The following is a 57,671-nucleotide window of genomic DNA, read 5'->3' as shown; positions in this document are numbered from 1 at the left end:
CAGGCAACCTGATGGTTTTTGAAGGCCCGGTACGTAAATGGCAGCAGCAGAGCTATAACGATAACGGCAAACCCAGGTATAACCTTATACTCCGGAATCAATTGACCAAATATATGAATAACCTCGTAATCCGTTATTTTCCGGAAGCTGTCAAACATATTGTTTGGCAATAATGCCATTAGATGATTGAACAGCCGGCTGCTCTCACTTGCCGGAATAGCCATGGGGACGAACAGCAGCATCCCGGCGGCAATGATCACAGGGAAGGGACTTCGCATACGGCTGGACATCCACAGGGTTATCCCGCCAACCAGCAGACACGCAAGACTGCCGATCAGGACTGCCCATATATAAGTTTGCAGGACGGTATAGGGAACCGGGGCTCTAAACTGAATCATCTGCACACTGGCGGTTCCGCCCTCAAAACCGCATATGCCAAGCAGCAGGAACGTATAGAGGCCCAGGCCAAAGATAAGCAGCATTACTGAAACAATCAGGCTTGCCCTCAGTTTCGCGGCTATAAGCCTGCTGCGCCCATAACGGGAGGATAGAAGGAGCGCATCGGCTCCGCTCTGATATTCCCCGGCGAAGACAGGGGCCAGACATACTGCGATGACAAAGGCAGTGAACAGAAAAATAAACTGCAGGTTCTCAAACACATTGGCCCAGCCTGTGACGTAGTTCATCTCAAAAGGAACCGGGATACGTTCATTCATGCGGATAAAGAAGGCCTTCTCCTGTGCCGAATAATTGCCCTCGGGATGCTCTGCATTCAAATATTCGTGTACCCTCTCCATGCGTTTCTGATAAAAGGCAGCGGCGTCACCAGGTTGCAATTTATCGCGGATATCATAATCGTATTCATTCAAAGGAGAGAACGCCCGGGAAATTAAAGAATATAGCTGTTCATACTGGACCTCATTCTTAGCAAAGGCACTAACGGTCAGCTCCCCTTTCCCATCCAGATTATCAGGATCTTGCAGCAGGCGCTGATGCCGGATTATCGTTTGTTCCAGCTTGTCTGTGGTTAATGGACCCGCGAGCTGTCGTTCATACTCTCTTTCTAGCCGGATCGCGCGAACCCCATTCAAGAAATTGCCGTCCCGGCCTGTGATCTGCGCATTGTTCACCAGTATAACCGACATTAAGATTGCCACAGCCGCTATGATCGCGACTCCTGCATAAAATGATTTCTTCCGAACAATCTTCCGCAACTCAAACCGGGTTAATATATCCATTCACTGCACCTCCCGTATGCCTGCACCAGCTGCAACAGTCAAATCATCTTGAAAATGATACAGATAGAAGTCCTCCAGCGTAGGCACAACAGCTACTGCTTGATCCCCCGGCCTCTCCTGAGACACTATACGCAGCTCTGCCCACTCCCCTTCATGCCGCAGATTGCTGATGCAGTAGCGGGCATTCCATTCTTCAACCTCCCGGGCCGGAATTCGGCATGACCATACACAGCCCTCAGCCGCAGCTGTCAGCTGCTGCACCGTACCTGTCATCAGCAGGCTTCCCTGCTTCATCACCAGAATCTGATCCGCTATGTATTCTACATCCGCAACAATGTGCGTCGAAAGAATAATGATTTTCTCCTTGCCCAGATCGGCTAGGAGATTACGGAAGCGTACCCGTTCCTTGGGGTCAAGTCCTGCTGTCGGCTCATCCAACACAAGAACGCAGGGGTCATTAAGCAGTGCCTGGGCAATGCCGAGCCGCTGCTTCATTCCTCCGGAGAAGGTACGGATTTTCTTGCGCGCAACCTCTGACAGAGCAACCAGCTGCAGAAGCTCCCTTGTTTTTCCTTTTGCCGCCGGCAGACTCAAGCCTTTCAATGTCCCTATGTACCAGAGAAATTCCTGTGCGCTGAAATCCGGGTAATACCCAAAGTCCTGCGGCAAATAGCCGAGCATATCACGGTATCGTTCGCCCATCCGGCTAATGTCCCGGCCATTCATTTGAATACTCCCTGAGGTTGGTATCAGAATGCCTGATATCATCCGCATCAGCGTTGTTTTGCCCGCCCCGTTTGCTCCCAGCAGACCATATACACCGCTGTTAAGCTTGATTGAAACTCCGTTTACGGCATGCCTCGCGGCAAAATGTTTATGTACCTGGTTCAAAGTCAGCTCCAGCATCCTATACTCCTCCTTGTGCGGCCGTTTCCAGACTCCGGCAGGTCTTGCGTGTACCGTACCCTTCATAGACCAATCCTGCTGCCGAGAGCAGCAGTAACACCAGACCTCTTCCTGCAGCCGATGAATTGAGCAGAAGGGGCGGGGGGTTAAACGAAACAATGAGCTGTAACAACACCAGCAGGCAGCAATATAAGAGGCAATAGTAACCGCAGTTTGGTGTGCGCACCCGGTTTAGCAGCCACAGACAGCCAAAGCAAGCCAGATTAAAGGGAATCAGCAAGTATAGGACCACCTCCAGAACTCCGGCATCTGTCCATGTACCCAGCAAAGCCCCAAGCAGCGTTAATCCAAGCAGATCGGCCATTCCCAGCAGGCTCATCCGGACAGCTGTCAGCTTATCAAGCAGATGATAGGTACTGAGTTCAACCTCCAGCATAGAGCGGCTTAATGACCGGGTCATGGTCTGTATCCCTGTGATTACAAGTAAAGGTGCAGCCAGAGAGGCCAGCATCATAAGCTGTATATTAACCCTCTGCCCTTGCACAGAGTTGTGCAGTAAGAATGCCATTCCCATTACGATAAGCAGTTGCGCCGCCCATACCTTCCGGCTGATGAAGCGGAGCTGCAGCTTATAGAAATCTGCTAAACTTGTTCTCCGTCCGGCCAGCGCCTGTCTTAGCTCTGTCTCAGCTCCCCCGATGGTTTCCTCCAGCCGCTTCCGCTCAACGGGGAACGAGGGGGAGTTCTGCAGGATTCCGATGATGGACTGCTGATGCTTGTTCAACATGATCACTCCTCTCCAAATGACTCCTTAAACTGTTCAGCCCGCGCTTAACACGGTACTGTACCATACATACATTCACTCCCGTAATACGGGCGATATCGCGGAAGGTCAAATCCAGGCAAAAACGCATAAATACCGGCTCCCGCTGCTCCTCCGGAAGCAAGTGAAGCAGTTCATCGACCAGCTGCCCCTTCTCCACCTGTTCCTCTATAGAAAGACCCTGCCAGACAGCTTCCCCGGTGACAGCTTCATCAAACTCCATGGAAGGAAACTGCACTCTCTTCCGCAGATGGTCATTACATAAGTTCCGGGCAATCGTATATAAGTAAGCACGGCATTTCCCGCTATTCGAATACCTTGCGATATGCCTGCAGAACCGGTAAAAGGTCTCCTGGGTCAGATCCTTGGACTCTTCCTCACTGCGGAGCCGGTAATAACAATACTTTTGTATTCCGGCGTAATACCGCTCAATCAGCGGCGTCAGATACCTGGTCTCCCCCTCCTGGATGCGACGAACCCATTCACCTTCATCCACTTGCGTCCTCTCCTTTCTACTCTATATAACTGTATTTGGCAGATAAAAAGTGAAGTATATTTGTGACTTTTTGATGAAGATTGATATTTTTTACATTTCCGGCAAAAAAGAAGCGTTCCGGCAGCCAGTTCATGACTTTGCGGAACGCCTTGTTCATTCAATCTATTCGATTCCTTTTATTGACAATAAGTAACGTGACTGGACACAAACTGATCTGGCTGAACTTGTCGGGAGCCTGCTACTCCCTACTGCCGTCCACCTTCAATGAAACAGCGCTTTTCGGCGCCATGGAGAAGGTCAGCACCTCTTCTCCCTGTAGCTTCACAGTTACATTCTCTTGCGTATCCCCATCGTTGAACAAAACCGCCGCAACCGATCCGTCACTGTTGCGGAAGGCAACGGAGCGTACTTGCTCATTGCTAGCGGCAGAAGCAAGGCGCAACGCCTTGGGCCGGATGACTTTGCTGAAATGCGCCAGCGCGTAATAATCCAGGGTATATGTAAGCTCCCTGGTCTGCTGGTTGACCGTCACTACTCCGCGGCAGGTACTCTTGCCGAAGCCGGGAACGGTGGGGCCATTCTGTTCATCCAGCGCCATATTCCACAGCACGAACGACTTGCTGTGATTCCGCAAAATCTCAATTCCCGTGCGCATCACATTGGAGAACGCCTGCTCAAACGGCGGAATCCATTCCCCGCCCGAGCCTTCGGTGAAATGTACCTCTTTGCCGGGATAAGCCGCCAGCACTTCTGACTGCGCAGCCGGTGCACCGCCATACCAGTGCCAGGCTACGCCATCCACTTCCGCTTCGGCTTCTTCCAGAACAGTCAGCGGGTAATCCGGCCGGTCCCAGTTGTGATCGTAGCAGAGGATTTTGGCTTCAATTCCATTCTTCCTGAAGCTTGGCTTCAGATAGTCGCGGATGAACTCCAGCTGCTCCTCCGGCAGCATAAGCATGCCCGGATAATGCTGCGGTTCATAGAGCGGCTCATTCTGCGCAGTGACGGCATAGGTAGGCAGACCATGAGCCGCGAAGTCCTGAATATAGCGGACGAAATAGTCCGCATACACCTGATAGTGCTCCGGCTTCAGCTGACCGGTAATCATCGACCCGCTGGTCTTCATCCAGCCCGGTGCGCTCCAGGGTGAAGCCATCAGTTTAATCTCAGGATTAAGCTTCAGCGCCTGCTGCAATAAAGGAATAATATCCGCTTCGTCATGGGCAATGGAGAACCCGGACAATCCGGGATCTGTCTCGTTCTCAGGCAGATCGTTATAGCTGTAGACCGTTCTGGCATAATCCGATGCCCCCATCGGATTCCGCAGGAAGGACAAGCCGATGCCATCCTGCGGATCAAACAGCTTGCTCATAACCTCTGTTCTCTGCTCCTCGTCAAGCACCTGATGAATCAGATAGGCGGCCGAGTCCGTGAAGGAGGCCCCGAACCCATCCATCTCCTGATACGTATGACTGGCATCTATCTCAACTGTGGCAGTAACCGTATCAGCAGAAATTTGCGGCAGCTGTGCAACTGACTGCTCCACAAACAGCTCGTCTTCTCCGTTAGACTGATACATGATAATTTCCCGCATGTGTTATCCCTCCATCTTTTTATGCAAAAGGGCCCAAAGCGGGCCCTTTCTTGTGCCTTGCTTATTTAATGCCCAGCTTTTCCTTGTTGGCTTGCATCTTCCCGCTGCGGATTTCTACGATCTTATCCCAGCTGTTTTTGTCCAGGAAGGCTTTATAGTCAGCCAAGGTACTGTCGAAGGCTGCATCATCCTTGGCACGGATCATGCTTACCATTGTTGTGTTCCAGGTGGTGTTAATCGCCGTCAGGCCGCGTGCTTCCGCCGTACCCTGATCCGGATTGATATTCTCCAGAATGAAATGCGGTTTCAGCTTGCCTTGGCCCCATTCCTGCATTTGCTTGATCGATTCAGGGAAGGCATCCTTGCTCAGCGCTTTGTGGCGGTCATGCCCGAAGAACATGAATTCGCCCATCCGGTAATCCTTCTTGAACTTATCCGCATTATTCAGCTGCAGATCCTTCACTTCAGGCAGCAGTTCAACCGTTCCATCGCTATTTGCCTTGTAGGTCTCGCCTTCAATACCATAGTTCATCAGCTTCTGGCCTTCTTCGCTCAGCAGGTACGTGAAGATTTGAATCGCTTTAGCCGGGTCCTTGCAGTCTTTGGTGATGTAGCTGATCATCCAGCCGGTAATCCCGGACTGATTGAGGGTCGGCTGATGTCCCACTGTGCTCTGTGGACCATCGATGGCAATGTACTCTTTTCCCGGATTAGCACTCATGAAGATCTGCAGATTCCCGCCCTGCTGTGGAGTACCGTCGAGCAGCATCGTGGCATATTTACCGGATTTCACTTTCTCCTCGAAGCCTGTACCGTCATCGGCAAAGCTGTCGTCACTGATCGCCCCGTCTCTGTATACGGCATTCAGCGTTTTAAGCCAGGTCAGATAATCTTCATCCAGATTGCGGTTGTAGAACTTGCCGTCTTCCGTTTCCAGCGGAACGCCGATGAAATCCTGCAGCACATCCCCGAGCGAGCCGGTGCCTTCCCCAATGGAGTTGAAACCGAAGGGAATCATGTCAGGGAACTGTGTTTTGATCTGATTCATGACATTCTTGAATTCTTCCGGGGTCCCGAAGGAGGGGCTGCCCAGTGCTTCATAGACATCCTTGCGGATAACAAAAGCCGTTTTGGCCGGGATGTTACCGCTGTCATAATCAGCCTGTGTATTGGAATAGTTAGGATAGCCGTAGGTTTTGCCGTCTTTCAGTTGGAACCAGTTCAGCGTGTCGGCCGCAGCAACCTTGTTGAAGTAAGGATCATATTTCTCGGCCAGATCATTCAGCGGGAGCGCCCAGGTAGCGGCCTTCTGCACGACCGGAGAGTTCGAGTCGAAAATCGTCAGCAGATCCGGCATATCGCCACCCGCGAAGAACGTATTCAGCTTGGTGTCGTCTCCCGTAATGAACTTGATGTCGATGTTCAGATCCTCTTTGATCTTCTTGGTCACCACATCCTTGCCGAAGTCCGTATTCCACCAGTCCGCGTTGACATACCAGGTCAATTCCGTAGTCTCTGACTTTTTATCCAGCTGCCAGGCCGGAGTTTCCGGGTCCACCGTGTAGCGGTCTTCTATTGAGACATCGCTGCCCTTCTTCGAACCGCCGTTCGAGCTGCAGCCTGCCACAACCAGCATTGCCGCCATCAGCAGCAGCGCGAGCTTAACACCCTTATTCCCCAGAACTTTATTCATTTTAATCATTGATAAACCTCCTATAATATGATGTAGAAACCGATTTTTTTTGAAAAATACGCCCCCTCTTCTTCTCTACTCTTTGACCGCCCCCATCATCATGCCGGAGATAAAGTACCTTTGAAGAACTGGATACATCGCAACAATAGGCAGGGTAGTAATGACAATTGTTGCTAGCTGAACCCCTTTGGTGGTGGTTTCAATCACGGCTGAGCCCCCGATGTTCTGCATCGACTGGGTCTGTGACTGCACGATAATCTCATACAGCTTCATCTGCAGCGGATAAAGGGCCTGATTGGTGATATATAGCTTCGTTGTCATGAAGTCGTTCCATTGCCCCACCCCGTTGAACAGAGCGATTGTCGCCATAGCGGGCATGGAGAGCGGAATGAAGATTTTCAGGAAAATATGCCAGTCGCCTGCGCCGTCAATCTTGGCCGATTCTTCAAGCGAATCCGGGACATTCCGGAAAAAGTTCATCAGAATGACAACGTCGTAATAGCTGAATAATGCAGGTATGATGTACACCCAGAAGCTGTTCAGGAGTCCGAGCGATTTAATGAGCAGGTAAGTCGGAATCATCCCGCCGGAGAAAAACATCGTAATGACGCCCATCGCCACATACAGCTTGCGGCCGCGGATGTATCTTTTGCTGAGACCGTAGCCGATCATGGCGCAGAAGAACACATGGGTGAAGACCCCGACGAAGGTTTTGGAGATGGAGACCAGGAAGGACTGCCCGATGCTGCTGTCATTGAATACCGCGCGGTAATTCTCGAGCGAGAACTCTTTGGACCAGAAAATAAATCCGCCCTCGGCAAGCGCCTTGCCTGAGCTCAAGGATGAAATAATGACGTTCCATAAGGGAACGAGAATAATAACCATGAAGATTACCAGCAGAACCATATTGACCGCGTCAAAGATCCGGCTGTCGATATCTTCTTTAACCACCTTTCGGTTCACAGCACATGCCTCCCTTTATAACACGGATTGATTATCATTTAACTTACTGGTGATTTTGTTGGCCGTAACCAGCAGGATCACCGATACGATGGAGACACCCAAACCAACGGCGGTCGCATACGAGAAGTCACCTTGCGTCATCCCCATACGGTATACATACGAATTGATGACCTCCGCTCTGGCCCGGTTCTGGGAGTTCATGAGGACCAGCGTCTGATCCAGATTAGAACCGAGTAAACCGCTTACAGTCAGAATCAGATTCAGGCTGATAATCGACTTCATGTTCGGAAGCGTGATATTCCAGATTTGCCGGAGCCGGCTGGCTCCATCTATTTTGGCCGCCTCGTAGTAGGTCGGATCGATTTTTGACATAATGGCCAGATACAGGATCGTGCCCCATCCGGCTTCTTTCCAGATATCGGACAACGTGGCAATCCACCAGTACTTGCCGGAATCCAGCAGAATGTTGGACGGCTTCGAGATCAGTCCCAGATTCAGCAGCAGCTCATTGAACAAGCCGGAAGTAGAGAACCAGGTGATCAGCATCCCGCCGAGAACGATCCATGACAGGAAATGCGGCAGGTAGGAGATGGTCTGGACGAATTTTTTGAAGCGCCCCATATTCAGCTCGTAAATCATGATGGCGAGAATAATCGGAATGATAAACCCGATCCCAAGCTTCAGGAAGCTGATGCCCAGCGTGTTCACGACCGCATCCCAGAAGTATTCGTCAGACAGAATAATCTTGAAGTTATCCAGCCCCACCCAGGGTGCGGAAGATAGTGTGTCTATGACCGTGTAGTTCTTGAAGGCAATTGTCAGACCGTAAATCGGTATGTAGCAAAAAATAATCATAAAAATAATGCCCGGCAGAATCATCGATTGAATCTCCCACTGCCTTTTGTAATCGATTACAAACTCTTTGATCCGCTGCCCCATAGGCTTCTTGGCGTTCGGCGGCATTGAAGTTGACGGTACTACAGCTGTTTTATTCACGTTCTTCTCCCCTCCAAATCAAGAAATCAGATGTTTAAATCAATAAAAACGTTTTTATTTCCGCGCAAAAAAAAGCCCCCCTGCTGTGCATATTTTTATATAACAATGAAGTAGAAACAGAAGGAAACCTAATCGAGCGAAAACATATGGATATTTATATCTGGAAACGACCACTCCTGCCCTTTACGGGCGGTCATTCCGGTCTATCTTTACATGGCTTGAGCCTCTTACTACCAGTTCACCCTGCAATTTCTGTACGGCGCCTTGCTCTTTCTCTTGAATCATACGCACCAGGTGGTCAATTGCCAGCATGCCCTGCCTTGCGATCTGATTCCGCACTGTCGTGAGCGGCGGCGAGTAGTATGGAGCGATATCAATATCATCGAAGCCCATTACGCTGACATCCTCCGGCACCTCATACCCGTAGCTCTTAAGCGCCTGGATACAGCCGATCGCACTGATATCATTACCGGCCAGGAAGGCGTCAGGCAATTTCTCGGGATGCACGCGCATAAAGGCCTTGACGGCATTATAAGTGCTGTCTTCCTCAAAATAACCCTGAAGAATGTAATCCTCATCCACCGGAAGCTGATATTGGCGGAGTGCAGTCAGGTAACCTTCCTTACGCTGCACACTGTCGAACATCGTATCTACGCCGGAGATATAGGCAATTTTCTTATGCCCCAAGCCGATTAAATATTTGGTAGCCTCATACCCGGATTCAAAAGAATCAAAAATGATGCTCCCCATCCCCTCGTCCTCCAGCACCCGGTCCAGAAACACTGCCTTGATCTTGTCTTTCTTCATCGCGGCAATGTCCTTCTCATCGATGCCCAGCTCTTCGTAGATAATGACGCCATCCACGCGCCGTCCGAGAATATTGCTCATAACCACCTGTTTGTCCTTGGTGACAAATACATTCAGGCCATAACCCAGGCGGTCGCACTGACGGGCCATGGATTCTACCAGCTTGTAAAAGTATGGACCTGACACACTTGTGGTGAAGAACCCCAGCATCTTGGTCGTACCGGACTTCAGCAGCTTACCGTTCAGGTTCGGAACATAATTCAGGCGCTGCGCTACCTTCAGCACATGGGATTTGGTCTCCGGGTTGAGTACATCCACGTCATTCAAGGCGTTGGAGACCGTGGAGATGGAGACGCCCGCTTCTCTGGCCACGTCTTTAATCGTTATCTTTCCCATATCATTGTTCCTCTGCAATAAAAACGTTTTTATTGTTTATAAAATAGCATGAAACCGTTTTAAATACAACACTTTTTCTCATGATCTTTCTCCAGCCACCTTTTCCGCTAGTTATTGCCCGCTGAACGCAAACATAATCTCTGCCTCGCACACCCGCTCACCGTCTACAGTGGCGGTCCCGGTTCCTTTTACAATCATCCCTTTGACGCGTGTGACCTCAAATTCAAGGCGCAGCTGATCTCCCGGCTTCACTTGACGCTTAAACCGGCAGTTGTCGATTCCCGTGAGCAGTCCGATGGTGCTTCCGCCCTCTTCCTGCTTGGACATGGCTAGACCGCCTACCTGGGCCAATGCCTCTACGATCAATACACCCGGCATCACCGGATATCCGGGGAAATGCCCCTGGAAGAATGGTTCGTTTATACTCACATTCTTAATTCCGACCGCCCGCTTGCCTTCTTCAAGCTCGGTGATCCGGTCTACCAGCAGAAACGGATAACGGTGGGGAATCCGCGCTTGAATTTCATTGACGTCCAGCATACAGTAACTCCTCTGTGATTAAATTTATCTCATTTTACTATAAAGCAGCTGGATTTAGCTATGCAGGAGTTGGGCGGGCGGGTGCGGTGGGTGCGGGTGGGGGCGGTGGGTGCTGGTAACTGGCGGGGTGCGGGCGGGGGCGCTGGGTGCCGGTGACTGACGGTGGTGCGGGTGGGGGCGGTGGGTGCTGGTAACTGGCGGGGTGCGGGCGGGGGCGCTGGGTGCCGGTGACTGACGGTGGTGCGGGTGGGGGCGGTGGGTGCCGGTGACTGACGGTGGTGCGGGTGGGGGCGGTGGGTGCCGGTGACTGGCGGGGTGCGGGCGGGGGCGCTGGGTGCCGGTGACTGGCGGGGTGCGGGCGGGGGCGGTGGGTGCCGGTGACTGGTGGTGGTGCGGGCGGGGGCGGTGGGTGCCGGTAACTGGCGGGGTGCGGGCGGGGGCGCTGGGTGCCGGTGACTGACGGTGGTGCGGGCGGGGGCGGTGGGTGCCGGTGACTGGCGGGTGCGGGCAAGCACGAGTTGGGAGGTGAGTGCGGACGGAGTGTTATAGGTGCAGGCGATGATGAGGCGTATTGAGAGACGCTGTCCCCCTTCGTTCCACTCACAAGCCCACTTGCAGCAGAATTAAAGGGATTTTTCCCTATATTTTCACTCGTCCCGCCTACTTTTGGCGTATTTAATGGGATTTATCCCTCTATTCCCCTCATTCTGCCTACTTTCGGCGTAATTAGTGGGATTTATCCCTATATTTTTCATCTGCGCCCCACTTCTACCGGAATCAGGGGCACTTTTGCCCCTAATTTACCTCTACAGGCCTACCTCCACCGGAACCAGGGGTACTTTTACCCCTCATTTACCTCTCCACGCCCACTTCCACCGGAACCAGGGGCACTTTTACCCCTCATTTACCTCTCCACGCCCACTTCCACCGGAACCAGGGGCACTTTTGCCCCTCATTTACCTCTACAAGCCCACCTCCACCGGAACCAGGGGCACTTTTGCCCCTCATTTCCCCTCCAGGCCACTTCCACCGGAATCAGGGGCACTTTTGCCCCTCATTTCCCCCTCCAGGCCATTTCTACCGGAATCAGGGGCACTTTTGCCCCTCATTCCCTACTCCTGGCCCACCTCCACCGGAACCAGGGACACTTTTGCCCCTCATTTACCTCTCCAAGCCCACTTCTGCCGGAATCAGGGGCACTTTTGCCCCTCATTTACCTCTCCAAGCCCACTTCTGCCGGAACCAGGGGCACTTTTGCCCCTCATTTACCTCTCCAGACCCACTTCTACCGGAATCAGGGGCACTTTTCCACCATATTTCCCTCTCATAGCCTACTTCGGGTGTCCCATGAATACATCGAATAATTTCCTAAACGCCAAAAAACCTTGTATATAAGCTAAACTTAAGAATGTTGACCAGCCGATGTACGAACCTCCTGCAGAGCAAGAAGTTCGTCCATGCAGCAATTCAGATTCTAAGTTTACCCTATATAGATTCAAGGTTTTTAAAGAAATCTAAGTAATTTACTTAGGGCTTCAGGTCTTCAAGGCATCATTGCTTCAGGCGTCACACCGACGCCACCGGCGCAGCCCCCTCCGGATCATCTGCACTAGCCATGTTTCTCAGCTTCTTGTTGAAGCCTAGGAACAGGATAACACCCAGGAGGCTTGTCGTCACCTCGGTAACGGTCATGGACCAGATCACGCCATGCAGGCCGAAGAAATGATGCAGCACAATAATCACCGGGATATAGAGCACGCCTTGCGTAACTGCCATAATCCCCGCCTGTGCGCCTTGGCCTGTAGCCTGGAAAATGCTCATGAACAGACCGGTGAAACCATTGAACAGCGCCGAGATGAGCATGGCTGCCAGGATGTAAATCCCCATGCTGATCACCGAGTTATCATTGGAGAACAAATGCAGGATAGGTCCCCGGAACACATAGACCAGACTGACAAATACCACCGCGATGCTGGCGATATAGCCAAAAGCATACTTAATACTTGAGGTAAGTCTGGCTCTGTTCCTGCTGGCATAGTTAAAGGCGAAGAGCGGGATCAGGCCCAGGAACAGTCCCATCGACAGGAACTCGGGAATCTGCACAATTCTCAGCGCTACCCCGAACCCGGCTACCACATTATCACCATACTGGATGGAATAGTTATTAAGCAGCAGTGTTGTCACAATCAAAAAAGCGCATTGCAGCAGTTCAGTGATGCCGACTTTATAGATCTCCAGCTTATCCTGCAGGGATATTCTGAAATGCTTCAGGAACCCCCTGAGATTCTGACTCCGTTTCTCCAGATAATAGAGATAATAAAGTGCCGAACCAAGGTTAGCGAGGCACATGGCCAGCGCCGCTCCGGCTACATGCCAGCCCAGAATCAAGATAAACAGCGGGTCAAAAATCAGGCTGAGCGCCGTGCTGATGAAGATCCCGTACATGGACTCCTTCGACGCCCCCTCCGCACGGACCAATTGTTCGAGTGCAAAGTTAAGCACAATCGCGAAACCGCCGGCGAACATCGTCAGGGCATAGGTCTTCGTGTAAGCGAAGGTTGCCGCATCCGCACCGAGCAGGCGGGTGAGCGGATTAATCGCCAGCAGCGCCAGCAGGGCGATAACGATCCCGGCGATGATGCTTGCATAGAAGGTATATCCGGCGATCCGCTTTCCCTTCTCCGTATTCTTCTCCCCGGCCAGCCGGGTGACGAAGGTTCCGCCCCCCACTCCGAACACATTGCCGAAGGCCATCAGGACGGTGAAAATCGGCAAGCCCAGCGTGATCGCCGTCAGCATCCCCGTATTATGCAGCAGGCCGATGAAATACGCGTTGATCACATTGTAGACCGTTCCGACTGACATGCCGATCATCATGGGAACCGACAAATGGAATATCGCCTTTTTCATTGGAGCGGATTCCAGGTAATATTGGTTGGATACTTCCTTGTTCATATTCATTCCTCCAAACGTGTACTTTCATAATCCAATTCATTCCATTACAAGCTTTGATTAACTTTGGACAGCAGCGACAATAGGGTTGATGCCTCCTCTTTGCTGAGCTGCCGGGTAATACCGGCTTCAACATCCGAGAACATCAGGTTGAACTCCTCGACCAGGACAACTCCCTTCTCCAATACGGTCAGCTTCTTCTGACGCTCATCCTTCTCATGGGTGACGCGGGCAATGTAGCCTTTTTTCTCCAGGCCCTGGAGCATGCTGGTGATGCTGGCCCCGCGCCGCTTGAACTGCTCCGCCAGATCCTTCTGGATTACGCCTTTGTCCTGATTCTCATAGATATATCCGATCATCCGGCCTTGCGCGGAATTCAGTCCCAGCTCGTTCAGCCGGGCATCGGCAGAGCTCTTAAGCTTCAAGCCAATCTCACGGATCAAATCTGAATACGGTGTATGCAAAATAGGTTCGGTCATCTTCATGTCCCCTTGTCAATTAGATAGAATTCTAAGTAATATAGCAAGCATAGTAGATAGAATTCTAACTGTCAATGTTATAACTATCTGGACATCTTCTAGCTATCACGATATCTTCTAGCTAACTGGATACCGAAGCAGACCTAAGCCTCTCCTCCTTTCGGCATAGCCTTGATCCCTGCTGCAGACCTAATGTACTTAGGGAATGTAAACTGAGTTTAAACGGAATCTAAACAAACAGCATATATACTTGCCCTTGACAATCACCGCCGAAAGGATAATAATGTCCCTAGAATGATCATTCTAATGGATGGTATATTTTTTTATCACGCACTAGAATGATCGTTCGATCTAAAATTAGGAGGAATTATTCATGTCTACTAACACAGCAGCTCAAACGATTTTCATCACAGGAACCAGTTCGGGACTCGGAAAGCTAACGGCGATTCATTTCGCCAAAATGGGCTGGAATGTGGCGGCCACTATGCGTACACCTGAGAACGGGCAGGAGCTGCGCCAGTACGACAATATCAGGCTGTTCAAACTGGATGTTACAAATCCGGACCAGGTGAGTTCGGCTGTGGATGCGGCTATAGACGCTTTTGGCAAGATAGATGTTGTTGTTAACAACGCAGGAATGGGCACCTATGGACCGCTGGAGCTGGCGGCTGAGAAGGATATCGATTGGCAATTCGCTGTCAATACCCGGGGACCGATCAATGTGATCCGCCGCTTCCTGCCTCACTTCCGGGCCAATGGCGGAGGGATGTTCATCAACATCAGCTCCTTCATGGGTGTGACCACTGCGGTGCCGCTCGGCTCTCTCTACAACATGTCCAAGTTCGCGCTGGAAGGATTAACCGAAGGGTTGTACTACGAGCTGAAGCCGCTGAATATTGAGCTGAGGCTGATCGAGCAAGGCGGTTCTTCCGGCAATAACTTCACGAATAATATCATCTGGAACAGAGATGAGAAGATTACAGTGTACGATGAGATGATGGATAAACTGAGTGCGCTTATGGGAAACCGCGACAACAGCCAGCTGGATGACCCGCAAGTAATTGTTGATGCGATAGCAGACCTGGCCACCGGGGTAAGCAGCAAATTCCGGACGGTGATCGGCGATACAGGGAACAGCTTGATGGCGCTGCGTAATTCCGTGCCGATTGAAGAGTATCTGGAGACCATGGCGCAGAATAACCGCTAAAACGCAGCCGTAATGCCGCCCCCTGCGTGCCTTGACAAGCCGGAACCTCTTGCCTTACATTAGAATGAATGTTCGATTGGAGGCGGGTTTATGTTCGACAATTATAATAAGGTTCAGCAGGCCGTCCTGGAAACGACGCTGGGTCTGATTATTGAGAAGGAGCTTCAGGCGACTTCCATGTCGCTGATTGCCAGGAAATCCGGGATTTCTACCGGAAGCATCTATCATTATTTTGAGAGTAAAGAAGCAATCATCAATGAGCTGTATAGGGGTATCGTTACTTTTAACGGGCATAAGGTGCTTGACGGCGTATATACCGACGAACCTCTGCGCACCCGTCTGGAGCGGGCCTGGAGGAATCTGATCACCCTGTCACTGGAGTATCCGCAGGGCTTTCAATTTATCGAACAGTATTCGTTCTCGCCCTATATCTATGATGAAGTCAAGCAAGCGGCCTATGAAGGCGGCTGGTGTCATCCGCTGGAGAAGCTCTACGCCGAAGCCGTTGAGCAGAAGCTGTTTACCGCTATGGACCCCAAGTTCATGGTGCAGATGCATTACGGCTCCATCGTCTATGTCGTGAAAAGCGCACTGAACCATTATCTGGACCTTAAGGACGAGGAGATCGACGGTCTAATTGACTCCTGCTGGCAAAGCGTAAGCCTATAAAAAAATGATCACAAAAGAAAGGCCTTGCACGTTGGCAGGCCTTCTTTGTGTGCTCTATGGCTTCAGGCTAAAACGCCGGTACCTCATTACTCTGCGGTACATGGATTTATCCTTAAGCTGATTAAAGATATACGGGTCAGGATTCATGTTCACTTCAATAATCCATGGCTTGAGCGTCCGGTCAAGGCCGATGTCTACACCGAATTGCCGGTGGCGCGGATAGGTCTTCTGCATTTGAACCGCGATGCGTGTGCCCAGACGGTTCAGTTCTCCCTTCAACTGCGCGAGCTGGTGGGCCGACAGATGGGTAGAGAGCAACTGCTCCACTGCGGTCGGTTTGCCGCCGCTGTGGTAATTGGTTACTATTTTGCGCGGATGCCCCAGCCTGCCAATGATCCCGGTAGCCTCCCAGACGCCCTTAGGGCTGAGCTGCACCATCACCCGGATGTCGAAACGGCGCCCGCCCTGCTTCAGCAGATGGATACCTTTTTGAACCAGATAGCTCCTTCTGCCGATCTTCTTCGCCAGACTTTTATGAAAAGCTTCAAACGTATCGAAATGGCGCCGCGTTTCCTCATACTGGTACGTATACCCCTGCCGTTCCCCCCGCTCAGCGCGGATCACTCCATTGCCATAGGTTCCCCGTTCCGGCTTGACATAAATCATTCCATAGCTGTGAATCATCTGCTCCAGATTGCGTCTGGTAAACCTCCGGGTATCCGGGATGAAGGGGGTAATGGTTTGGTTCTTAAGCAACAATTGGGTCTTGTACCATTTGCTCTGACCTGACTGAACCTGCTTGGCTGTCACGCATGCACTCTCCTGTCCGGGAAGGAGCTCTCCATCCTCCCTTGATTTGCATAGTCGCTGCATTCTATGCGGAAGAAGGCGTATTTGAATAAAGCATCTGCCCCCTATGGGAAGATAAACTTTCAGCAGGATCATTGCCCTGTCAACCGTTAATCCGCAGGCATACCCTAGTGCAGACGCTCAAGTGTCAATATAGGTACGGAGATGAACCCATGTCAGATACTTCGGAAAATGTAACGAAAAACGGCCCTCCAATCGATGTTCTGATCCCGGCTATTGAAAAGGATCTTGCCACCCTCCCCCATGTGATCGACAGTCTCCGCCGCTACGTCCGCCACCCTATCAGCCATATTTATATTGTTTCGCCGAACAGCAGCAAGATCAGAGGGCTGTGCTCCCGCAAAAATTGTGTCTTTGTCAATGAAACCACCGTTCTGCCGTTCACCAAGAAAGCTATCCGCTACTCCTCTTCCCGCTGGAACCGTTCCGGCTGGCTGTACCAGCAGCTGCTTAAGATGAACGGGGATCATATTTGCCGCGAGAAATTTTTCCTGGTGGTTGATGCGGATACGGTGCTGATTCGCCCCCATCGTTTCCGTTCCGGCGGGAAAAGCATCTTTTATTGCCGTAGCTGGAGCCAGCCGGAATATTTCCGCACCTACCGGAAGCTGCTCGGCGCCGCCGCTCCTTCCCCTAAGTCTTTTGTTACACACTATATGCTGTTCGAGTCCGCGAAGCTGGCCAGTCTCAAAAGAACTATTGAAGCCCGGCACGGGATGCCCTGGCATGCCGCCATTCTCCGCTCCATCGACAAAACGAAGCAGTTCGGCTTCTCCGAATTCGAAACCTATGCCAACTATGTGTACAGCAGGAACAGCGCCGCTGTGCTGCTCAGGAACGCCAACAATAAAGCTCTGAAGACTCCGGCGGGCTCTCTGGGCAAAGCGCAGCTTCAGAAGTATGCCCGTACGTACCGTTCGCTGTCCTTCCATCAGCGCAAGGGATATTCCACTCCGCCCAAACCTTAAGGAGGCAGACCGCCTTGCATACTATTCTTCTAAGCGGGGGCTCCGGTATGCGGCTATGGCCCCTCTCCGGCAGCATCCGTTCCAAGATGTTCCTGCCGCTGCTTCCTGCACCTGACGGGGGCACAGAGTCCATGATCGGACGCGTATGCCGGCAGCTCAGTCAAGCGGGACTTGACGAATCCGTGCTGTTCGTCGCACATCAGGACCAGCTGGCCATCACCCGCCGCTATACCGGAAACAAGTTTCCGGTGATCGGGGAGCCTCACAAGCGCGGCACATTTACGGCAGCCGCCTATGGCGCCCTGCATTTGTACTCCGCTGGAAAGGCTGGACCGGAGGATATCATCTGCGTGGCTCCGGCTGATATGTATGCGGACGAAGACTTCTTCCGGCTGTTTCCTCAATTTCCGGATATTCTGGCATCCTCACAGGCAGAGCTCCTCCTGCTTGGAACCCAGCCTGCCTATCCTTCCGATCAATACGGCTATATTGTCCCGGCACAAGGGGGCACGGAGGCGTATGCTCAGGTGCTCTCTTTTGCAGAGAAGCCGGGTATCGCCAAAGCCCGGGAGCTGATGCAGGAGCATGCTTTATGGAACTGTGGGGTATTCGCGTTTCGGCTAAGCTTCCTGCTGTCGCATCTGCAGAGGATGGGGCTGCCCGCTGATCATGCGGCATTTGTTGCGCAATATGCCGGACTTCCAGTCCGCAGCTTCGACAAGGAAGTGGCGGAGCACAGCACCAAAGCAGTCGTTGTACGGCATAAGGGGGAGTGGTCTGATCTGGGAAGCTGGGATACGCTGGCTGCCCGGCTGGACTCTCCGTTGACTGGCGAAGGAGGCCTATGGGGGGAATGCCGGGATACCCATATCGTCAATGAGCTGAAGGTTCCGCTGCATGTAATCGGTGTACCCGGCATAGTCGCCATAGCGAGCCCCGAAGGCATCCTGGTTGCAGCCAGGAAGGAAGCAAACATGATCAAGGACATCCTGCAAGAGCATTCTGTTCAGGAGCCGAGGTACGGTGAGACCGGCTGGGGCAGCTATACCCTTCTGGACCAGGCAGCAAATGGCACCCGCCTTGTACTTACGATGATATTAAGACTGCTGCCGGAGCATGACATCCCGGAAATGGACTGTAAGCATTCTGCCAAGACATGGATGATTGTATCGGGTCACGGTGAGGTCACGGTGAACGGAGCCGCAGCCGCAGCATCGGCAGGCGGAATATTCACTATAGCCCGTGGAGACCGGCATGCGGTCAGGGCTGTCAGCACAATGAAGCTTATTGAGGTACGGATCAGTGAAGCAGGCGATGACGGGCGGATATATGGCAGCTGATAGAAAAAGGGATATCTCAAACGCCAGATGGTGGCTGTTTAGGATATCCCTGTTTGCTATACGGACGGCAGAAACTGGAACCACTTGAAGTCAAACCGGCTGCCCGGCAGGAACAGGAAGGTGACCGTCTGGCTGCCGCTTACCGGCGGCTCCAGAGTGAATTCACGCTCCGTATAGCTGCCGCTTCCGGCAAATTCAATCAGCTGCTTGGACTCGCCGCCGGGACCGCTGAACAGGATCTGCAGCGTATTGTTCGCAAGCGTTGAGCGTCCGCAGATGACAACCCTTGAGCATCGCCCCCCGCCAAAGTCCATCCCGGCAAATATAAGCGAGACATTGTTGCCGATCCCTTCAATGGCATCCTCCGTTATGGTGAAGGCATCCCCGTAAACGGCACTGTTGGCCTGTGCAGCCAGACGCTCATACGCCTTGTGCCTGCGGACAAACGAGAAGCCCTTCAGATGAATCTTCTTCCGCAGGATGAAGGACAGTGAAGTGATGCCTGTCAGCCTTTTGGGCAGCGTATAGCTTGCTTCCTGGTACACATTCCAGCGGGACGGCTTCTGGTAAATGACTGAGGTGAGTAGCTCGGCACCATTCTCTCCGGGAATGCCTTCCCATATCTCCATCGGGAATTCCTGATCATCCAGCGAGAAGATTGGCAGAACGATCTCATCGGCTCCATCATCCCCAAAGTCAATCCGTTCGAAGCAGATCCGGCTCTCCCCTTCCCGGGCTGTAGCTACACCGCGTTCATTGCCGTTGGTCAGATTCCGGCTATGGCTGCTGTTGAATCCCGAGGAGACAAATTCATACGGATTCAGATAAGCCTGGCCAAGCCCTGTAAGCTTGAATTCCATCTGTGAATAGAGCCGGATGCCGTCTGCGCCATTGGCTGTCCCGCAGCGGATGTATACATCGCCATCACCCAAAGCCGTGATTACGGCTTCATGCCCGCTGGTCTCAATGGTGGCAATATTGGCATCAATTCCGGCGGCGTTGGTGATCCGCCAAAGGACATCCTGCCAGGCGGCACCCTGCGGATGCAGCTTCACCCGGACCGGAAGTGACGGCTGCGCCGGCGTCAGAATATTACCCTCAGGGCAGATCATCTCCAGCTTGCGGACCGGGATCTCCTCTTCCTTGCCGCTCTCCGGATTTCCGGATGCTGCATCTGCCTCCAGCGGGTTATGCGCATACAGATACAGCTCATCTTCGGCGATCATTCCCGGTGCGGGAAGCACCGACCGCAGCGTAAGCTCAGCCGAAGCCAGATCCGCCGAAGCCGCACGCAGCGTAATCGTTCCGGGCTCCAATGTACCGGCAATCACTGCCAGCAGCTTACCGCTGAACAGGCGGCGGCTTACGCCTTTGTAGGAATCATAGTCCGTGCTGTCCCCGTTATCCAGACCGATCAGCCGTCCGGGGCCCTCAACACTGAGGTGAACCCGGTTATTGGCATTCGCTACCGGACGCCCCGACTGATCCAGCGTGCTGATCGTTACGAAGATAAGGTCCGTACCGTCTGCGGCAATCTCCTGCTTGTCTGGAGTTAACACCAGCAAAGCTGCATCCCCGAAGGAGGAAATCTGCTCCGTGGCGATTACATTCCCCTGCTCATCATAAGCAGCTGCACGCAGGACACCGTCCGCGTAAGGCAGCTGCCATTCTCCAAGCAGCTTATGTCCGTGGACATGATCGATGTCCACGCTGCCCTGCGACACTTCATTCATGAACAGCTCAATGCGCGGAGCATTCGAGCAGACCCGTACATCAATCAGCTGGCCCTGCGAGAAATCCCAGTATGGAAAGATATGAATCATCGGATGCGTGCGGTAATCCGTCCATTCTGCCTGATAGATATAATAGGAATCCTTAGGGAATCCGGCGGTATCCAGCTGCCCGAAGTATGAGTTCTTGGTGTGATAAGGAGTCGGTTCCCCGATATAGTCAAAGCCCGTCCAGAGAAACTGCCCCAGCGAGAAGGAAGCATCCCTGTCTGCGGTGATGCAGGCCTCCGTGCTTTTGGCACCCCAGCTGGTCGAGCTGTTCCCCAGAGAAGAGCACTGCTGATCATCATCGGCCAGAACGGATTGAGCCAGCGGGAAATGATAGACTCCCCGGCTTTGTACTGTCGAGCAGGTCTCACTGCCGTAGATTATCCAGTCCGGATGTTCCCGGTGATGCTGCTCATAATATTTCTCCGCATAGTTGTAGCCTGCCACCTTGACGATATCGGCGCATTTCTGCGCATTCTCCCAGGGCATATAGTTCGAGCCAATGGTAACAAAAGCATTGCCGCGCGGATCATGGACCAGCACTTCCTCCTGCAGCTCCCGGGTGAGCTCCTGGCCGCGGCTGTCTGCATGGGTATCATAAATCTCGTTGCCGATGCTCCACATCAGCAGGCTTGGCCGGTTGCGGTCCCGCCGCACCCAGCTGGCAATATCGCGCTTCCACCACTCCGGATAGAACCGGGCATAGTCATAAGGCGTCTTGCTGCGCTCCCACATATCGAAGGCTTCCGACACGATCAGCAGCCCCATTTCATCGGCCAGCTCCATAAGCTCTACAGCTGGCATATTATGCGCGGTGCGGATGGCATTGACGCCCATTTCCTGCAGCAGGACGAACTGGCGGCGCAGCGCCGCCTTGTTCACAGCAGCACCCAGAGCACCGAGGTCGTGATGCTGGCAGACTCCGTATATTTTGACATGACGGCCGTTGAGGAAGAAGCCCTTGTCACTGTCCAGCTCCATCGTCCGGAACCCGAAGCGCTCCTTCTCCACTTCAATGACCTCATCGTCTGCCAGCAGTTCAGATTGCAGAGAATAGAGATGGGGATTGGCAATATCCCATAGCAACGGGCGATCAACCGTCAGACGGCTGTGGTTATGTACGGCTGAACCGCCCTGCAGCACAGGCACCTCAGAGGTTCCTGCGGCAATTACCGTTCCTTGCGCATCCAGAATGCTGTGCCGCAGCTTCAGCTCCCTGCCTGCCGCTGCTGCTTCAGCAGTATACAGCTCCACATCCACGTCTACAGTCCAGGCTTCACCCTCCGCCGCTGCTCTGGCCGCAATATAAATTCCGTCAGCAGCAATATGCGTCTTCGGCATTGTCTTCAGCCAGACCGGCCGGTAAATTCCGGCGCCGGAGTACCAGCGGGAATTGGGCGATTCGTGGATCACACGCATATAGATTTCATTCTCACCCGCTGTCAGGTAGGAAGTAATGTCGAATTCAAAGGTGGAATATCCGTATTTCCACTCACCCGCCACCTGCCCGTTCACGTACAGCGTCGAGTTCATATACACTCCCTCGAAACGCAGGGACACCAGCTCATCGGCAGGTACTTCTTCGAACGTAAGGCTGGTGCGGTACCAGCCCTCCCCGTTCTCGTAGAGATTGCGGGTATCATAGATCAGCCAGTCATGCGGCAGCGTAACCGGCATCCAGTCTGCACCTGCGGCCACCTCGGCAAGCTTCGAATGAAGCGGCTGCTTGCTGAACTGCCAGCCATTGCTGAGTTTCCTTTTTTGACTCATGGATAATTCCTCCTAAAGGTTTGGTAGTATAAGCCTGGAAATATGAGCATCGTCTAACGGTTCAGGTAACGTTCATAGGCTGCTTGTTGAATTTCCAGCGCACGCCCGATGCCCAGGTCTCTCATCTGCTGCACATAGTTATCGTAATTGTCTACGGAATCGGTGCCCAGAATGATCTTGAGCTCAATATCTTTCACAAAAGCATTGATGTCGTTCATAATGCTGCTCATTTCATCCGCTTCTTCGGCGGTTGGCGTTACCGGAGGCAGCAGGTGGCTCTCATGATTGGTCTGTTTCCAGATGCCGATGGATTCGGTCGTTGCCGGATATTTCGCCGGCAGATTATTGTCCTGCTGAATCATCGGGAAGTTGGTGCCGTGCGAATACTTGGACATGACCTGGTCGCTGCCGAGGCCATCCGGATTCTTAACCACAAGATCGGTATAGACGGGCTTGCCGTTTTCCAGCGTATAGGTAATGCCTTCAATCCCATAGGTATTCAGCATGCTGCCTTGTTCGGTAAAAGAATAGTCCAGCCAGCGCATAGCAGCTTCTGCATTCTTGGTTGTGGCTGAGATGGCTGCCGAGCTTGTCCCCGCATAGGCATTATCCAGCTGGCCGAACTCAGGAAGTGCGCCTTTGGCAGCTGACGGATACGGAGCGGCTACAAAATCGGCTTCCGGGTCCGATTCCTGTACGGCTGAGTTATATTTCTCAATATAGTACTGCCAGCCGATCGTTGCTCCACTTACATTCGAGGTCATTTTCTTATCAACGGTAGCGCCGTCAATCGAAGCGAAATCCTTGTCAATCAGCCCTTCTTTGTACCACCGGCTCATTGTATTGAGGTAGTCCTTGTAGCCAGGCTCCAGATAGCCATAGACTACTTTGCCGTCGTTAACGTAGAAGTTACCCATCACACCGAACGCTCCGGCAAACCCTCCAGTCCGCTCTCCCAGGAATATCGTACGGAAGGTTACGGGTGAGGCTGCATTTTTCTTGTCTTTAAAAGCAGTCAGTACAGTATGCCACTCCTCAATCGTTTCCGGGATGCCGAGATTCAGCTCATCGAGCCAATCCTTGCGGATAATCGGCCCCCCGTAGACCCGGCCGATCTCCGAGCGGATGAACGGGAAGGCGTAATACGTACCGTCATCAGTTTTGATCATTTTGTCGATATCCGGGTTCTCCTGAAGGGTCTTCTTCAGGTTAGGCGCATATTGATCGATCAGATCATTGAGCTTCAGAATGTACCCCTGCTCCACGGCTTTATCAGGTCCGCCCGGGTATTGCAGCCAGGTATTGAGGAAGATATCCGGCAGCTCGCCCGAGGCCAGCAGCAGACTGAACTTCTGGTCGGTCATCGGTGTTCCGCCCAGCTGTCTGATTGCGATTCCTGTCCGCTTCTCATATTCGTCATCGACCGGCAGCCGTTCCGGCGTACCTCCCAGCTGTTCATTCATATAAGTCAGCTCTATGCCGCCCGTCATCGGATAAGTGAAAGCTGCCGCGGCTTCATTGGAAGCCGCGGCATTTCCGGCAGGAGTGACAGAAGCGCTTTCATAATTATCCTTCTTGGAGCTGCTGCAGCCTGCAGCAAGCAATGTGAGACCTAACACAACGATAAGCGGTTTATGCAGCTTTTTCGATCTGGATGAATTCATCACTGGTACGACCTCCGTTATAGGTGTAGTTGATGGCTTGATGCCTCTACAATGTAAGCTGAATCTTGTATACAAACAATATTCAAAATGCGGAATCAATGGTTAAAAACGCAAAAGGAGAATAGAATAAGCCTGATTCTATCCTCCTGTCGTGAAATTGGCTATCCAGATGGCGCTTCATCTTCTGCACTGCCTAACCTCATATAGAATTCCACTATATGATAGTTGCGCCCGGGGGGCAATCCGCAATATGAACCAGACCGGCAGTCTGCATACAATGCCGCTGTCCAGCGCAATCCGGCGGGATGTTCCAGCTGAACGTTCAAAACCCCCTTGCCGGCAGGAGTCCTGAAGGGACAGCCATTGTCCCTTGGTCTTCACACCTTCAAAGAGGTTCCGTTAATTATACAATCTGATAAACGGGCTGTTCCTGAATGTAATGCACCGGCACATCCGGAAACTGCAAGGCCAGCCGCTGCGCCAGCAGCTTCATCCCCGGCGCTTCACTCTCCGCATGGCCCAGCATAATTAATGCCCGGCTTCGGCCCTGCCGGACGGCATCCCGGATATATTCCGGGGTCTCCCACTCCGGGCCTTCACCGGCGATAATTAGATCAAGTGACTCCTGCTCAAATAGGGGAATGGTGGCTGCACCACCGCCTCTGTAGCCAACCAGCACGCCCACTCTGCTGCATACAGCGGATAAATTGCCTGCTGCGCGGACATAGGGGATATGCAGCTGCTGCTTCAAATATCCGGCAAACTCTGAAACTGCCGCAGCAGGGACCGAGAGAATAGACACATGGGGCAGATGCCGTTCGACATACGGTTCCCATTCCAGCTCCCGCAGCAGCCCTTCTATGATCCCGTCCGGTGTATAGCGGTGCACATAATCATGGAAGCGGTAGATACCTACACCGGTGCTGGCGACCAGTTCAGATTTCTGCCGGTAGACAGGATCATTCTCCAGCCCCTCCCGGTTATCCTGATGGCTGTAATAAATACCTTCATGCGTAATGATCAGATTCGCGCCAAGCAAGGCCGCCTGCTCAATTACATATTGCGAAGCCGAGAAGGCGGTCACAATCCCCTGCACCTCCGACTCCGGAGCTCCCGGCTCCAGCCTGTCTACCGTTCCATCCGGCTTGCGGATGCCTGCTGTTAAATGTCCGATAACCTGTCCGAAAGTGAGCGTCATGAACCTGCACCTCCTAATAGTTCCCTATTAACTCTCAATAAATCTTGCGTGCTCCGGAATCTTCTATGCCGCTCTTGCGGTAAAAGTAAGTATTGATCTGGTCGCGCCACTCCTTGGCATGCGCAGCCTGTCCCCGCAGACGTTCCTCTACCTGTACATACAGCCCCTCTGCGATCCTGCCCTTCAATCCGCTCCAGGCAGCCAGCAGCCCGGCAGCACGTTCCGCACCTGCAAAATGGGTGTCGTAGATATGCTGAATCACAGTTTTGCCGGAATGCAGCACATGGGTATACGGCACATGATGGAAGAACAGCAGCAGCTCATCCGGACATTCTTCCAGTGAATCATAGCGCTGCGCATTGCTGCCCATATACTGGGCGCTATAGCCGGTGCCTGTGGCCACAGTCCGGTCTACACCGATTCCCTGATGATCGGCATAATGGTAGGTGCCCCATTGAGAATATTCATAGCCGTCCACATTAGGGCCGTAGTGATGCTCGGGATTAATCATCCAGCCCACGCCAAGCGGTGCCGTATAGGATTCGTAAATCTCCCAGGAATCCAGTAAAATCCGGCTGATTACGCCGGCAACCGCAGCGTCTGTACCAAACGTCAGGGCGATCCACTCCGCAGCAATTTCTTCCGCGCTAAGCTCCGGGTTCCAGGCCAGCCGCCCGAATCCGTAAAGATTCGCCTGGGCCAGCAGATGCCCGGTCCAATTCCGGTCATTGCCCACATTGGATACTGCAGCCACACCGCTGTAACGGTTGCCCCATAGCGAGCCGTCGACGATATGCTTCACCGGAGCCGTTCCGCCTTGGGCCAGCGTGTCAAATTCCATAATCTCTTTCCACTGCGGAACCAGGTAACAGACATGACGCTGCTGTCCGGTATACTCCTGGGCAATTTGAAATTCAATCACCTGATTGGTCTGTTCAAGCGCCCCGAACAGCGGAGATACCGGCTCTCTGACCTGGAAATCCATCGGGCCGTTCTTGATCTGCAGAATTACGTTATCATGGAACTTACCGTCAAGCGGCTTGAAATGATCATAGGCTGCTCTCGCCCGGTCTGTCTTGCGGTCACGCCAGTCCTGCTTGCAGTTGTACACGAAGCAGCGCCAGATGACGATGCCGCCGAACGGCTTCAGCGCCTCCGCCAGCATATTCGCGCCATCGGCATGATCCCGCCCGTAGGTGAACGGGCCTGGCCGGTTCTCTGAATCGGCCTTGACCACGAATCCGCCGAAATCGGGAATCACCGTATAGATTTCAGCCGCTTTCGTCTTCCACCACTCCCGGACTCCGGCATCCAGCGGATCTGCGGTTCCCACTTCCCCTTCATGCATCGGACCGGCGAAGTTCACGCTCAGGAACAGGCGGATGCCATAGATGCGGAATACATCAGCGATCCGGGCAACATCAGGCAGGTAGGTGGAGATAAACAATGTTTCAAGCGCATGGACGTTCACATTGTTGATTGCAATGGCATTGATGCCTGCGGTGGACATCAGCCGCGCGTAATCGGTAATTCTGTTAAGATCATCCGTGAAGCGGTTATTCTCATAGAGGAAGGATCTCCCCGAATATCCCCGCTCTACACTGCCGTCGAAATTATCCCAATGGTTAATCATGCGCAGCGCGTTCACCGGATTCACGGTTTCATCCAGATGCTCAATGTCCTTCAGACTTCCGATCAGGCGCAGGAGGTGGAAGACACCATACAGCACACCTGCCGGTGAGGAAGCTCCTACAGCAATACACTTATGGGTCAGGCTGGTGCGGATTGCGAACCCTTCCGGTCCCACCGCCTGTCCGGCTGCTTCGTCAAATATGGCTTCGACCCGCGGATTGCCGCCGTTAAAGGTGCCGAATGCCACACTGAATCCGTCCGCAGCCGGTGAAGCCCCTGCCTCAATGTCCAGCATCGAGGCAATCCCTCTCTGCCATTCACGCAGCGCGGCTTGCACCGTCTCCTGCTCTTCCGTCACGGATACGGCTCCGCACCATTTCACATATTGCGTATATAGATTGCCTTGCGGCAGCTTCGGGTAGCTTAACCAGGCGTCGTATCCGCTGCCGGCTACTGCGGCAGTCTGATTGTCCGGTTGTTGTCTCATGCCAACATCTCCTCCAGTGTATTATTCATGTTAGCGGGCGTATGACCGGGCAGGTGGTCGCTGAGCCACGGTTATTAACACAGCCGGTGAAGCCCGGGCTTCTGCGCCAATCTTGTATACTAGTTCCTGTTCAGGTTCATCCTACCACGCAGCCGCCGGACGGGAACATTGTCAAATCAAGCAATTATTTACCCAAATCAAGCAGGTTTCAGCTATACTAAAAACGGGATAATGGATCGCGTAAAACGAATACACTCATTAATTCTAACGCAAGCGTCAGGGGGGAGAATCTAATGGTTTCCGCTTTTTTACCGCCTGTTCTGGGACAATGCCTTAGTGAAACGATCATCCCGGATGTGAAAACCACACTTAACCTGTTTGGCATGCATCTGCGCAAGGTCAGCGGGGAATGGGATTATCCGCTGCATGCCCATCCGCAATATGAATTCAACTATGTGCTGGAAGGGGAGCAGCTGTTTACCGTTAATAACCGCAGCTATATCCAGCGTGCCGGAGACTTAGTGCTGCTCCGGCCGGGAGATTCTCATGCCAGCCGCAGCGGAAACGGCCAGGCTTTTACGTATTTCTGCATTCATTTTGATATCGATGACAAGCTCCTGATCTCCTTGCTCAGCCGCCTGAATCACGTACTCTTCCCTTCCGCAAGCAATATTGCCCATAAGCTAGGACCCATCCTCTCCAAATTGGTGGATATTTCAGGCTCTATCTCGGGAGACATCACCATGTCACAGCGCATGAGGCTGCAGTCCGCCGTCTTCGATCTGTTCGCCCAGCTGTGGGAAGCCTTCTCTATTGAAGCTGATCTGTCTTCCCCTGCCACCTATGAGAAGATTGAGCTGGCCCACCAGATCCGCAGCCGCCTTCAGGGGCTGGTCTACCAGCAATTCAAGCTGGAGCTGCCCTATGACAGCCATTACGGAATTGATGATATTGCCTCGGAGCTCGGGATCAGCGCCTCACACTGCTACCGGGTGTTCCGCCAGGTGTTCGGCATCTCGCCCCGGGAGTTTCTGTCCGAACAGATGCTCCATGAAGCCAAGGTCCTGCTGGATGATCCCAGCCTGTCCGTCAGCCGGATATCAGGCATTCTCGGCTACCGTGATATTGCCCATTTCAGCCGGCAGTTCAAGCGCTGGCACGGCACCTCACCGCGCGAATACCGCGAGTCCGGACAATAGGCCTCCATGCCAAATATCCCTGCCTTCATGTCACATGAGTGCAGGGATACTTGGCATCTGCCAGGCGGTCCAGAATACGGATTTATTTCTTGATATAAGTGGCGAAGTGCTCCTGAAAGTTCATCGAATCAATATCTGCCCGCAGATGATGATGCAGCAGCTCATCGATTCCCGCAGTGTCCCCCTGCACAATATAATCCAGCAGCTGCTGATGCTCCTGCTGAATTGTAGCCAGCTTCTCGTCCTTCAGCATATGCAGCTTCCGGTAGCGGATGTAATGCACATTGAACTGCTGCAGCACCCCCCACAGGAATTCGCGTCCGGCCAGGCCGAACATGGTGCGGTGAAATTGATCATCCAGCTGCAGGAAAAGCTCGGCCCCCTCCGCCTGCTCAATGCATTGCTGCTGCTGCGCAAGGTTGCCCCTCAGCTCATGCAGCCCCTTCAGCGGAATATTACCGGCCAGCGACTTCATAATTTCCTTCTCCAGCACATTGCGGAGATAGATTATCTGCTCCACCGACTCCAGATCTATGTACGAGACCAGATTGCCTTTTTTGGGATAGATGTCAACGTACTGCTCCAGGGACAATTGCTTCAGCACATCCCGGATCGGCGTCCGCGACAGCTGGAAGCGTTCGGAAAGCGCGGTCTCACTGATCATCGACCCGGGCTTCAGCGCAAGCGAGAGGATTTCCTGTTTCAGATACGACATTATTTCTTTCTTGGAAGTCATGGAATGGACCAACTTTCTGTACGATATTCTTCTCCACTCATTATATAGAAAACAGATAGGAATTTCATTGACAAAGCATAAAGCTTATTCTATGATCAATACGAATCCTAACTTGTATACAAGATGATCATATCACAAAACGTTTTATCCGTAAGGTCAATTGTCACAAGCATTCAGAATGATTGTATTTGTATTTATGTTTAATACCAAGGAGGAAATGACAATGAATATGACTTGGAGATGGTATGGCGAGGGCAACGACAATATTACCCTTGACCATGTACGTCAAATTCCGGGAGTAATGGGCATCGTCTGGTCGCTACATCACAAGGTAGCGGGTGAAGTATGGGAAATGGAAGAAATCCAGAAGGTTGCCGATCAGATTACAGCCAAAGGCTTCAGCACAGCGGTTGTAGAAAGCGTTAACGTTCATGATGATATCAAGATCGGGCTGCCGTCCCGCGACAAATACATTGACATCTATATCGATACCATCCGCAAGCTGGCCAAGGTCGGCGTTAAGGTCATCTGCTACAACTTCATGCCGGTGTTCGACTGGACCCGTACTGAGCTGTACAAGGAGCTGCCGGACGGATCGAATGCACTCTTTTATGAAAAGGCTGCCATTACGGATAACCCGCGCGAAATGGTGGACCGGATTCTGAGGGGTGCCGGTGAATTCACAATGCCGGGCTGGGAGCCGGAGCGGCTGGAGAAGCTGGATGATCTGTTCGCGGCTTACGCCGATGTTACCGAGGATATCCTGTTCGACAACCTGAAGTATTTCCTGGAGCGCATTATTCCGGTCTGTGAAGAAGTGGATATCAAAATGGCCATTCACCCTGACGATCCGGCCTGGCCGATCTTCGGACTGCCGCGCATCATCCGCAGCCGCGATTCCATCCGCCGTTTCCTGGACATGGTCGACAGCCCGTATAACGGCCTTACCTTCTGCACAGGTTCGCTTGGAACCAACCCGCAGAATGATCTTCCGGCGATGATCCGCGAATTCCACGACCGGATTTATTTCGCCCATATCCGCAACGTGAAGGTATTTGAGAACGGAGACTTCATTGAAGTATCCCACCGGGGGCAAGATGGCAGCGTGGATGTGGCTGAGGTTGTCAAAGCTTACCACGAGAACGGATACACCGGCTATGTACGTCCGGACCACGGCAGACATCTCTGGGGCGAGGAGAAAAACTGCCGTCCGGGTTATGGCCTGTACGACAGAGCGATGGGCATTATGTATCTGCTGGGCGTATGGGACAGCCTGGAGAATGCCAAGGGGGCGAAATAAATGCTGAGCCTCACCAGAAGCAGCATTGCGGACCGTGAAGCCTGGGAAGCCGCAGGTGTAGAGCTGCCGCAGTTCGATTTCGCAGCGGTAGCACAGAATACACTGGAGAAGCCGGAGTGGGTTCACTTTGGCGCCGGAAATATCTTCAGAGGCTTCGTGGCCAATGCCCACCAGAAGCTGCTCGACAGCGGCAAGGCAGATACCGGCATCATCGCTGCCGAGACCTTCGACTTCGAGATGATCGACAAGGTCTACAAGCCTTATGATAATCTGACTCTGCTTGTACTGATGAATGCGCGCGGCGACTTCCAGAAGAGAATTATCAGCAGCATCGTGGAAGGCCTCACAGCGGATAAGACCCGCGAAGCGGATTACAGCCGCCTGACCGCAGTGTTCGAGAATCCCAGCCTGCAGATGGCCAGCTTCACGATTACGGAAAAAGGCTATTCCCTCACCGGTCCGAACGGCCAGTATCTGGGTATCGTCGAGAAGGATATCGCCGGCGGTCCGGATCAGCCTGTCCATGCGATGAGCATCGTCTGCTCCTTCGCTTACCGGCGTTATCTGAAGGGACAGTACCCGATGACCTTCGTCAGCATGGACAACTGCTCGCATAACGGCGACAAGCTGAAGAACGGCATGGTTACGATCGCCAAGGAATGGGCGGCCAAAGGCCATGTAGAAGAAGGCTTCGTAGCTTATCTTGAGGATGAGCAGAAGATTACCTTCCCGCTGTCGATGATTGACAAAATCACGCCGCGCCCGTCCGAATCGGTGCAGGCAGCGCTGCTGGAGCAGGGAATCGGCGGCATGGATGTGATCGTCACCTCCAAGAATACGTACACTGCACCGTTCGTCAACGCCGAGATCAGCGAGTATCTGGTGATTGAGGACAAATTCACCAACGGCCGCCCGGCGCTGGAAGAAGCCGGTGTAATCTTCACGGACCGTGATACGGTCAACAATGTGGAAACTATGAAGGTAACCACTTGCCTCAACCCGCTGCATACAGCACTGGCTGTAACCGGCTGTCTGCTCGGCTACACGCTGATCGCCGATGAGATGAAGGACGCCACATTGCGGAAGCTCGTGGAGATCATCGGCTACCAGGAGGGCCTGCCGGTTGTGGTAGACCCCGGCATTCTCAGTCCGAAGCAATTCCTCGACGAAGTGCTGCAGGAACGGTTCGCCAATCCGTTCATTCCGGATACCCCGCAGCGGATTGCTACCGACACCTCCCAGAAGGTCGGCATCCGCTTCGGCGAGACGATCAAGTCGTACATCCGCCGTGAGGAGCTCGATCCGGCGCAGCTGACCGCCATTCCGCTGGCGATTGCGGCCTGGTGCCGGTATCTGCTTGGCGTGAACGATGAAGGCGGCGTATTCGCACTAAGTCCTGACCCGCTGCTGGAAGCCTTGCAGACCCGGCTGGAAGGAATTACGCTTGGCGCGAATGCAGAGCAGGCAGCGAAGGTGCGGGCAGTTCTGGAGGATCAAGCCATCTTCGGCGTTGATCTGTACGCCATCGGACTCGGCGAAGTCATCCAGGGGATGTTCACTGAGATGCTGGCGGGACCCGGTGCCGTAAGGGCTACGCTGGAGAAGTATGTCGGCTGATGGGCAGGCGATACGAGATAAGTACTTACCGAAAGACCGGGACGGTTGGTCCCGGTCTTCTTTTATATCCAAACCCTCCATTCTTCCCTCCACACTTCAGCCTTGTTTACTCAGAAACAGTTCAATCTGCTCCATATAACCATCAACCGTAATCTTCCGCGGGGCAAAGAGACTGATCATCAATGCACGCAGTGAAGAATCAGCCGTTTGGACCCGAAGCATAGAGTGCTCGGTGTCCGGGAACAGCCTAACCGTGAGCAGTGAGGCAGGGCTGATGTTCTCACGGTACACCGACTCCGTTTGCTCCACATCTACATTCAAGTCCTCTTCGCCAAGCAGCAGGAGCACCGGGGATTTGAAGTTCTGTAGTTCATTCGTAGCGTCGGACAGAAAGTTCCGGCGGACAAATGACCAGCGTTCTGCGGACATTTTCTCCTTCGGATGAGTCAATTGAGTATATTCTTCATAGTCTGCCCCCCGAAGCAAAAGTTCATCTACTTGCTGCTCATAGGTGATCTGACGCTTAATTTCCTCGGCGGTACAACCGTCCTTCTTCATCTGCTGCCGGGTATTATACGCCCCCTGCTGCAGCCAATTGATGGCCGGTGAGACCAGAATGCTGAATGCGAGCGTTTCTTGTGCCGCAAGTTTCGGAATCACCCAACCCGCTTGGCTAGCTCCCCATACACCAATCCGCCCGCTATCCACGAACGTCTGTGTTCTGGCCCAGGCCAGGGCCTGCCCGGCTTCCTCCACCCGATCCTCGATACTCTGCTCAAGCCAGTTGCCTGCGGAGCCATTGATTCCTCTTTTATTAAGCGACAGAGAGGCATAACCCAGCGAGGCGAGCCGTTCCCAGAGCGGTTTATATCCGTCATTATGTGAAGCATCGACCGGTCCGTCGCCATGGATAAACAGCACCAGACCCAGTCTACCGGGCGCATTCCGGGGCAGCGTAAGCGTACCGGTCAATTTGCCCTGCGGCGTGGGAATTTCGACGGCCCGCTCTATCATGTCAAAAGTATTTTGCCGCACAACATAGAGACCTGCACCAAGCAGCCCAAGTAACACGATGATTAATGAGATTGCGGTTTTCTTCCTCATAAGAACCTCCCTATTGCCTGCAAATCATATATTCCCACTTCTCTTCACCCGACAAAAGCTTACTTAACAGCCTATACTCTTCCGTTTGTGTACAGAATCCAAGGCGTTCATACAAACGCTTGGCAGCCCTGTTGTGTTCGGAGACATGCAGGCTCAAACCTAATAACAACGGATGCTCCTCCATAAATTGATGTGCCCAGCGAACCAGCAGCCGGCCTACACCTGTCCCCTGATGTTCAGGATGAACCGCAAGATCTGCGATATAACATTCTCCCGGCAATGGGTCATAGTTCAAGCCATAGAGCGTGGCCAGCAGCAGCAGTGTATTTCTTGTGCCAATCCCTGAAATTTGCTTCCATACAGAAAGCTTGGCGGATTCAGCCGCCTTTCCGGTGATACTTACAGAGTTCTTGTGCCACTTCAGGCTAAGGGTACCGACCACGGTCTCCCCTTGCAGCGCCACCACCCGCTTCGTGTACGGACCTTCCGCCGTATAGCCCAGCAGCTGCTCGAAAAACAAAGCAAGCCCATCCGGCTCAATCTTGGTTCGCGCAGTAAACTTGCCCTGGAATCCATGGACAATGATCCGGCTGACCTCGCGGTTATACCCAGGCTGCATGTCTGCAATCGTAACCGTTGTAGCAATCGAAGTGTTCGTCACCTTGCATCAGCACCTCCTGTAGCGTCCCCAGATTCAATGCAGAGCAAAATTTCGTAATGTAGCTTGTCTCTGCTGAATAAGGAGAGGTAGGATTTCTCGATGAGAACAAGGGGACCCGGAAGTTCACCATATTCTTGCTCAGCATAGCGGCTGAATTGTCCGATCTCTTCCTTAAGCACGGATTCATCTGTTACCTGTAGCCGGCAAGAGAGATATTCTCCCGCCGGCAAGACCCGCTGGGCTCTTCCGCCGGGCTCTACAGCCGTATACAATGACACAGTATCCGTACGGTCGTAAATATAATGAATATCCGTTTCGGACAAGGCGTTCACTCGTACAGACTGCTCCGCCAGTGTTCTCGCATCAAGAGTTGCTTCCGAATCCATTTCAAACCACTTCTGCAGCGGCATTGCTTCCCGCCTCATCACCTGGCAGTTCTGTTTCTCCATTTGGAAATCGCGCTGCTCCTGCAGAACCTTCAGAATGAACTGCTCCAGCAGCTGGAGCCGGGCAATCTCTCCGCCGATCTCTACCAGCGAGTGATGCAGCCTCTCTTCCATCGCCTGCTGTCCGTCCTCCGCCATACTTTCCTTGATGGCCTGCACGGGCATCCCCAGCTTGCGCAGCAGCATAATTTGCGACAGCTGATAGATCTGGTCTATGCCATACTTGCGATACTGGTTCGTATCCGTATAGGAAGGAAGCAGCAGACCCTTTTCCTCGAAATAACGGATCTGATGAACCGACACCTGCATAAGCTCGGCCAACTCGCCAATTGTAATTTCCGCCCCCACCAGTCATCCTCCTCACTTCCCTGCTTATGGCTTCAATGATATACCTTAGGCCAGACCTAAGGTCAATGGCTTAATCTGAAACGTAAAAAGACGGCACAAAAAGAGTGATGCACTTGATGTACACCCCTCTTCTTGTGACGCCTGACATTCTCTTGTTCAACCCGCATAAAAGGCGCTTTACACCTCAAACTCCCGGTATTCAAAATAATCAAAATCCGCCGCACGCAGCGTTCCGCTCAAATCCTGCACACACATTCCGATAAATGTGCCGGTAAACCGGATATAGGCCGGGAAATCATCGGACAGATGATAGATTTCCATGGGCCCGCCGATCTTCTCCCAGTCAGACTCTCCGGCCCGGTAATAGAATTGGGCGAATTCCCGGTCGATCACTACCTTTAATGCTACGCTTGCTCCCGGCGGTAGCGCAATATCTGCCGTAAGGGTATCCTCGTAGACCCCGTCCCGGGAGCGGATGATGCCCACGCATTTCCCGAGGGTCTCATCATGAGTGATCCGCAAGTAGAGATAATCCTTCGTATCATAATAGACAATTAATCCGGCCATCTGCTGGAAGTGCTGCGGCTCGAATTCAATGGCGGTTTCGGCGCTGCAGCTGAAGGCCTGCTGGCGCAGGGCAACCAGACTCTGGCGGTGCATGGAGCTCATGGATTCTCTGCCCCGGAGGCGCAAATATCCGGGGCGCTCCTGTAGTGAGAGCCACGCTTCCTCAGCAGGCACACGCAGGGTGCTCCAGCGGACATCCAGCTGCGGGTCATCGAAATCATCACGGGGAGCCGGAGCGGAGAATGGATGCTCCGGAATGTCCGGACCCGGCACAGTAAGCGCCGGGGCGTTCCCGCCTCCGGCCAGGGCGAGCCAGCCGTCCTCCATGAATTCGCAGCGCTGAATCGCTGTCTCCCGGCCGAGATTGCAGTAATGGTCTTTCACGGGACGGCCGCACAGATGCACCATATACCATTCGTCTGTATGCGTGTGTACAAGACTGGCATGTCCCGCCTTCTGCAGCTCCAGTTCACGGTTTCCGGCAGAGGTCAGCAGCGGATGATTCGGAGCTGTCTCATACGGACCTTCAATCTGCTTCGACCGGGCCACCGTCACCGCATGATTATACTGTGTACCGCCCTCAGCTGTGATGAGATAATACCAGCCGTCCTTCCGGTACAGATGCGGCCCTTCCGTAAGCTTCAGCTCAGTTCCCTTGTAGATGGGAATGACCGGACCGGTCAGCCGCTGCTCAGTTGCGGAATATTCCTGCAGTACAATCCCGGCGAAGCTGTTATTGCCGGTGCGGTGATCCCACAGCATGTTGACCAGCCATTTGCGCCCGTCATCGTCATGGAACAGCGAAGGGTCGAAGCCGCTGCTGTTCAGGTATACAGGCTCAGACCAGGGACCTTCGATATTCCCGGCAGTCACCAGATAGTTAGGCGTATCCTTGAAGGCACCCTGTCTGCTTTTGACATCGGTATAGATCAGATAAAAGAGTCCATCATCGTAAGTCAGGCAAGGTGCCCACACACCTCCGGAATCCGGATCACCTTCCATATTCAGCTGCGACTTGCGGGTTAGTGCATACGTAAGCGGCCGCCAGTTCACGAGATCGCGGGAATGATGAATCCGTACGCCGGGAAACCACTCGAAGGTGGAGGTGGCAATATAATAGTCTTCTCCCGCCCGGCAGATGGACGGGTCCGGATGAAACCCGCGTAGAATCGGATTGTGAATCAGTGTTGTGCTCATCTTGTCTCCCCCAGTGCTTGCCGTCCTGCTTCCAGTAAGGCAATAATTCTATCCGTATCGTAGACACAGCCCTGCCAGGTCCCTCCGCTTGCCGCCTGCAGTGCGGCCCATAGCCGGGTATCATCCGGCAGGCCCGGATCAACGGCAAGGCCCGGATGCGGAGTCCTCGCGTTCAGAAGCTCCGTTCCCGCTTCCTTCGACAGCGGCTGTCCGCCTTCCCCGACCAGATTCACGCTCCCATCCAGCTTCACGGTATCGATCAGCACCTCTACCCAGTCATTGTCTCGCAGCTTCCCGAGGGGACCGCCAGCCAGCGCTTCGGGTCCCATATGTCCGATGCAGGCACCGGTGGACACGCCGGAGAACCGGGCATCCGTGATCAGCGTGACATATTTGCCGTAAGGCAGATGCTTGAGCGCGGATGTCAGCTGGTAGGTTTCTTCCATCCCTGTTCCGCTGGGCCCCCGGCCGATGATAGCCAGAATATCCCCGGCCTGCACCTTACCGTTCTTGATGCTACGGATCGCATCCTTCTCGGCAGTGAACACCTTCACTCTTCCCGTATGCCTGTAGACTCCTTCGCTGTCCAAGACGGAAGGGTCAATCGCTGCCGATTTGATGACTGCACCTTCGGGGCAGAGATTCCCTGTGGGGAACGTCATTGTGGAAGCCATCCCCTGCCGCTTGGCCTCTTCCGGGCTCATGATCACAGAATCCGGGTCAATGCCATCCGCTTCCTGCAGTCTCCGCCGCATGTCCGCCCGTCTCTGCGAGGTCTCCCACCAGTCCAGATTCTCGCCCAGCGTCCGCCCTGTCACGGTCAATACGGATTCGTCAATTAGCCCCAGCCGCCGTAAATGCAGCATGACTTCCGGAACACCTCCTGCCAGGAACACGCGGATCGTCGGATGCGGCACCGGTCCGTTCGGAAGCACACTGACCAGCCGGGGAACCTGGCGGTTCACCTCGTTCCAGTCATCAACTGAAGGTATCTTCAGCCCGGCGGCATGGGCAACGGCCGGCAGATGCAGCAGCAGATTCGTGGAGCCTCCGAACGCGGCATGCAGCACCATCGCGTTCTTAATGGCCCGATCTGTAAGAATATCACTCATCACTATTCCGCTATGCTCCATATGCTGAAGCGCGCGGGCCGACTGGCGGCCGATATTCTTCCAGACCGGCTGCCCCGATGGTGACAGAGCCGAATGAGGCAGCGACATGCCCAGTGCTTCAGCAATCACCTGGGCCGTTGCGGCCGTGCCGAGGAATTGACAGCCGCCTCCCGGGGTAGCGCAGGCCCGGCAGCCCAGATCGGCTGCATCCTCGAGCGAAAGTTCACCATTGCTGAACCGCGCTCCGATGCTCTGCACCTTGCCGGCATCCTCGCCGTTAACCGGCGGCAGTGTAACGCCGCCAGGCACGATAATCCCCGGAAGCTGATGCCGCATTCCGGCCAGCGCCAGCATCATGGCGGGCAGACCTTTATCGCAGGTGGCTACGCCCAGAACTCCTTTGCGGGTGGGTAGGGAACGAATCAGCCGCCGCAGAACCACGGCCGCATCATTCCGGTAAGGAAGAGAATCGAACATGCCCGTGGTTCCCTGGGAGCGCCCGTCACAGGGATCACTGACATACCCGGCAAACGGAATCCCCTGATTGGCGGTGAGCTCCTCAGCGATTTCTTCCATCATCACACCGATTTCCCAGTGTCCGGTATGGTATCCGAGCGCAAGCGGACTGCCGTCCTCCCGCCGGATTCCGCCCATCGTGCCGAGAATCAGATATTGCGGCCTGTTCAGCTGCAGCGGATTCCAGCCCATCCCCGCATTCTGGGTCATTCCGAAGATTTCCCCGCTTGGGGCATTTCGCAGCACCTCACCTGTAATCGGAAGCTTGCCTGCGGGACCTTCCGCAGCGGTATGTACAGGAACAGTATCATCTATGGCTTCCTTCATAATCTCATGCAAAGTCAGCTCCACACTTAACCCTTCTCTCCTTCAGAATGAACTTGTCCAGACGATTAACACAAGGATAGTTTCCTCGCCAGCTCTATCACTTCCCGGACCGCAGCCTCCTGTTTATCGGCAAAAGCATGCTGCAGCATCGTGGTGCTTACAGCGGCAACGGCATTTCCCGCAGCATCCAGAATCGGCGCAGCCACGCAGCTGATGCCCTGAATAATTTCTTCCCGGTCCACTGCGTAACCGGCCTCGCGAATCTCAGCCAATGCAGCCGTGAATTCCGCCCAATCCGTCAACGTGTGAGACGTAACCGCAGTTAAGGTTTTGCCGGAATAACGTCTTATGAGCTCGCCGTCCGGCAGCAGTGCAAGCATCATCTTGCCCATGGCGGTCGCATGCGCCGGGAACCGCATCCCGGGACTGGACTCCAGCCTCACAAGGGAGGGGCCTTCCTGCTTGGCCAGATAGATAATCTCATCCCGGTCAAGAACCGATAACTGAAAGGTTTCCCCGATTACCCTGACGCTCTGTGCAGAGCCTGCCAGGAAGCGCTCCACCAGATTCGTATTCTGCTTAAGCGATTCGTTGTAAACCGTATTATAGTAGGAAACTCCAGCCCCCAGCGCGTAAGCCTCCCTGTCATCCTTCACCACCCATTGCAGGGTTTCCATTGTACGCAGCAGCGAGAACATGGAGCTTTTGTTAATGCCCGTTTCATCGCACAGGTCGGTCATTTTATGTTCTCCGGGCTTCCTGGAGATTGCCGTAAGAATCAAATCGGCCCGTTCTAAAGCTGGAACCCAATATTTCCGGTCCAAACCTTCATTCCCCTCTCATAAATCAATTGATTAAGCTCTCTTAGTTCACTATAATAATCTTATGTTTATAATAACAAACCTGGAGGCGGAATAAAATGAAAATTTCTAACATGACCATGAGACCGCATCATACAGGCATCATTCCCCCGGTTCCGACGATTCTGGATCAATCCGGAAAATTCGACCCAAGCGGAATGAAGCTGCTAATCGACAGCCTGATCCGGCAAGGGGTTCAGGGACTCTTTTTCCTCGGGACAGCCGGAGAATTCAGCTTGTTCAGCACCGGGCAGCGCGAGGAAATCACTGAGGTATGCATTAAATACACGAATGGCCGTCTTCCCGTATGGATTGGCACCGGCAGCAATACGACAGCAGAGACCCTCCGCCTTAGCAAGCATGCTGCGGAGCAAGGGGCGACAGGCATCGTTGTCATTAATCCTTATTATTACAAGCTTAGCGAAGAGGCTTTGTTCTCGCATTATGCCTCTATTCTGGAAGCCGTTGATGTGCCGCTAATGCTGTACAACTTCCCGGCGCTGACTGGCCAGGATCTGAGTCCGGCCTTCGTCAGCCGCCTTGCCGCCAAATATACAAATGTAACTGGAATTAAGGAAACCGTAGACCAGCTCAGCCATATCCGGCAGATGATTATGCAGGTGAAGGCGGTTAAACCGGACTTCTCGGTATTTTGCGGTTTCGATGAATATCTGCTGCCTACGCTTGCTGCCGGTGGAGACGGGGCGATTGCCGCCAGTGCCAACTTCGCACCGCAGCTGATGCTCGGGTTACTCAGCAGCTTCCTGAAGAATGATATGGCAGAGGTGCTTGAGTTTCACCGGAGAATTATAGAGATCCCTCCGCTGTATAGTATCGATGATCCCTTCATTCCTTCAATAAAAGAAGCCATTCGTCTGGCTGGTGTACCGGTGTCCACCTTCAGCCTTGCACCCGCAAATCCCTGGAACGCAGACAAGGAGGTTACTTTGAAAGAGATTTTCAGCCGGGCGGGAATCTCCCAAGTCTCTATCTAGTCCATAGTCCGCATAATCCGTAAAACATGGCTGCGCTACTCTGCCTGGGCCGTTTGGCCGCCCCCTTAGATCCGGCACACCGGTTCAGTCTTTATTCTCAGTGCAGAATGCTCTATACTTTTGTTCAGATGCACAATGGAAGAGACTGAGGTTGCCTAGGCAGCCATCCGGGCACGGCGAAGGGGGGAATTCCGGTTGTTTCAGCTATCCGAGAAGCAGGCGCAGGAAATTGTAGACAAAATGATGATGGATATTCCTTATAATATCAACATCATGAATCATCAGGGGATTATTGTCGGCAGCGGAAAGAAAGAACGGGTCGGCACCGTTCACCAGGGGGCAGTCAAGGCCTTGTCCACCGGGCAAATGGTCGAGGTGCTGGAGGATGGTCTGTATGAGAAAAAAGGGACCAACGAACCGATTGTCATCGGTAACACCCGCGTTGGTGTGATCGGGATTTCCGGGAGCCCTGAGGAGGTCCGGCCTTTTTGCAACATCGTAAGAACCACGGTATCCCTGCTCATCGAACAGCGGAACACGCTGGAGAATCTCGCGAATGAGGCAAACCGCAAGAAGGCTATGCTGGAAATGCTGCTCGCCCATCAGGGAGCGTATTCCCAGAAATTAAGAAAAGAAGCTGCTGCATACAATATTGATCTGCTGCTGAAGACTACGGTACTCTATCTCAAGCATTTCAATCCGGAAAAAGATGCTGCCAAGCTCCTGCTGCGTTACCCGTCCTTCCAGCTGGATGAAGATACCTGGCTGCTGCTGATCCAGAACCGTCCCGACTGCAGCCCGCTGATTACAGAGCTGCTGCATAACCAGCCGCTCCTGCTACTGGCCTCCGGCAGACTGGAGTCCAGCATTGCCGAAGGGTACCGCCAGGCCAAATCGGCCTTGGGTATACTGCTTGCGCTGAAGCCTGCTTCACAAGCCATTACCTTCGAAGAAGCTGAATTTCTGGTGAAGCTCAGCCATGCGAAGCTGTCGGACAAACCCGGCAGGGCGATCAAGCTGGAGGATACCGCCGATCTGCTGGAGACGCTCAGAAGCTTCGTCAACCATAACTGCAGCGTCTCGCAAACGGCGGATCATCTCAACATTCACCGCAATACTCTCCAATACCGCCTGAAGCGGATCGAGAGTATTACCGGCAAAGACCCGAGGAATCTGCTGCAGCTCTTCGAGCTTACGTATGAATTGCTAGCGCTCTATAAGTAGAGCAGCTTCTCGTGTTGTTATGTCCTGGCGGGGGTGCGTGCGGGTGCGGGAGGGTGTGCGCGGGAGGGTGTGCGAGTGCGGGCAGGCGGTCGGGTCCGTCGGCGGGGTGCGGGTGCGAGGGGGCGGATGCGGGTGTAGGCGGGCGGGTGCTCGGGTGCGGGAGGGTGCGGATTGCGCGGGCGTCCCGTGCGTTGAATTACTGCCCCGCGTTTCCAAATGTTGTACGTAATACAACTCGGAAGCGTAAATTCAGGCGGTTTCGTAACGATTGTTGTATGAAATATAGGCGTGTTGATTTCCCAAAAAAAGGGACGAAAAAGGCCGCCATTTCGGGTAATGGTAAGTACGACCAAACCAAACCGAAATGAGGCGACCTCATGAATAAATATACCCCATTTTTAGCCGTTTTCAAACAAGTATTAACACCGGAAGAAGTCCAAATGGTGACTGGACAAACCAAGGACTACGTGGATAGAGGAACCAAAATGACCGTCGGGTTGCTACTCGATTACTTTGTCCAAGCCTGCTACCACAAATGGGACGGCTTCCGGCAAAGTGCCCGCTTAGGCCCAAACTTTGACTTGCCTGAGATTCATTACTCCACCCTTTCCGGCAAGGCCGGTGAAGTCCCTTACGAAATCTTCAAACGTATCTTTCAACTGCTCGTCAAGAAATGTAACCGACAAACCCGGCGGCATCTGAATCTTCCTAAAGATCTTCTGCTGATTGACTCGACTACGGTCACGGCGGCGAATTCCCGAATGCCTTGGGCCTCATACAAAAAATTTAGAGGGGGCATTAAGCTGCATGTCGCTCTTTCGCAAGGTCAGCGTTTACCCGTGAACGTGGAGGAATCGATTGCGAAGCGCAATGACGCTCCGTTTGGAGAAGTTTTGGCAGATACGGACTACATTTTGGTACAGGATCGGGCGTATGGAAAAATTAGCAGATTGGATCAATATGTGCTCCAGGGCCAGTCGTTTGTGATTCGACTCAAAGACAATCTCCATTTGGTGAAGCCGAGAAACCTCCAGCGACCCGCAGAGGGAGAAACGAAAATTGTTCGTGATATGACTTGTTATATCGGTCAAGGGAAGTGCCAATCCGCTCAGCGCCACCGGGTCGTAGAATTTGAAAATGACCGGGGGAAGTTGTACGGGTCGTGACCGATTTGAGAAAAGAGTCCGCTCATGTAATCGCCGAAATCTACAAGGCACGCTGGGAAATTGAAGTCTTTTTCCGCTGGATTAAACAGCATCTGAACGTGCCATGTCTATTTGGAACCACCGAAAATGCAGTATACAGCCAATTGTTTGTGGCCCTTGCTGTCTATGTGCTTCTGAGACGCGTTTATGATGAAATCCACTCCAACGTGCCTGCCTTTGCTCAACTGACCCTTTGGGAATTTATGCAGCATTGGCGTATATTTAGTCTTCCGCTGGAGTGGCAGGTTCAATTGAGTCTGCTCAGGAACAAGGTTGTTTTGGGAATTATATCCATTCTATAATATGGGGAATCAACAGGCCTGTATGAAATACAACATTTCTCCTTCCTCGAGCGGCCTACACGGGGAAATGTTGCATTTCATATAGGCGTGTTGATTTCCCAAAAAAGGGACGAAAAAGGCCGCCATTTCGGGTAATGGTAAGTACGACCAAACCAAACCGAAATGAGGCGACCTCATGAATAAATATACCCCATTTTTAGCCGTTTTCAAACAAGTATTAACACCGGAAGAAGTCCAAATGGTGACTGGACAAACCAAGGACTACGTAGATAGTGGAACCAAAATGACCGTCGGGTTGCTACTCGATTACTTTGTCCAAGCCTGCTACCACAAATGGGACGGCTTCCGGCAAAGTGCCCGCTTAGGCCCAAACTTTGACTTGCCTGAGATTCATTACTCCACCCTTTCCGGCAAGGCCGGTGAAGTCCCTTACGAAATCTTCAAACGTATCTTTCAACTGCTCGTCAAGAAATGTAACCGACAAACCCGGCGGCATCTGAATCTTCCTAAAGATCTTCTGCTGATTGACTCGACGACGGTCACGGCGGCGAATTCCCGAATGCCTTGGGCCTCGTACAAAAAATTTAGAGGGGGCATTAAGCTGCATGTCGCTCTTTCGCAAGGTCAGCGTTTACCCGTGAACGTGGAGGAATCGATTGCGAAGCGCAATGACGCTCCGTTTGGAGAAGTTTTGGCAGATACGGACTACATTTTGGTACAGGATCGGGCGTATGGAAAAATTAGCAGATTGGATCAATATGTGCTCCAGGGCCAGTCGTTTGTGATTCGACTCAAAGACAATCTCCATTTGGTGAAGCCGAGAAACCTCCAGCGACCCGCAGAGGGAGAAACGAAAATTGTTCGTGATATGACTTGTTATATCGGTCAAGGGAAGTGCCAATCCGCTCAGCGCCACCGGGTCGTAGAATTTGAAAATGACCGGGGGGAAGTCGTACGGGTCGTGACCGATTTGAGAAAAGAGTCCGCTCATGTAATCGCCGAAATCTACAAGGCACGCTGGGAAATTGAAGTCTTTTTCCGCTGGATTAAACAGCATCTGAACGTGCCATGTCTATTTGGAACCACCGAAAATGCAGTATACAGCCAATTGTTTGTGGCCCTTGCTGTCTATGTGCTTCTGAGACGCGTTTATGATGAAATCCACTCCAACGTGCCTGCCTTTGCTCAACTGACCCTTTGGGAATTTATGCAGCATTGGCGTATATTTAGTCTTCCGCTGGAGTGGCAGGTTCAACTGAGTCTACTCAGGAACAAGAGCATTTTGGGAATTATATTCATTCCATAATATGGGGAATCAACACGCCTGCATTTCATACAACAATCTGTGATTAGATTCGATATCACGGGAAGAATGTTGTATTTCGTGCAGGATTTCACCTCTGCCTAAGATTACTCTCCCCTATACAAAACCAATAGCCCCTGGGAATTATCCCAGGGGCTATTCAATCAGACTCAATCCAATTCAACTCAGCTATTCGCCCAGATCCACTATTCACCTTGCTACACTACCCGCCCAGCTCCACTATTCGCCAAGCTTCAGCAACCTCGCAATATTCTCGCAGGTCCGCTCGACATTAGCCGGGCCTTCAGCCAATAGCTGCTCCAGGCTGGAAGCACCCGGGACTATGCCGAAGATGGCATCGATGCCTTCTGCATACAGCGTTTCAATTCCTTTGCCGATGTAACCGGCCAGGGCAATCACCTTCTTGCCGTTGGCTTTGGCGGTACGGGCTACGCCATACGGTGTTTTGCCGAATTTGGTCTGGAAATCGATTCCGCCTTCACCGGTAAATACGAAGTCCGCATCCGCCAGCTTCCGCGCAAGACCCGTGTACTCGATCAAGATCTCGATCCCCTTCTGGAGTGTGGCCTGCGTAAAGATCATAAGGCCTGCCCCCAGACCGCCGGCCGCACCGGCACCGGGAAGATCCCGCACATCCTTGCCAAGCTGCAGCTTCACCACCGCCGCATAATGAGCGAGATTGGCATCAAGCTGCTGCACCATTTCAGGGGTAGCGCCTTTTTGCGGGCCGAATACCGCCGATGCCCCATGATCGCCGCAGAGCGGATTCGTCACATCACAGGCCACAATCAGCTGAACCTGCTGCAGTCTTGCATCAAGCGAGCTGATGTCGACGCTGCTCAGCCGGCCCAGACTACCGCCGCCGCGCGGCAGCAACTCCCCCGCCTCATCGATGAATCTCGCACCCAGCGCCTCGGCCATGCCTGCGCCGCCATCATTGGTCGCACTCCCGCCGATGCCGATAATAATTTTCCGGATTCCCTGTTCCAGACATTCCAGAATCAGTTCGCCTGTACCGTAAGTCGTTGTGATCAGCGGATTCCGGTCTGCCTTGTCCACCAGCTGAATGCCGCTGGCAGAAGCCATCTCAATCGCCGCAGTCGCTCCGTCGCCAAGAATTCCGTATTTCGCTGTAACCGGCTGTCCAAGCGGGCCCACAACTTTTTTATAATGAATCTCCCCGCCGGAAGCATCGACAAGAGACTGTACCGTCCCCTCTCCGCCGTCTGCCATGGGAACATGGATATAAGCCGCTTCCGGATAAATCTTCCGCAGTCCGCTCTCCATCGCAAGACAGACTTCCTTCGCAGTCATACTCTCCTTAAAAGAATCCGGTGCCAGTACAAAGGTTTTCTCTCTCATTTCCACACCCCGTATATGATATTGATATTAGAATAAAAATCCGTAAACCAGCGTAGCCACAATCGTCATCGTTCCGCCGACAAGCGCTTCGTAAGGAATCAGCCCCATACGCTGCTTGATCGTCATCTTCATACTGTCAGCAGTAACGTGGAAGTAGGTGCCCTGCGGCAGCGAGTCGATGACCGTCGCTCCGGTATGGACCATAACAGCTGCCGCCAGCGGAGCCGTGCCCATATCCAGAATGGCCTGTCCGAAGGAGCCGGTCGCCACAATAACCCCAGTCGAAGTGGACGCGGTTGCCGCTGCCATCAGAATACCGGAGATCGGCGCCAGGAACGTGCCGGAGATACCGGACAGCTCAATGAGATGAACCACCTGATTCGATAAATCCGAAGCAGAGATCAAGCCGGCAATTCCGCCTGCCCCGATCAGGATCAGGACGGTGGCAGTCATTTTACTGAGACCGGAGGAAGTATACTGCAGAACCTTGTTCCCCTGCCCCATCGCCAGCATACCGATAATTCCGGCCAGCGGCAGAATATAAAGCGCATCCACTTTGAGTCTGGCCAGTGCTTCGATCCCGGAGATCGAACCGATTGGATTAATCATCAGCAGGACAATCGCAACCAGAGGAGCGACAATCGCTCGGCTGAGCGGCGGATAAGTAGCTGTATTCGCAGTGTCGGTACCGTTAGCAGCTTCTTCAGTGGTAACCATTATACCTTTTTTCTTCAGCAATGAGGCAAGGATAACGGTTACAATCAATCCACAGACGGCCGGGATCAGACCCGCCAGCATCACATGGCTTAAATCCAGGTCGAAGCCCCGTGCGGCTGCGATGGTATTCGGATTGGGGGAGATAATATTCCCGGCCTTCCCTCCGCCCGACAGTGCCAGCAGCAACGCTACCTTGGAAATCCCCATCTTGTTACCCACCGATAGAGCAATTGGAGCCACAATTAATACCGCTACCGGAATGAAAACCCCCATGGCCGTAATGACCATCGTTGCCAATGCGAGGGCGAGTATCGCTTTGCTTCCGCCGAACTTTCTCACAATAGCCTGGGCTATTGCTTCAGCTGCACCCGATTCCATCATGACACCAGCCAGAACACCGGCGGCCAGCACCCGCAGAACCGTACCCATTACGCTTTGTGTACCGCTTACAAGAACGCTTACCGTCTGTTCCAGATTGGCTCCGCCTATAAGCGCCCCTACAATGGCTCCCAGGAACAGTGCGTATACCGGATTCAATTTTCTAAGGATCAGAATAATGGCAATTGCCAGTCCTGCCAGTGCTCCGTACCAATCAATGATTAATCCTTCCATTTCAAATATCCCCCTAAGTACTTGTTGAACACGCTCTCATTATAAGGTCTTAGGGCAGCAAAAGAATATTGATGATCGGACGAAATGCATTGTGCAAGTGACCAATAGAAACCCGCTATATTTGTACTCCATTGTTAAAAGAGGACCTCCGGCAAATGCCGGAAATCCCTTTATTAACTCTCGAATATTAGGAAGCCGTCTGCCGTCTTGGCGTATCCGGCTGTGGTGCAGCATGGCTGTGAACGATACTCCGTCTCACGAAGAACCCGGCAATCACACCAATCAGCGTGATGACTGCCGCCAGAATGAACGCATTATGCACGCCTGCCGCCAGACTTAGTGATCCCATATCCGCTGCTGCGGTATCCAAATGAGTACTGATGTAAGTACTTTGGCCGGCAGTCATCACACTTACAATCAGAGCTGTTCCGACTGCACTGGCTAACTGCTGCAGGGTATTCATGATGGCTGTACCATGCGGATGCAGTTCCCGAGGCAGCTGATTCAGCCCGTTCGTCTGCGCAGGCATCAGGGTAAGAGCCAGACCTACTGTCATGCAGCAGTGCATAAGAATGATCATGTAGACTGGAGTATTTACGTCAACGCTGGTGAACATCCACATGGCAGCGGACAGAATGATCATACCCGGAATAACCAGTACCCGGGGGCCGACTTTATCAAAGCTCCGTCCGATAATAGGGGACAGTATGGCATTGACCAGCCCTGCGGGAAGCATGAGCAGTCCGGCATACAGCGCTGACAATCTCAGTGACCCCTGCATAAAGATCGGCAGCAAATACGATGTAGCGAAGATCGTCAGGAACCCGATAACAATAAACAACGTACCTGCTGTGAACATCGGATATTTGAACGCCCGCAGATTCATGATCGGCTGCTTCATTGTTAGCTGGCGCAAAATAAACAATAAGAGCGCTACAAGTCCGATAACGAGGCAGGCGATAACTTTCTGGCTGCCCCAGCCTCCGTCTCCTTCGCCCACAACACTAAGCCCGTATACGATACCGCCAAAAGCGATGGTGGACAGGACAAGCGACAAAATATCAATCTTCGGTTTGGTGATCGTTGCCACGTTCTCAATATTAAGCAGCCCGATAATAAAGTCGATCACCAGGAAAGGAACCAGCACCCAGAACATCCAGTGCCAATCCAGCTTGTCGATGATCAGCCCGGACACGGTAGGTCCAAGCGCCGGAGCTACCATCATCACGAGACCTACCATACCCATAGCCGCCCCGCGTTTGGCGGGTGGAATAATAGTCAGGATCGTATTGAAGATGACCGGCATCAAGATTGCGGTACCCGCTGCCTGAACCAAACGCCCGATAAGCAGCATCCCAAAGCCCGGGGCAAGTCCTGCGGCCAAGGTTCCGAGCATAAATAAGCTGATGGCAGTCACGAATAATTTTCTAGTTGTGAACCACTGCAGCAGTAAGGCTGAGACCGGCATAATGATGCTGATGACCAGAATGTAACCTGTGGTGATCCATTGTGCGGTTGAAGCGGAAAGATTCCACTCCGCCATAAGCACCGGCAGGGCCACGTTCATCATGGTCTCACTTAACAGACCGATGAATCCCCCCAGTAATAGCGCTACGAGCACAGGGATTACCTTGTATTTCACCTTGATTTGTAATGCCTCATTCATGTACTAACGTTCTCCTCTCGAATTGCCTATCCATATTATCTATATGTCCGCTTATTATATGTTCACTTATTAAATGGAGTCAAGGTTTTTCTTTAACCTTTCTTTTGGCAAATTCATTCCAGATCTATGTCGACAGCATCTTTAATCGGGCAATGAAATCATGCATATCCGGCCCCAGCTTGGAGAAAAACATCTGGTCCGCGCTCATAACTATCCGGCTGGCACGTTCCATAACAGCTACACCGGATTCGGTCAGTGAGATCAGCTTGGCTCTGGTATCCTGCGGATGCGGCACACGGCTGATATACCCTTTTTTCTCCAGTGTTCTCAGCACTTCTGAAGCCATCATCGGATCGATATCAGAATTGTGGGCAATCTGAATCTGCGTCACACCGGACGCGCTTTCCCGCTCATTCAGTGCATGGCAGGACCGCAGCAGCGCAAACTGGACATGTGTCAGATCCACCTCCCGCAGCTCAGCTTTCATTAACTTTTGCCAATTGTTCGTGACTCTCCACATGATATACCCTATGTCTTCCGTATATTGCTCCATTCCCGCGTCTCCCGTCGTTGTTGCTGCGTTATATTTGTTCATTATAAGCAGGAGAGGTAGCGCCGTCAAAAAATATAGATGCTCCCCATTCCGATTAATTTGCTGCTAAATAACAACATCCTGATATCAAACATCAATTACAGCTTCATCCAATAAACGAAGTCCCAGGCCATTTTCCTGATCCCATGTACACTTAAATAGAATTCCAATATCTCGTCCTTCCCTTACATCTCCATATGGAACAACAATTCCTTCCAAAATAATCATCTCAAGAAGTTCCTCCATTGTTTCAACTAAGGGATAATCCTCATTAAAAGCAATATCATAACCTAGTTCAACCCGCTTTTGTTGATAATATTCTAAAATTGGCTGCAAGAAATTTCGCTGCAATTGCTCCCATTTATTTATTAAGAATTGATATGCCAAATACTGTTCTTCATCAAATTCACCTTCCTCATCCCCTTTAACCATGAGTGATATTTCGGTTTCATTTCCAAGAAAATCAATAGTTGTATTCGTAGTCCAAACATAATCATATTCGAGCTCGCCAAACACCGAATCATTTATTTTCATTTGAGAAATCCCCCTTCTAATTATTTGCAAATTCGCCTGGTTCAAAAGCTCATGTTCAAATTTGCTATTAATTTCAGATGACACAAGTTTTTTCCTGGGTTAACCCAAATTAATAATTAACTAGCCAACTCAGATGAATTATTAAGTTGCTTAGCCAGTTTTATATCTGCTTGTTTAATATTCGCAGCTCTTGCTTTAGGTCCATTACTACTAATTCCACCACCCATTTCATCAGATTTCATCTTATATTCCGGTAACTAAAAATAGGTCAACTATGGTAGAATCCGACCATAATCGACCTGTCCTGTGTAACAGAATAGCGATACTTTCTTCATTATAAAAGAATACTTCAAGTAATTGACATAGGTCATAACTTGACTCTCCCTCCTAATTGAATGAACATAATTTCTGTTTCATTTGCAATTAGGCAGTTCGGTGACCAACGTTAGTCACTTCCAAAAAAGAAACAAAATCATTGGGTTCAGACTTTATTATTTAGTTAGTCCCATTTTAATTTGTTCAAACCATTCCATAGAAATGTCATCTGCAGTTTTAACAGGATCATTAGTATGTATCAAATCATATTTATATTCAGCATTAAGACTATTCTTATCTACTTTGTAAACTAGTTTAATTTCAGTTGGCATTTCTCTGTTGTACTCATTGCATAATTTATATATTTTTTCGATGTCTCCATTTATTATTCTCATTACTCCTCTTTGCCGGTCTACAGATGTATTATATTGAAATTCATTTTCATCTTTTTCCAAAGCATCATTTAATTTGTTTTTTCTAACAACTTTCCCATTAATCAAGAAGAAAAAATCACTGGAAATGACCTTTTCCTCAAATGAGCAATAGATAAATATTGTATCAGCATTATTACTAACATACTCCAAACATATAGAGACCATATCCGCTTGCAATTCACTAAAAAAATCTTCAAATACCTTATTCATTGATTGATCATCCTTTCAATTCAATAAATCCTTAGAAAAAAATTCTCCATCTATCTCGTAATCTATAATAAATTTAGATGGTCGTAAGTCATCTCCCTCATATTTCACTTCAACATTTACTTTTACTTGCTTTCCTTCCTTTATTGCTGCCGCCCACTGATTTTCAATTTTTTTATACTTACTCAAATTCACATTACTTGACTGAGATACAAGGTTATCAATCTCTGGTGACCCTCCAAATCTGTCTCCTGCCAAATGACCTGCATGGTCTCCAGTTACTTTGCCTGGTGTATTTGCATCATGCGGTAATCTTTCATCTCTTGCCGTTAATTTTAGCTCATCCGTACTAAACTTTTCAATTCTACCCAACTGATCTGTTTCATAATTATATTGGTGCTCACCAGCCTTATACTTCGCATTAGGTATTAGTTTCCCTGTATCATCAAAAGGATTATCAGCAAAAGTCTTTTCAGGTACTTCACCCTGCCCCTCAATCCTACTCCCGCCACCACCCATTTCATCCATCGCATCAATATATTGCTGCTGCATGGATGTCTTCGGCAACGCTGGGGTATCGGGTATTTCCCCTGCCTTGAAGGCCAGCCCTTCCGGCGTCTGCAATACCGGACCCAGATCCGGGAGCTTCTGCTTGATCCCATTCAAAGCATCCTTCGCCGCTTGACTGACAACGTCTTCCACCCCGCCAATCACTTTTCCGGCTTTGCCGATTTTGGTGACCTGCAGTCCCGGAACCAGGATGGACGCTACCGAGCCCAGCATCGCTGCCTTCTCTTCCGGCGTTCCTTCGTCAAATTGATGATACGCCATCTTGGCCGCTTCCACCAGTACTTCCGGATGCTCCATGATATACACCGCTTGATTCTTCATTTCTGTTGTTGTTTTGACCGGGTGGACCACAAGCTTGAAGGCAAAAGTAGCCGTATCCGCCACACCCATGACGACCTCTGTGATCAAGCCTTCCCCAAAAGCCCTTACTACCGCGTCCGCTTGTACGACTTTTTTCCGCCATTCCGTCATACCGTACGTGTCTTCCAGCCACATTTCATAGGCCAGCACCTGATTGGTTACTTTGGGATCAGAAATCCGCTCCATATAATAGGTAAAGGTCGTCTCATTTCTTTTGTTGCTAGCGGTAATCGGAGAGCCGTCCGGCAGTTCCAGCGGCGGACCGTTCAGCCGTCTTGCAGCTTCGATCTGCTCCTGGACCTGCCTCACAGCCTCAGCGATCCTGATCTCCTCCCGCTTCACTTCCAGCTGGCTTCGCGCATAGTTCCCAGCGGCACTCTTCTCCATCGCCATCCGCAGCAGCAGGAGATATTCTTCGTTATGTATTAGCGGTACACTCTCCGCCGTGATCGACGGATCATAATCACAGGCCTTAACTCCTGCCTGCTTGAAATAGCCGCTCAGATCCTTCTCTGCTTCATATTGAACCTTGGCTACACCCAAGGACGCCAGCTTCCGGCGTGCTTCCTCTGCCTCCGAGTGGACGGCTTCCATCTGCGTCTTGTTCCCGAACGCTTCGTAGACCTTGAAGGCCATCTGCGCCTTCGCGATCCCATCCCGCGCCGCGAAGATATCCTTCAGCTTGCTGAGGGCCGCAATACTCTCTACGGTCAAAAGACCGGAGGTTTGGATGATATTCCGCAGCTCCTGCACTGCCGGATCGTTATTCAGCTCATCCTTTCCCAGCAGGACGGTAACTGAAGTGATCAGATACGCTACACTCTTCTGCACAATGGCAGGAATGGAAATCCGCCCGGCAGGACCTTGTGTCCCAATGCTTCCGAATACACCCGCGAGAAGACTAAACTGCTGCGTAAGCTTGTCGGCCTGCCGTTTATTCTCCTCCTGGAGTCCTGCAACCCCCTTCAGGGCGGTCCGGATAATATCCTCCAATTTCTCCGCTTCTACGGTTAATTCGTTGATCATGACCTGGGCCTTCACGAGGTGGTCTCCCAGGGGAATCCCGCCCCAGCCGCTGGACTGGCCCTTCAGCTGCAAATACAGCCGGTTAGTGTCCTGGCTTACCTGGCCTATTTTGGTCTGCAGGCGCTGGACTTCATCTTCGTTAAATATAAGCTTCGTTGACGCCATGTCCACCCTCCCGCTTAACCCCACATTTTGTTTGCTCTTTATTTGCTCTGTCCCTGATAATCATTCCGTACAGAATAGTCTGATTCGAACATTATGATATCCCCTGAGGAAAATGAAAACATCTGCCCCAATTCATCGGTATCCCCCGCCATTTGACCTTCAATGGCCCACATATTAGCAATCGGTGCCTTATATCCGAGAATGCGTGTATTGGCATCGCCATTTTTTATCGTATAAATTTCGAATTTCACGAGGATATATCCCCCTCTCAAAAACTCCGGCTCATGCCCGTCCAAAGCTCCTCCATAGTGATTGGCGAGTGAAACAATACTAGTGTCCTTAGGGAGAATGTAAGGAGCAATCGGCAAATGATATTCTCCATACCAATGCTGTACACTCCGTACCGCCGTAACCGGATTCACAGAGGCCGGGATTACCGTGGGACCTACTAAAGTTCTGGATTTAAAAGGGAGTATCTCCAGGTTGTACCCGTTCCCTATTGTCGTTTTACGCTTCAGGTATAGCCTGTAGAACTTGGTCCATGAAGTCTCTGCCCGCTCTGCATCCGACAGAATATAGTTGTATTCATAACTGGCCGCTGTAGACAGCTCGCCGGTTGGAATATTTCGCATGCTGTCTGCCAGACGATAGGTACGCTTATAACTCAGAGTATCCTTGGGTGAACCAACGCCTATCATTTTATTCGCAGTTCCAGAGATATCATAGTACAGATCCACAGGAGCGGGTGAACCCCCAGTCTTTGGAACAAACCAAAACGTAGGTTCAATCCGTATCCCCTCACCCGGCTCCCACAAATTCCCTATAGTCCGGAAATCAAATAAGAAGGAATACCCGTTATGCGGAACCGTCTTTTGCTCGGCCGGATGGGAGCCCTTGCGGATCGGCAGGAACCATTGCTTGTGTCCATATAAGGCTGTTGGGTTTCCGTTCTCATCGTTCCCCCCTGTATAGTACATGGCCGGGCTGTGATCAGTGCTTCCCGTTGCGGTACGGAAGACCTTCTCAAACCTGAAGTCCCCGATATCCCATATGCGAAAATCAAACAGGCGTCCTACCACCCCTACATCAAAGCTATTTGAGGCGCAATAATTATTGAGATCTCCGTTCCTGTTCAGTTCACAGAGACCGGTTGGATCTGCAGGTGTGCCATTAATGGCCCACGATTGCGTATGAACGGTATAATTGCCTTCATTCACCCAAGTCGGCATTGTAAAAGTCATTTCTGGCGTTCCGACAGGGATATTAATCCAGGTGCCTTCGGAATAGTACTCGCTGCCTTCAAACACACCAAACGGAAACTGTATCCTTTTATTCAGGGTATATTTCATGTAATCTCTGCTGCCATAACCCGGAATATTAAGATGTTGCCCGCTCTCCGTAAAATGAACGGTAAACGGCCGGTCCAGGATCAGCACCGTCCTTGTCATGTCCGGGGACATCCGCTGATCATATGGCCGGTTGTCATCCGGAATAACAGAGTAATTGACTACAGGAGTATGAACTGTTACGGAATTAATGCCGTTTATTGCAAAACTTTTATTGGAGCCGCCGTTCACATTCCCAGGGATCAGGTCGTAATAGATGGACCCGGAGCTTAATGTATTCGCCCGGTTCTGCAGTGTTGACCCTATCCAATAATTCGTGCCATATAGAACATTCCGATCGATCTGAGTTGGCGCGGGTAAGGCGGATGGGGCAGGCGCTGACTCCGGTACCTCTGTTTGATCCATTATGGTCATCTCATTAAAAACGACAGAATCATTATTCACTGTATTCTTGCCCACACTCGATTCTGCTTCACTTTGGAAAGCGGCAGTCTGGTTAGGAACTTGAGGCTCCGTTGTAGTTCCGGAAACCGTTTCCGGATCCAATTTAATGGGTTCGCAGGCAAATGGCCTTACGTGATCATCTACGTCCGTACTATATTCAGATGAAAGCGAAGGCTCTGTATATCCGGCAGGATTCAATTGTACGGAACCGCCCGGCAGCGCGTAATTGGATAACGTCGATTTGGAAAGCTTGTAGATCTCCAAATTGTCGATTTGCCAATAAGAATAGGGCCTCGTTACGGTTATATCCTTGGTTACGGTTTCCGGGCGTTCCTTCGGCTGGGCTGGGGTTCCAGCTGCAGGAGGCACACCCGCAGTGGCGGGTATAGTCCAAGTCAAGTTATACGTTTTCTGCACCTGAATTGTATAAGTGACGGTTCCGGTCATATTCACAAACTGATATTGATGAAGATAATTGTTGGCAAGTACATTCGCATACAGGCTCTCTGTGGTTGGTATTCCCTGCGTAACATCAAACTGCTCGGCGTCCCTATGATCTGCACGAATAACACCTGACGCTGCAGGGTCAAGTACAGCATTTGATAGGACTGTTCCTTTTGACGGAGGATTAATTACCACGCTGCATTGTGGTGCCGGGTCTGTTGGAGGAGTTCCCTCATCTTCTTCATAAACGGCTATGACGTTGGTTCCCCCGAGATAAGTTGTGAAGTTACGCTCGGCTATAACACCCGTTACAATATGGTTCATATCGCTTAAATGATGTTTAGACTGTAAGTATGATTTAATTAATCTGTATGTTTTACCATCTGCACCAGTAAGTGTTGCTTGGAGAGGAACCGTGATGGTTTGACCAGGTTTCCAGTTGTGTGATGGATCATCCGGATTCACCACAGCAGATTGAGAAATTAATTGTCCCGTGCTTTTTTTGAGCATTAAGGTAACAGGAAACTTAGGAGCGTACGTGACGTTACGATCATAATATTGTCTAAAATCATCAAGGTTTGCCCAAGATTCCGCACCTTTTATATGCTGAAGGTCAACAAAATCTCCACTTTCTGAGATAAGTACATTGTTGCTATAGTGCAGAACATGGAAAATAGCGGATAGATAAATGGTTCCTCCATATGAAATATCTTCAAGTCCGGCTTCCACTAGCGCTTGAGATACCATTTCTTCTGGAACTTCAAAAAAAGTTTGAACTTGTCCATTTCCGACGGGTACATCAGGACCTACTTGCTGAATCCGTATCTCACCATGAGTTCCTGATTGCGGGTCACATTGAGTACTAGTACACATTTCTGTCCGATGAACTGTAAACCCTACCGTGCGGAATTTGATCCCTGTCGTCGCCGCTGTGGAGGTTGTATCGAAGGCAAATGAGCCATCACTATTAATAATCATATTACTGGCAAAGATTTGACTCGGGAATATACTTATCAGTAGTGAAAAGAATATTAGGAGAATTAAGATTTTCGAGCAAAATCTCTTGGGTATATTCATATATTTATCGCCTTAGTTTTTTTTGTGAATAATAGTGCTTAACTTAAATAGAGAAATATCAGAGCTTACTCTTTGAATGCCATCTTGCACATTTGTGCTAAGTTCAGTATTAGTATATCCGTAGTACCACTGGCCCTTTTGAAATTTACCGAGAGACTTGAGATTATCGAACTTTTGATGAGTATTAAAACGATCATCATCAAAAATATCTTTATATTCGTTATATTCCTTGATTCTAAAAGAGAATTGCGAACGCATAAAATAGCCACCAATTCTTGAATGAAATACCATTGAAGGCTCAACCACAAGTGAACCCTCTGTCACAATTTTATTCTTTTTCACCCAAGCTACATAAGCCGTAACCTCTTCAAGCCGACTCCACTGATTCTTATGACTATATAAGTCCGTAGCCCACTTCCCGTTAATTGTCCGGTAATCTACATTTAGGAGGAGCTTGTAATACGCCTCAGCATTTTCCTTCCATTTCTCCATTTCCTTCTTATTCTGAATAAGAGTATCCGTTTTATATAATTCTGCTGGCGTGCTGATCTTAAATGCCGGCTCTGTTATTCCCTTGAAGGGAAGCTCCAACTCGTACATTTCATTCGGGTACTCTTCCAGTATGTATGGGAAATCCTTTGCATTTTTGGGGAGATTCGTTGTACGGACCACTCTTCCCCACGGGTCTTTCGGAGCGTTCATAGCTTCTTGCGCATTGGCCACAGCCAATGTATCCACGGGAAGTGTTTCTCCTTGTAAGATATGTGAGATTCGTTCAATAACCGTCACGGTTTGGGCCCTAGTCGTTGTTCCTGTTATATTCAGTGCCCCGTTTCCCGTTCCCGATAACACCCCGTTCGAGGTCGCCATATACATATATTCCGTATTATCCTTTGCCGTTTTCCCGATGACATGCACTGCAATTCTGGCTAACTCCTGTCTGCTTAGAGGCGCATTCCAATCATCTGAGCTGAAATCCCCGGTTACATAGTAGCCTGATTCCGTCGCTGCCTTAACATAAGGGGTATACCACGGGGAGGTTACACTCGTATCTGAGGCTTGCCCCAGGGAACGAACCAGCATAGCTATAAATTCGGAGCGGCTCACCGTTTTCTCCGGCTGAAATGTTCCTTCAGGATAGCCTGACACATAGCCCTTCTGCACCGCAGCCAGAATACTAGCCTCTGCCCAATGTCCTGTCGTATCCGTAAATGATGCAGCTGCAGGTGCCTCAGCTTGTACGGCGTTGCCTACACCCGCAAATATACTAACTGCCAGAACTGCTGTGGATAAA

The 57,671-nt window shown here is 51.7% G+C and carries 46 protein-coding genes (2 of these 46 only partly in view); 12 read left to right on the top strand and 34 right to left on the bottom strand.

Going from position 1 to position 57,671, the window contains the following annotated elements:
- The 12 genes from NSQ73_RS08590 to NSQ73_RS08535 all read right to left on the bottom strand — a co-directional run.
- Positions 1-1,238 carry the 5' portion of an ABC transporter permease subunit gene (locus NSQ73_RS08590; protein WP_340986144.1) on the bottom strand. 1 nt of this gene lie to the left of the window's left edge, so 1,238 of the gene's 1,239 nt are visible here — the first part of the coding sequence; its start codon is at positions 1,236-1,238; only part of the stop codon is in view: it crosses the left edge, with 2 bases visible at positions 1-2.
- The gene (locus NSQ73_RS08585) at positions 1,239-2,144 is read right to left on the bottom strand and encodes an ABC transporter ATP-binding protein (RefSeq protein WP_336102069.1); all 906 of its coding nucleotides are present in this window, start codon (positions 2,142-2,144) and stop codon (positions 1,239-1,241) included.
- Position 2,145: 1 nt separating this feature from the next.
- Positions 2,146-2,931 (bottom strand): hypothetical protein, encoded by a 786-nt coding sequence (locus NSQ73_RS08580; RefSeq protein ID WP_340986143.1) that lies wholly within the window; start codon positions 2,929-2,931, stop codon positions 2,146-2,148.
- A complete protein-coding gene (locus tag NSQ73_RS08575) occupies positions 2,867-3,463 on the bottom strand; it encodes an RNA polymerase sigma factor (RefSeq protein WP_340986142.1) in 597 nt (198 codons plus the stop codon). The genes NSQ73_RS08580 and NSQ73_RS08575 overlap by 65 nt, the downstream gene beginning before the upstream one ends.
- Positions 3,464-3,701: 238 nt before the next feature.
- Positions 3,702-5,057: a glycoside hydrolase family 30 protein gene (locus tag NSQ73_RS08570; RefSeq protein WP_340986141.1), complete on the bottom strand. Its 1,356-nt coding sequence runs from the start codon at positions 5,055-5,057 to the stop codon at positions 3,702-3,704.
- A gap of 61 nt (positions 5,058-5,118) precedes the next feature.
- Positions 5,119-6,759, bottom strand: a complete 1,641-nt coding sequence (locus NSQ73_RS08565) for a sugar ABC transporter substrate-binding protein (RefSeq protein ID WP_340986140.1) — start codon at positions 6,757-6,759, stop codon at positions 5,119-5,121.
- A 66-nt stretch (positions 6,760-6,825) separates the two neighbouring features.
- Entirely contained in the window at positions 6,826-7,713 is an 888-nt protein-coding gene (locus tag NSQ73_RS08560) for an ABC transporter permease subunit (RefSeq protein ID WP_171718142.1), read from the bottom strand.
- Positions 7,714-7,728: 15 nt separating this feature from the next.
- Positions 7,729-8,709, bottom strand: coding sequence for an ABC transporter permease (locus tag NSQ73_RS08555; protein WP_340986139.1), 981 nt, complete (start codon positions 8,707-8,709; stop codon positions 7,729-7,731).
- Positions 8,710-8,892: 183 nt separating this feature from the next.
- The gene (locus NSQ73_RS08550) at positions 8,893-9,912 is read right to left on the bottom strand and encodes a LacI family DNA-binding transcriptional regulator (protein ID WP_171718141.1); all 1,020 of its coding nucleotides are present in this window, start codon (positions 9,910-9,912) and stop codon (positions 8,893-8,895) included.
- A gap of 111 nt (positions 9,913-10,023) precedes the next feature.
- The gene (gene fabZ, locus NSQ73_RS08545) at positions 10,024-10,452 is read right to left on the bottom strand and encodes a 3-hydroxyacyl-ACP dehydratase FabZ (protein ID WP_340986138.1); all 429 of its coding nucleotides are present in this window, start codon (positions 10,450-10,452) and stop codon (positions 10,024-10,026) included.
- Positions 10,453-12,018: 1,566 nt separating this feature from the next.
- Complete coding sequence (locus NSQ73_RS08540) at positions 12,019-13,407, bottom strand: MATE family efflux transporter (protein WP_340986137.1); 1,389 nt, start codon at positions 13,405-13,407, stop codon at positions 12,019-12,021.
- Positions 13,408-13,451: 44 nt separating this feature from the next.
- Positions 13,452-13,883, bottom strand: coding sequence for a MarR family winged helix-turn-helix transcriptional regulator (locus NSQ73_RS08535; RefSeq protein WP_340986136.1), 432 nt, complete (start codon positions 13,881-13,883; stop codon positions 13,452-13,454).
- Between the two features lie 373 nt (positions 13,884-14,256).
- Between NSQ73_RS08535 and NSQ73_RS08530 the strand changes: the two genes are divergently transcribed.
- Both NSQ73_RS08530 and NSQ73_RS08525 read left to right on the top strand, forming a co-directional pair.
- Positions 14,257-15,090 carry an SDR family oxidoreductase gene (locus NSQ73_RS08530; protein WP_336100043.1) on the top strand — a complete coding sequence of 278 codons (834 nt, stop codon included), beginning with the start codon at positions 14,257-14,259 and terminating at the stop codon, positions 15,088-15,090.
- Between the two features lie 90 nt (positions 15,091-15,180).
- Positions 15,181-15,759 (top strand): TetR/AcrR family transcriptional regulator, encoded by a 579-nt coding sequence (locus tag NSQ73_RS08525; RefSeq protein WP_042138858.1) that lies wholly within the window; start codon positions 15,181-15,183, stop codon positions 15,757-15,759.
- 54 nt (positions 15,760-15,813) lie between these two features.
- On the opposite strand, the gene NSQ73_RS08520 is transcribed toward NSQ73_RS08525, so the two are convergent.
- A complete protein-coding gene (locus tag NSQ73_RS08520; protein ID WP_171718135.1) occupies positions 15,814-16,569 on the bottom strand; it encodes a YheC/YheD family protein in 756 nt (251 codons plus the stop codon).
- 212 nt (positions 16,570-16,781) lie between these two features.
- On the opposite strand from NSQ73_RS08520, the gene NSQ73_RS08515 reads away from it, so the two are divergent.
- Positions 16,782-17,597, top strand: coding sequence for a DUF6492 family protein (locus NSQ73_RS08515; RefSeq protein WP_340943947.1), 816 nt, complete (start codon positions 16,782-16,784; stop codon positions 17,595-17,597).
- A gap of 14 nt (positions 17,598-17,611) precedes the next feature.
- A complete protein-coding gene (locus NSQ73_RS08510) occupies positions 17,612-18,937 on the top strand; it encodes a sugar phosphate nucleotidyltransferase (protein WP_340986134.1) in 1,326 nt (441 codons plus the stop codon).
- Between the two features lie 56 nt (positions 18,938-18,993).
- Here NSQ73_RS08510 and NSQ73_RS08505 read toward each other — a convergent pair whose 3' ends face one another.
- The 4 genes from NSQ73_RS08505 to NSQ73_RS08490 all read right to left on the bottom strand — a co-directional run bounded on the left by NSQ73_RS08505 (position 18,994) and on the right by NSQ73_RS08490 (position 27,466).
- On the bottom strand, positions 18,994-22,485 hold the full coding sequence (locus NSQ73_RS08505) for a glycoside hydrolase family 2 TIM barrel-domain containing protein (RefSeq protein ID WP_340986133.1): 3,492 nt from the start codon (positions 22,483-22,485) through the stop codon (positions 18,994-18,996).
- A gap of 53 nt (positions 22,486-22,538) precedes the next feature.
- Positions 22,539-24,149 carry an extracellular solute-binding protein gene (locus NSQ73_RS08500; protein WP_340986132.1) on the bottom strand — a complete coding sequence of 537 codons (1,611 nt, stop codon included), beginning with the start codon at positions 24,147-24,149 and terminating at the stop codon, positions 22,539-22,541.
- 403 nt (positions 24,150-24,552) lie between these two features.
- Entirely contained in the window at positions 24,553-25,347 is a 795-nt protein-coding gene (locus NSQ73_RS08495) for a Nif3-like dinuclear metal center hexameric protein (RefSeq protein ID WP_340986131.1), read from the bottom strand.
- Positions 25,348-25,381: 34 nt separating this feature from the next.
- The gene (locus NSQ73_RS08490) at positions 25,382-27,466 is read right to left on the bottom strand and encodes an alpha-glucuronidase family glycosyl hydrolase (protein ID WP_340986129.1); all 2,085 of its coding nucleotides are present in this window, start codon (positions 27,464-27,466) and stop codon (positions 25,382-25,384) included.
- Positions 27,467-27,759: 293 nt separating this feature from the next.
- Here NSQ73_RS08490 and NSQ73_RS08485 point away from each other — a divergent pair, with 293 nt between their 5' ends.
- Positions 27,760-28,665: an AraC family transcriptional regulator gene (locus NSQ73_RS08485; RefSeq protein WP_171718128.1), complete on the top strand. Its 906-nt coding sequence runs from the start codon at positions 27,760-27,762 to the stop codon at positions 28,663-28,665.
- An 82-nt stretch (positions 28,666-28,747) separates the two neighbouring features.
- Here NSQ73_RS08485 and NSQ73_RS08480 read toward each other — a convergent pair whose 3' ends face one another.
- Complete coding sequence (locus tag NSQ73_RS08480) at positions 28,748-29,380, bottom strand: GntR family transcriptional regulator (protein ID WP_340986128.1); 633 nt, start codon at positions 29,378-29,380, stop codon at positions 28,748-28,750.
- 244 nt (positions 29,381-29,624) lie between these two features.
- Between NSQ73_RS08480 and uxuA the strand changes: the two genes are divergently transcribed.
- Both uxuA and NSQ73_RS08470 read left to right on the top strand, forming a co-directional pair.
- On the top strand, positions 29,625-30,701 hold the full coding sequence (uxuA, locus tag NSQ73_RS08475; RefSeq protein WP_042138867.1) for a mannonate dehydratase: 1,077 nt from the start codon (positions 29,625-29,627) through the stop codon (positions 30,699-30,701).
- Complete coding sequence (locus NSQ73_RS08470) at positions 30,702-32,318, top strand: mannitol dehydrogenase family protein (RefSeq protein ID WP_340986126.1); 1,617 nt, start codon at positions 30,702-30,704, stop codon at positions 32,316-32,318. It begins immediately after the preceding gene.
- A gap of 96 nt (positions 32,319-32,414) precedes the next feature.
- On the opposite strand, the gene NSQ73_RS08465 is transcribed toward NSQ73_RS08470, so the two are convergent.
- The 6 genes from NSQ73_RS08465 to NSQ73_RS08440 all read right to left on the bottom strand — a co-directional run bounded on the left by NSQ73_RS08465 (position 32,415) and on the right by NSQ73_RS08440 (position 39,420).
- A complete protein-coding gene (locus NSQ73_RS08465) occupies positions 32,415-33,422 on the bottom strand; it encodes an alpha/beta hydrolase family protein (protein ID WP_340986125.1) in 1,008 nt (335 codons plus the stop codon).
- A 10-nt stretch (positions 33,423-33,432) separates the two neighbouring features.
- Entirely contained in the window at positions 33,433-34,083 is a 651-nt protein-coding gene (locus NSQ73_RS08460) for a GNAT family N-acetyltransferase (RefSeq protein WP_340986124.1), read from the bottom strand.
- Entirely contained in the window at positions 34,080-34,877 is a 798-nt protein-coding gene (locus NSQ73_RS08455) for a MerR family transcriptional regulator (RefSeq protein WP_340986123.1), read from the bottom strand. The genes NSQ73_RS08460 and NSQ73_RS08455 overlap by 4 nt, the downstream gene beginning before the upstream one ends.
- Before the next feature lie 177 nt (positions 34,878-35,054).
- Complete coding sequence (locus tag NSQ73_RS08450; RefSeq protein WP_340986122.1) at positions 35,055-36,641, bottom strand: glycoside hydrolase family 43 protein; 1,587 nt, start codon at positions 36,639-36,641, stop codon at positions 35,055-35,057.
- A complete protein-coding gene (locus tag NSQ73_RS08445) occupies positions 36,638-38,596 on the bottom strand; it encodes a YjhG/YagF family D-xylonate dehydratase (RefSeq protein WP_340989236.1) in 1,959 nt (652 codons plus the stop codon). The genes NSQ73_RS08450 and NSQ73_RS08445 overlap by 4 nt, the downstream gene beginning before the upstream one ends.
- Positions 38,597-38,661: 65 nt before the next feature.
- The gene (locus NSQ73_RS08440; RefSeq protein WP_171718121.1) at positions 38,662-39,420 is read right to left on the bottom strand and encodes an IclR family transcriptional regulator; all 759 of its coding nucleotides are present in this window, start codon (positions 39,418-39,420) and stop codon (positions 38,662-38,664) included.
- Positions 39,421-39,515: 95 nt separating this feature from the next.
- Between NSQ73_RS08440 and NSQ73_RS08435 the strand changes: the two genes are divergently transcribed.
- The 5 genes from NSQ73_RS08435 to NSQ73_RS08415 all read left to right on the top strand — a co-directional run bounded on the left by NSQ73_RS08435 (position 39,516) and on the right by NSQ73_RS08415 (position 44,488).
- Positions 39,516-40,451 carry a dihydrodipicolinate synthase family protein gene (locus tag NSQ73_RS08435; protein ID WP_340986121.1) on the top strand — a complete coding sequence of 312 codons (936 nt, stop codon included), beginning with the start codon at positions 39,516-39,518 and terminating at the stop codon, positions 40,449-40,451.
- A 195-nt stretch (positions 40,452-40,646) separates the two neighbouring features.
- Positions 40,647-41,675, top strand: coding sequence for a CdaR family transcriptional regulator (locus tag NSQ73_RS08430; protein ID WP_340986120.1), 1,029 nt, complete (start codon positions 40,647-40,649; stop codon positions 41,673-41,675).
- A gap of 377 nt (positions 41,676-42,052) precedes the next feature.
- The gene (locus tag NSQ73_RS08425; RefSeq protein ID WP_340986119.1) at positions 42,053-42,841 is read left to right on the top strand and encodes a transposase; all 789 of its coding nucleotides are present in this window, start codon (positions 42,053-42,055) and stop codon (positions 42,839-42,841) included.
- Positions 42,838-43,182: a transposase gene (locus NSQ73_RS08420; RefSeq protein ID WP_340986118.1), complete on the top strand. Its 345-nt coding sequence runs from the start codon at positions 42,838-42,840 to the stop codon at positions 43,180-43,182. Before NSQ73_RS08425 ends, NSQ73_RS08420 begins: the two co-directional genes overlap by 4 nt.
- A 175-nt stretch (positions 43,183-43,357) precedes the next feature.
- Complete coding sequence (locus NSQ73_RS08415; protein ID WP_340986060.1) at positions 43,358-44,488, top strand: IS4 family transposase; 1,131 nt, start codon at positions 43,358-43,360, stop codon at positions 44,486-44,488.
- A 237-nt stretch (positions 44,489-44,725) separates the two neighbouring features.
- On the opposite strand, the gene NSQ73_RS08410 is transcribed toward NSQ73_RS08415, so the two are convergent.
- The 10 genes from NSQ73_RS08410 to NSQ73_RS08365 form a co-directional block, all read right to left on the bottom strand.
- Positions 44,726-45,868 (bottom strand): glycerate kinase family protein, encoded by a 1,143-nt coding sequence (locus NSQ73_RS08410; RefSeq protein ID WP_340986117.1) that lies wholly within the window; start codon positions 45,866-45,868, stop codon positions 44,726-44,728.
- A 27-nt stretch (positions 45,869-45,895) separates the two neighbouring features.
- Positions 45,896-47,197: a GntP family permease gene (locus NSQ73_RS08405; protein WP_171718118.1), complete on the bottom strand. Its 1,302-nt coding sequence runs from the start codon at positions 47,195-47,197 to the stop codon at positions 45,896-45,898.
- Positions 47,198-47,384: 187 nt separating this feature from the next.
- Positions 47,385-48,863 carry an MDR family MFS transporter gene (locus NSQ73_RS08400; protein ID WP_340986116.1) on the bottom strand — a complete coding sequence of 493 codons (1,479 nt, stop codon included), beginning with the start codon at positions 48,861-48,863 and terminating at the stop codon, positions 47,385-47,387.
- Positions 48,864-48,987: 124 nt separating this feature from the next.
- On the bottom strand, positions 48,988-49,416 hold the full coding sequence (locus NSQ73_RS08395; protein WP_042138877.1) for a MarR family winged helix-turn-helix transcriptional regulator: 429 nt from the start codon (positions 49,414-49,416) through the stop codon (positions 48,988-48,990).
- 126 nt (positions 49,417-49,542) lie between these two features.
- Positions 49,543-49,989, bottom strand: a complete 447-nt coding sequence (locus NSQ73_RS08390) for a DUF6985 domain-containing protein (protein WP_340986114.1) — start codon at positions 49,987-49,989, stop codon at positions 49,543-49,545.
- 116 nt (positions 49,990-50,105) lie between these two features.
- Positions 50,106-50,231 (bottom strand): hypothetical protein, encoded by a 126-nt coding sequence (locus NSQ73_RS08385; RefSeq protein WP_269323106.1) that lies wholly within the window; start codon positions 50,229-50,231, stop codon positions 50,106-50,108.
- Positions 50,232-50,480: 249 nt separating this feature from the next.
- Positions 50,481-50,948: a DUF600 domain-containing protein gene (locus NSQ73_RS08380; RefSeq protein ID WP_340986112.1), complete on the bottom strand. Its 468-nt coding sequence runs from the start codon at positions 50,946-50,948 to the stop codon at positions 50,481-50,483.
- Between the two features lie 15 nt (positions 50,949-50,963).
- Positions 50,964-53,066 (bottom strand): DNA/RNA non-specific endonuclease, encoded by a 2,103-nt coding sequence (locus NSQ73_RS08375; protein ID WP_340986111.1) that lies wholly within the window; start codon positions 53,064-53,066, stop codon positions 50,964-50,966.
- 38 nt (positions 53,067-53,104) lie between these two features.
- Positions 53,105-56,377 (bottom strand): DUF5704 domain-containing protein, encoded by a 3,273-nt coding sequence (locus tag NSQ73_RS08370; RefSeq protein ID WP_340986110.1) that lies wholly within the window; start codon positions 56,375-56,377, stop codon positions 53,105-53,107.
- A gap of 12 nt (positions 56,378-56,389) precedes the next feature.
- Positions 56,390-57,671: the 3' portion of an S-layer homology domain-containing protein gene (locus NSQ73_RS08365; RefSeq protein WP_340986108.1), read on the bottom strand. Its footprint extends 23 nt past the window's final position; the window shows 1,282 of its 1,305 coding nt (coding positions 24-1,305); its start codon lies off the right edge, out of view — the gene reads right to left on this strand; its stop codon occupies positions 56,390-56,392.

Source organism: Paenibacillus sp. FSL R10-2736 (assembly GCF_038000245.1).
Lineage (GTDB): Bacteria > Bacillota > Bacilli > Paenibacillales > Paenibacillaceae > Paenibacillus_AQ > Paenibacillus_AQ phytohabitans.
This window is presented reverse-complemented; position numbering and strand designations above follow the sequence as displayed.

Bases quoted from the DNA above. Each gene is read 5' to 3' on its own strand.
- NSQ73_RS08565 (WP_340986140.1), bottom strand. From the start codon at position 6,759: ATGATTAAAATGAATAAAGTTCTGGGGAATAAGGGTGTTAAGCTCGCG.
- NSQ73_RS08535 (WP_340986136.1), bottom strand. From the start codon at position 13,883: ATGACCGAACCTATTTTGCATACACCGTATTCAGATTTGATCCGTGAG.
- NSQ73_RS08580 (WP_340986143.1), bottom strand. From the start codon at position 2,931: ATGTTGAACAAGCATCAGCAGTCCATCATCGGAATCCTGCAGAACTCC.
- NSQ73_RS08435 (WP_340986121.1), top strand. From the start codon at position 39,516: ATGAAAATTTCTAACATGACCATGAGACCGCATCATACAGGCATCATT.
- NSQ73_RS08515 (WP_340943947.1), top strand. From the start codon at position 16,782: ATGTCAGATACTTCGGAAAATGTAACGAAAAACGGCCCTCCAATCGAT.
- NSQ73_RS08540 (WP_340986137.1), bottom strand. From the start codon at position 13,407: ATGAACAAGGAAGTATCCAACCAATATTACCTGGAATCCGCTCCAATG.
- NSQ73_RS08490 (WP_340986129.1), bottom strand. From the start codon at position 27,466: ATGAGACAACAACCGGACAATCAGACTGCCGCAGTAGCCGGCAGCGGA.
- NSQ73_RS08415 (WP_340986060.1), top strand. From the start codon at position 43,358: ATGAATAAATATACCCCATTTTTAGCCGTTTTCAAACAAGTATTAACA.
- NSQ73_RS08410 (WP_340986117.1), bottom strand. From the start codon at position 45,868: ATGAGAGAGAAAACCTTTGTACTGGCACCGGATTCTTTTAAGGAGAGT.
- NSQ73_RS08375 (WP_340986111.1), bottom strand. From the start codon at position 53,066: ATGGCGTCAACGAAGCTTATATTTAACGAAGATGAAGTCCAGCGCCTG.
- NSQ73_RS08370 (WP_340986110.1), bottom strand. From the start codon at position 56,377: ATGAATATACCCAAGAGATTTTGCTCGAAAATCTTAATTCTCCTAATA.
- NSQ73_RS08485 (WP_171718128.1), top strand. From the start codon at position 27,760: ATGGTTTCCGCTTTTTTACCGCCTGTTCTGGGACAATGCCTTAGTGAA.
- NSQ73_RS08385 (WP_269323106.1), bottom strand. From the start codon at position 50,231: ATGAAATCTGATGAAATGGGTGGTGGAATTAGTAGTAATGGACCTAAA.
- NSQ73_RS08450 (WP_340986122.1), bottom strand. From the start codon at position 36,641: ATGAGCACAACACTGATTCACAATCCGATTCTACGCGGGTTTCATCCG.
- NSQ73_RS08470 (WP_340986126.1), top strand. From the start codon at position 30,702: ATGCTGAGCCTCACCAGAAGCAGCATTGCGGACCGTGAAGCCTGGGAA.
- NSQ73_RS08480 (WP_340986128.1), bottom strand. From the start codon at position 29,380: ATGTCGTATCTGAAACAGGAAATCCTCTCGCTTGCGCTGAAGCCCGGG.
- uxuA (WP_042138867.1), top strand. From the start codon at position 29,625: ATGAATATGACTTGGAGATGGTATGGCGAGGGCAACGACAATATTACC.
- NSQ73_RS08390 (WP_340986114.1), bottom strand. From the start codon at position 49,989: ATGAAAATAAATGATTCGGTGTTTGGCGAGCTCGAATATGATTATGTT.
- NSQ73_RS08585 (WP_336102069.1), bottom strand. From the start codon at position 2,144: ATGCTGGAGCTGACTTTGAACCAGGTACATAAACATTTTGCCGCGAGG.
- NSQ73_RS08500 (WP_340986132.1), bottom strand. From the start codon at position 24,149: ATGAATTCATCCAGATCGAAAAAGCTGCATAAACCGCTTATCGTTGTG.
- NSQ73_RS08395 (WP_042138877.1), bottom strand. From the start codon at position 49,416: ATGGAGCAATATACGGAAGACATAGGGTATATCATGTGGAGAGTCACG.
- NSQ73_RS08405 (WP_171718118.1), bottom strand. From the start codon at position 47,197: ATGGAAGGATTAATCATTGATTGGTACGGAGCACTGGCAGGACTGGCA.
- NSQ73_RS08425 (WP_340986119.1), top strand. From the start codon at position 42,053: ATGAATAAATATACCCCATTTTTAGCCGTTTTCAAACAAGTATTAACA.
- NSQ73_RS08380 (WP_340986112.1), bottom strand. From the start codon at position 50,948: ATGAATAAGGTATTTGAAGATTTTTTTAGTGAATTGCAAGCGGATATG.
- fabZ (WP_340986138.1), bottom strand. From the start codon at position 10,452: ATGCTGGACGTCAATGAAATTCAAGCGCGGATTCCCCACCGTTATCCG.
- NSQ73_RS08505 (WP_340986133.1), bottom strand. From the start codon at position 22,485: ATGAGTCAAAAAAGGAAACTCAGCAATGGCTGGCAGTTCAGCAAGCAG.
- NSQ73_RS08495 (WP_340986131.1), bottom strand. From the start codon at position 25,347: ATGACGCTCACTTTCGGACAGGTTATCGGACATTTAACAGCAGGCATC.
- NSQ73_RS08530 (WP_336100043.1), top strand. From the start codon at position 14,257: ATGTCTACTAACACAGCAGCTCAAACGATTTTCATCACAGGAACCAGT.
- NSQ73_RS08550 (WP_171718141.1), bottom strand. From the start codon at position 9,912: ATGGGAAAGATAACGATTAAAGACGTGGCCAGAGAAGCGGGCGTCTCC.
- NSQ73_RS08570 (WP_340986141.1), bottom strand. From the start codon at position 5,057: ATGCGGGAAATTATCATGTATCAGTCTAACGGAGAAGACGAGCTGTTT.
- NSQ73_RS08445 (WP_340989236.1), bottom strand. From the start codon at position 38,596: ATGAAGGAAGCCATAGATGATACTGTTCCTGTACATACCGCTGCGGAA.
- NSQ73_RS08400 (WP_340986116.1), bottom strand. From the start codon at position 48,863: ATGAATGAGGCATTACAAATCAAGGTGAAATACAAGGTAATCCCTGTG.
- NSQ73_RS08525 (WP_042138858.1), top strand. From the start codon at position 15,181: ATGTTCGACAATTATAATAAGGTTCAGCAGGCCGTCCTGGAAACGACG.
- NSQ73_RS08465 (WP_340986125.1), bottom strand. From the start codon at position 33,422: ATGAGGAAGAAAACCGCAATCTCATTAATCATCGTGTTACTTGGGCTG.